The organism is Embleya sp. NPDC055664, from assembly GCF_053618075.1.
The window spans coordinates 54743-111660 of sequence record NZ_JBSHGZ010000036.1; the positions used below are offsets into that span (position 1 = coordinate 54743).

The 56918-nt window shown below is 71.7% G+C and carries 52 protein-coding genes and 2 pseudogenes (1 of these 54 cut by a window edge); 28 read left to right on the top strand and 26 right to left on the bottom strand.

Annotated features, from left to right (window positions below):
- Positions 1-308 precede the first annotated feature (308 nt).
- Positions 309-1856: an ABC transporter substrate-binding protein gene (locus ACWGR4_RS38435; protein ID WP_380002412.1), complete on the top strand. Its 1548-nt coding sequence runs from the start codon at positions 309-311 to the stop codon at positions 1854-1856.
- A 58-nt stretch (positions 1857-1914) separates the two neighbouring features.
- Here the strand turns inward: ACWGR4_RS38435 and ACWGR4_RS38440 are convergent, their stop codons facing one another.
- Positions 1915-2334 (bottom strand): TOBE domain-containing protein, encoded by a 420-nt coding sequence (locus ACWGR4_RS38440; protein ID WP_380002413.1) that lies wholly within the window; start codon positions 2332-2334, stop codon positions 1915-1917.
- 314 nt (positions 2335-2648) lie between these two features.
- Between ACWGR4_RS38440 and ACWGR4_RS38445 the strand changes: the two genes are divergently transcribed.
- Complete coding sequence (locus ACWGR4_RS38445; RefSeq protein WP_380002414.1) at positions 2649-3089, top strand: PPOX class F420-dependent oxidoreductase; 441 nt, start codon at positions 2649-2651, stop codon at positions 3087-3089.
- Between the two features lie 163 nt (positions 3090-3252).
- Here ACWGR4_RS38445 and ACWGR4_RS38450 read toward each other — a convergent pair whose 3' ends face one another.
- Positions 3253-3855: a TetR/AcrR family transcriptional regulator gene (locus tag ACWGR4_RS38450; protein ID WP_452130470.1), complete on the bottom strand. Its 603-nt coding sequence runs from the start codon at positions 3853-3855 to the stop codon at positions 3253-3255.
- 149 nt (positions 3856-4004) lie between these two features.
- Here ACWGR4_RS38450 and ACWGR4_RS38455 point away from each other — a divergent pair, with 149 nt between their 5' ends.
- A complete protein-coding gene (locus tag ACWGR4_RS38455; protein ID WP_380002416.1) occupies positions 4005-5135 on the top strand; it encodes an FAD-dependent oxidoreductase in 1131 nt (376 codons plus the stop codon).
- A 58-nt stretch (positions 5136-5193) separates the two neighbouring features.
- Here ACWGR4_RS38455 and ACWGR4_RS38460 read toward each other — a convergent pair whose 3' ends face one another.
- The gene (locus tag ACWGR4_RS38460) at positions 5194-5541 is read right to left on the bottom strand and encodes a hypothetical protein (RefSeq protein WP_452130471.1); all 348 of its coding nucleotides are present in this window, start codon (positions 5539-5541) and stop codon (positions 5194-5196) included.
- Positions 5542-5749: 208 nt separating this feature from the next.
- On the opposite strand from ACWGR4_RS38460, the gene ACWGR4_RS38465 reads away from it, so the two are divergent.
- Positions 5750-6418, top strand: a complete 669-nt coding sequence (locus tag ACWGR4_RS38465) for an O-methyltransferase (protein WP_452130472.1) — start codon at positions 5750-5752, stop codon at positions 6416-6418.
- A 52-nt stretch (positions 6419-6470) separates the two neighbouring features.
- On the opposite strand, the gene ACWGR4_RS38470 is transcribed toward ACWGR4_RS38465, so the two are convergent.
- Positions 6471-7052 (bottom strand): DUF3237 domain-containing protein, encoded by a 582-nt coding sequence (locus ACWGR4_RS38470; RefSeq protein ID WP_452130473.1) that lies wholly within the window; start codon positions 7050-7052, stop codon positions 6471-6473.
- Entirely contained in the window at positions 7049-8299 is a 1251-nt protein-coding gene (locus ACWGR4_RS38475) for a flavin-dependent oxidoreductase (protein ID WP_452130474.1), read from the bottom strand. The genes ACWGR4_RS38470 and ACWGR4_RS38475 overlap by 4 nt, the downstream gene beginning before the upstream one ends.
- A 159-nt stretch (positions 8300-8458) precedes the next feature.
- Here ACWGR4_RS38475 and ACWGR4_RS38480 point away from each other — a divergent pair, with 159 nt between their 5' ends.
- The 4 genes from ACWGR4_RS38480 to ACWGR4_RS38495 all read left to right on the top strand — a co-directional run bounded on the left by ACWGR4_RS38480 (position 8459) and on the right by ACWGR4_RS38495 (position 11447).
- Positions 8459-9001, top strand: a complete 543-nt coding sequence (locus ACWGR4_RS38480; protein WP_380002421.1) for a MarR family winged helix-turn-helix transcriptional regulator — start codon at positions 8459-8461, stop codon at positions 8999-9001.
- 231 nt (positions 9002-9232) lie between these two features.
- The gene (locus tag ACWGR4_RS38485) at positions 9233-10216 is read left to right on the top strand and encodes a P1 family peptidase (protein WP_452130475.1); all 984 of its coding nucleotides are present in this window, start codon (positions 9233-9235) and stop codon (positions 10214-10216) included.
- Positions 10217-10335: 119 nt separating this feature from the next.
- The gene (locus ACWGR4_RS38490; RefSeq protein WP_452130476.1) at positions 10336-10926 is read left to right on the top strand and encodes an RNA polymerase sigma factor; all 591 of its coding nucleotides are present in this window, start codon (positions 10336-10338) and stop codon (positions 10924-10926) included.
- Positions 10923-11447, top strand: coding sequence for a transmembrane transport protein (locus ACWGR4_RS38495; RefSeq protein ID WP_452130477.1), 525 nt, complete (start codon positions 10923-10925; stop codon positions 11445-11447). The genes ACWGR4_RS38490 and ACWGR4_RS38495 overlap by 4 nt, the downstream gene beginning before the upstream one ends.
- 213 nt (positions 11448-11660) lie before the next feature.
- Here ACWGR4_RS38495 and ACWGR4_RS38500 read toward each other — a convergent pair whose 3' ends face one another.
- Both ACWGR4_RS38500 and ACWGR4_RS38505 read right to left on the bottom strand, forming a co-directional pair.
- Complete coding sequence (locus ACWGR4_RS38500; RefSeq protein ID WP_452130478.1) at positions 11661-12455, bottom strand: SDR family NAD(P)-dependent oxidoreductase; 795 nt, start codon at positions 12453-12455, stop codon at positions 11661-11663.
- A 113-nt stretch (positions 12456-12568) separates the two neighbouring features.
- Entirely contained in the window at positions 12569-13450 is an 882-nt protein-coding gene (locus tag ACWGR4_RS38505; RefSeq protein ID WP_452130479.1) for an NAD(P)H-binding protein, read from the bottom strand.
- Positions 13451-13576: 126 nt separating this feature from the next.
- Between ACWGR4_RS38505 and ACWGR4_RS38510 the strand changes: the two genes are divergently transcribed.
- Positions 13577-14506 (top strand): helix-turn-helix domain-containing protein, encoded by a 930-nt coding sequence (locus tag ACWGR4_RS38510; protein ID WP_452130480.1) that lies wholly within the window; start codon positions 13577-13579, stop codon positions 14504-14506.
- A gap of 9 nt (positions 14507-14515) precedes the next feature.
- Positions 14516-14974 carry an SRPBCC family protein gene (locus ACWGR4_RS38515; protein ID WP_452130481.1) on the top strand — a complete coding sequence of 153 codons (459 nt, stop codon included), beginning with the start codon at positions 14516-14518 and terminating at the stop codon, positions 14972-14974.
- Positions 14975-15067: 93 nt separating this feature from the next.
- Here the strand turns inward: ACWGR4_RS38515 and ACWGR4_RS38520 are convergent, their stop codons facing one another.
- From ACWGR4_RS38520 to ACWGR4_RS38545, 6 genes are all read right to left on the bottom strand, one after another.
- Positions 15068-17905 (bottom strand): DUF5682 family protein, encoded by a 2838-nt coding sequence (locus ACWGR4_RS38520; protein ID WP_452130482.1) that lies wholly within the window; start codon positions 17903-17905, stop codon positions 15068-15070.
- Complete coding sequence (locus tag ACWGR4_RS38525; RefSeq protein WP_126637679.1) at positions 17902-19014, bottom strand: ATP-binding protein; 1113 nt, start codon at positions 19012-19014, stop codon at positions 17902-17904. The genes ACWGR4_RS38520 and ACWGR4_RS38525 overlap by 4 nt, the downstream gene beginning before the upstream one ends.
- 11 nt (positions 19015-19025) lie before the next feature.
- Complete coding sequence (locus tag ACWGR4_RS38530; protein WP_452130483.1) at positions 19026-20477, bottom strand: vWA domain-containing protein; 1452 nt, start codon at positions 20475-20477, stop codon at positions 19026-19028.
- On the bottom strand, positions 20474-21898 hold the full coding sequence (locus ACWGR4_RS38535; RefSeq protein WP_452130484.1) for a hypothetical protein: 1425 nt from the start codon (positions 21896-21898) through the stop codon (positions 20474-20476). Before ACWGR4_RS38535 ends, ACWGR4_RS38530 begins: the two co-directional genes overlap by 4 nt.
- Complete coding sequence (locus ACWGR4_RS38540; RefSeq protein WP_452130487.1) at positions 21868-22371, bottom strand: hypothetical protein; 504 nt, start codon at positions 22369-22371, stop codon at positions 21868-21870. Before ACWGR4_RS38540 ends, ACWGR4_RS38535 begins: the two co-directional genes overlap by 31 nt.
- A gap of 162 nt (positions 22372-22533) precedes the next feature.
- On the bottom strand, positions 22534-23508 hold the full coding sequence (locus ACWGR4_RS38545; RefSeq protein WP_380002431.1) for an Lrp/AsnC family transcriptional regulator: 975 nt from the start codon (positions 23506-23508) through the stop codon (positions 22534-22536).
- Between the two features lie 162 nt (positions 23509-23670).
- On the opposite strand from ACWGR4_RS38545, the gene ACWGR4_RS38550 reads away from it, so the two are divergent.
- The 3 genes from ACWGR4_RS38550 (at position 23671) to helR (ending at position 28876) form a co-directional block, all read left to right on the top strand.
- Positions 23671-25152: an MFS transporter gene (locus tag ACWGR4_RS38550; protein ID WP_452130485.1), complete on the top strand. Its 1482-nt coding sequence runs from the start codon at positions 23671-23673 to the stop codon at positions 25150-25152.
- Positions 25153-25427: 275 nt separating this feature from the next.
- Entirely contained in the window at positions 25428-26654 is a 1227-nt protein-coding gene (locus tag ACWGR4_RS38555) for a glycosyltransferase (RefSeq protein ID WP_452130488.1), read from the top strand.
- Between the two features lie 74 nt (positions 26655-26728).
- Positions 26729-28876 carry an RNA polymerase recycling motor ATPase HelR gene (gene helR, locus ACWGR4_RS38560; RefSeq protein WP_452130486.1) on the top strand — a complete coding sequence of 716 codons (2148 nt, stop codon included), beginning with the start codon at positions 26729-26731 and terminating at the stop codon, positions 28874-28876.
- 55 nt (positions 28877-28931) lie between these two features.
- Here the strand turns inward: helR and ACWGR4_RS38565 are convergent, their stop codons facing one another.
- The 4 genes from ACWGR4_RS38565 to ACWGR4_RS38580 form a co-directional block, all read right to left on the bottom strand.
- Complete coding sequence (locus ACWGR4_RS38565; RefSeq protein ID WP_452131511.1) at positions 28932-29645, bottom strand: hypothetical protein; 714 nt, start codon at positions 29643-29645, stop codon at positions 28932-28934.
- A 67-nt stretch (positions 29646-29712) separates the two neighbouring features.
- On the bottom strand, positions 29713-30096 hold the full coding sequence (locus ACWGR4_RS38570; RefSeq protein ID WP_452131512.1) for a hypothetical protein: 384 nt from the start codon (positions 30094-30096) through the stop codon (positions 29713-29715).
- Positions 30093-30686: a MarR family winged helix-turn-helix transcriptional regulator gene (locus ACWGR4_RS38575; RefSeq protein WP_452131513.1), complete on the bottom strand. Its 594-nt coding sequence runs from the start codon at positions 30684-30686 to the stop codon at positions 30093-30095. Before ACWGR4_RS38575 ends, ACWGR4_RS38570 begins: the two co-directional genes overlap by 4 nt.
- Positions 30687-30825: 139 nt before the next feature.
- Positions 30826-31854 (bottom strand): GntR family transcriptional regulator, encoded by a 1029-nt coding sequence (locus ACWGR4_RS38580; RefSeq protein ID WP_452131514.1) that lies wholly within the window; start codon positions 31852-31854, stop codon positions 30826-30828.
- A gap of 257 nt (positions 31855-32111) precedes the next feature.
- On the opposite strand from ACWGR4_RS38580, the gene ACWGR4_RS38585 reads away from it, so the two are divergent.
- Positions 32112-32234 (top strand): hypothetical protein, encoded by a 123-nt coding sequence (locus tag ACWGR4_RS38585; protein WP_452131515.1) that lies wholly within the window; start codon positions 32112-32114, stop codon positions 32232-32234.
- 72 nt (positions 32235-32306) lie between these two features.
- Here ACWGR4_RS38585 and ACWGR4_RS38590 read toward each other — a convergent pair.
- Positions 32307-32451, bottom strand: a pseudogene (locus ACWGR4_RS38590) (DNA-binding response regulator); the annotation flags it as partial.
- An 893-nt stretch (positions 32452-33344) separates the two neighbouring features.
- On the opposite strand from ACWGR4_RS38590, the gene ACWGR4_RS38595 reads away from it, so the two are divergent.
- From ACWGR4_RS38595 to ACWGR4_RS38620, 6 genes are all read left to right on the top strand, one after another.
- Entirely contained in the window at positions 33345-34655 is a 1311-nt protein-coding gene (locus ACWGR4_RS38595) for an ATP-binding protein (protein WP_452131516.1), read from the top strand.
- Positions 34652-35053, top strand: a complete 402-nt coding sequence (locus tag ACWGR4_RS38600) for a roadblock/LC7 domain-containing protein (RefSeq protein WP_380002450.1) — start codon at positions 34652-34654, stop codon at positions 35051-35053. The genes ACWGR4_RS38595 and ACWGR4_RS38600 overlap by 4 nt, the downstream gene beginning before the upstream one ends.
- The gene (locus tag ACWGR4_RS38605; RefSeq protein ID WP_380002451.1) at positions 35050-35418 is read left to right on the top strand and encodes a DUF742 domain-containing protein; all 369 of its coding nucleotides are present in this window, start codon (positions 35050-35052) and stop codon (positions 35416-35418) included. The genes ACWGR4_RS38600 and ACWGR4_RS38605 overlap by 4 nt, the downstream gene beginning before the upstream one ends.
- Positions 35399-36007 carry a GTP-binding protein gene (locus ACWGR4_RS38610; protein WP_126637668.1) on the top strand — a complete coding sequence of 203 codons (609 nt, stop codon included), beginning with the start codon at positions 35399-35401 and terminating at the stop codon, positions 36005-36007. Before ACWGR4_RS38605 ends, ACWGR4_RS38610 begins: the two co-directional genes overlap by 20 nt.
- A gap of 164 nt (positions 36008-36171) precedes the next feature.
- On the top strand, positions 36172-37401 hold the full coding sequence (locus tag ACWGR4_RS38615; RefSeq protein ID WP_452131535.1) for a cytochrome P450: 1230 nt from the start codon (positions 36172-36174) through the stop codon (positions 37399-37401).
- Between the two features lie 258 nt (positions 37402-37659).
- Entirely contained in the window at positions 37660-38913 is a 1254-nt protein-coding gene (locus tag ACWGR4_RS38620; RefSeq protein ID WP_380002452.1) for a cytochrome P450, read from the top strand.
- 60 nt (positions 38914-38973) lie between these two features.
- On the opposite strand, the gene ACWGR4_RS38625 is transcribed toward ACWGR4_RS38620, so the two are convergent.
- Positions 38974-39732: an enoyl-CoA hydratase/isomerase family protein gene (locus ACWGR4_RS38625; RefSeq protein WP_380002453.1), complete on the bottom strand. Its 759-nt coding sequence runs from the start codon at positions 39730-39732 to the stop codon at positions 38974-38976.
- 489 nt (positions 39733-40221) lie between these two features.
- On the opposite strand from ACWGR4_RS38625, the gene ACWGR4_RS38630 reads away from it, so the two are divergent.
- Positions 40222-41130, top strand: coding sequence for a D-hexose-6-phosphate mutarotase (locus ACWGR4_RS38630; RefSeq protein ID WP_452131517.1), 909 nt, complete (start codon positions 40222-40224; stop codon positions 41128-41130).
- 15 nt (positions 41131-41145) lie between these two features.
- Here the strand turns inward: ACWGR4_RS38630 and ACWGR4_RS38635 are convergent, their stop codons facing one another.
- Positions 41146-43836, bottom strand: a complete 2691-nt coding sequence (locus tag ACWGR4_RS38635; protein ID WP_452131518.1) for a sigma-70 family RNA polymerase sigma factor — start codon at positions 43834-43836, stop codon at positions 41146-41148.
- A gap of 246 nt (positions 43837-44082) precedes the next feature.
- On the opposite strand from ACWGR4_RS38635, the gene ACWGR4_RS38640 reads away from it, so the two are divergent.
- The gene (locus ACWGR4_RS38640) at positions 44083-44577 is read left to right on the top strand and encodes a hypothetical protein (RefSeq protein WP_452131519.1); all 495 of its coding nucleotides are present in this window, start codon (positions 44083-44085) and stop codon (positions 44575-44577) included.
- 8 nt (positions 44578-44585) lie between these two features.
- On the opposite strand, the gene ACWGR4_RS38645 is transcribed toward ACWGR4_RS38640, so the two are convergent.
- On the bottom strand, positions 44586-45812 hold the full coding sequence (locus ACWGR4_RS38645; protein ID WP_452131536.1) for an adenosylmethionine--8-amino-7-oxononanoate transaminase: 1227 nt from the start codon (positions 45810-45812) through the stop codon (positions 44586-44588).
- Positions 45813-45940: 128 nt separating this feature from the next.
- Entirely contained in the window at positions 45941-47002 is a 1062-nt protein-coding gene (bioB, locus tag ACWGR4_RS38650; RefSeq protein ID WP_452131520.1) for a biotin synthase BioB, read from the bottom strand.
- A gap of 265 nt (positions 47003-47267) precedes the next feature.
- Between bioB and ACWGR4_RS38655 the strand changes: the two genes are divergently transcribed.
- The 3 genes from ACWGR4_RS38655 (at position 47268) to ACWGR4_RS38665 (ending at position 48984) form a co-directional block, all read left to right on the top strand.
- The gene (locus ACWGR4_RS38655) at positions 47268-47702 is read left to right on the top strand and encodes an SSI family serine proteinase inhibitor (RefSeq protein ID WP_452131521.1); all 435 of its coding nucleotides are present in this window, start codon (positions 47268-47270) and stop codon (positions 47700-47702) included.
- A 68-nt stretch (positions 47703-47770) separates the two neighbouring features.
- Positions 47771-48511: a hypothetical protein gene (locus ACWGR4_RS38660; RefSeq protein ID WP_452131522.1), complete on the top strand. Its 741-nt coding sequence runs from the start codon at positions 47771-47773 to the stop codon at positions 48509-48511.
- A gap of 20 nt (positions 48512-48531) precedes the next feature.
- Entirely contained in the window at positions 48532-48984 is a 453-nt protein-coding gene (locus tag ACWGR4_RS38665; RefSeq protein WP_380002460.1) for an iron chaperone, read from the top strand.
- A gap of 129 nt (positions 48985-49113) precedes the next feature.
- Here ACWGR4_RS38665 and ACWGR4_RS38670 read toward each other — a convergent pair whose 3' ends face one another.
- Complete coding sequence (locus ACWGR4_RS38670) at positions 49114-50799, bottom strand: purple acid phosphatase family protein (protein ID WP_452131523.1); 1686 nt, start codon at positions 50797-50799, stop codon at positions 49114-49116.
- The gene (locus ACWGR4_RS38675) at positions 50796-52898 is read right to left on the bottom strand and encodes a hypothetical protein (protein ID WP_452131524.1); all 2103 of its coding nucleotides are present in this window, start codon (positions 52896-52898) and stop codon (positions 50796-50798) included. The genes ACWGR4_RS38670 and ACWGR4_RS38675 overlap by 4 nt, the downstream gene beginning before the upstream one ends.
- A gap of 322 nt (positions 52899-53220) precedes the next feature.
- On the opposite strand from ACWGR4_RS38675, the gene ACWGR4_RS38680 reads away from it, so the two are divergent.
- Positions 53221-54279 (top strand): NAD(P)-dependent oxidoreductase, encoded by a 1059-nt coding sequence (locus ACWGR4_RS38680; RefSeq protein ID WP_452131525.1) that lies wholly within the window; start codon positions 53221-53223, stop codon positions 54277-54279.
- A gap of 456 nt (positions 54280-54735) precedes the next feature.
- Here the strand turns inward: ACWGR4_RS38680 and ACWGR4_RS38685 are convergent.
- Positions 54736-54906 (bottom strand): annotated as a pseudogene (locus tag ACWGR4_RS38685) (TetR family transcriptional regulator); the annotation flags it as partial.
- 113 nt (positions 54907-55019) lie between these two features.
- Here ACWGR4_RS38685 and ACWGR4_RS38690 point away from each other — a divergent pair.
- The gene (locus tag ACWGR4_RS38690; RefSeq protein ID WP_452131526.1) at positions 55020-55877 is read left to right on the top strand and encodes an alpha/beta fold hydrolase; all 858 of its coding nucleotides are present in this window, start codon (positions 55020-55022) and stop codon (positions 55875-55877) included.
- Between the two features lie 124 nt (positions 55878-56001).
- Here ACWGR4_RS38690 and ACWGR4_RS38695 read toward each other — a convergent pair whose 3' ends face one another.
- The gene (locus ACWGR4_RS38695; RefSeq protein ID WP_452131527.1) at positions 56002-56718 is read right to left on the bottom strand and encodes a hypothetical protein; all 717 of its coding nucleotides are present in this window, start codon (positions 56716-56718) and stop codon (positions 56002-56004) included.
- A 130-nt stretch (positions 56719-56848) separates the two neighbouring features.
- Here ACWGR4_RS38695 and ACWGR4_RS38700 point away from each other — a divergent pair, with 130 nt between their 5' ends.
- Positions 56849-56918 carry the 5' portion of a cation diffusion facilitator family transporter gene (locus tag ACWGR4_RS38700; RefSeq protein WP_452131528.1) on the top strand. 1031 nt of this gene lie beyond the right edge of the window, so only the first 70 of its 1101 coding nucleotides appear in the window; its start codon is at positions 56849-56851; the stop codon falls past the right edge of the window.

Here is a 56918-nt window from a genome sequence, read left to right on the forward strand (position 1 = left end):
CGCAGGCGGCCGGCCCGGGCGTCGGTGGTACGCACAGGATCGGGGGGTGTTCTTCGTGTACGGCGACGATCCCCCGGTTTCCGGCCACTGCCTACCGTGATCGTCCGCAGCGGCGCAAGCCGCACTCCGAGGAGGTTTCCCGTGACGGGACGATCCGAACTGCCGGGTACACCGCCCGCAGACCGCCGATGGACGCCGGCCACCGAGTCGGGTGCGGTGCGCGGCACCGGGCACGCCGACGTCGAGTTTTCCCCGACGGCCGAGTGTTTCCCGGAAGGCGCGCGATGAGACGCGTCTCGCGAGGGGTCGTGGGGACCCTCGTCCTGGGTCTGCTCGCCGCCGGATGCGGCGGCAGTGGCGGCGGTGACGACGCCGGTGCCGGCGACACGATGACCGTCGGGGTCACTGCCGACCCCGGTGGCCTGAATCCGCTCACCGCGCTGAACGCGAGCGCGTTCATGCTGAACCGCTTCTCCTACGACGGGCTGGTCAACATCCAGCCGGACGGGCGCGTCGTCTCCGGTGTCGCCGAGACGTGGACGACCGACGCGACCACCGCGAGCTTCACCCTCAAGCGCGGCGTGACGTGCGACGACGGTACGCCGTTGACCCCGTCGGCGATCGCGGCGCAGTACGCGTACGTTGCCGAGCCGACCAACGCCTCGCCCATGCTCGGCATGATCGTGCCCACCGGCCTCACCGTCTCCGCCGACGACGCCGCCGGCACCCTGACCCTGAAGACCCCGGAACCCACCCCGTTCCTGCTGCGCAACGCGGCGACGCTGCAACTGGTGTGCCCCTCCGGCCTGCGCGCGCAGGGCAAACTGGACCATGCCTCGGACGGCACCGGGCCCTACCGGCTGACCGAGGCCGTACCGGGCGACCACTTCACCTTCACCAAGCGCCCGGGTTACACCTGGGGTCCGGATGGCGTGGACAACGCCCGCACCCCGGACCGGGTGGTCTTCAAGGTGATCGGCAACGAGTCCACCCGGACCAATCTGCTCCTGGGCGGCCAGTTGGACGTCACCACGGTGGTCGGCCCCGACCGGTCCCGGCTGACGGCGGCCGGGATCAAGTCCACGGCCATGCAGGACCCGCTCGGCCAGTTGTTGTTCAACGAGGACGCGAACCGGGTCACCGCCGATCCGCGGGTGCGCCGGGCGCTGGTCACGGCGATCGACCTGCGGCAGTTGGGCGCGGTCGCCACCGGCGGCAAGGGGGTGCGGCCGACCCGGCTGGGCACCGCGATGTCCCCGCCCTGTCCGACCGACTCGGTCACCGCCAACCTCCCGACCCACGATGTGGACGGCGCCGCCGAGCTGTTGCGCACGGCGGGATGGCGCAAGTCCGGTGGGTACTGGACCAAGGACGGCCGGCAACTGTCCATCGAGGTGCCCTATCCGGGCTTGTCGGGCACCCAGGTCATCGCGGCGGCGGAGTTGGCGGTCAAGCAGTGGAAGTCGTTCGGCGTGAAGGTCGATCCCCGACCGACCACGCCCGCGACGAAGGTGTCCACGCTGATGGCCGGCCAGTGGGACGTGGCGTGGGCGCCGCTGTCGCTGAGCACGCCCGACCAGATGCTCCCGTTCTTCTCCGGGACCAAGCCGCCCGAGGGCCTCAACTTCGGGTCCGTGCAGAACCCGGAGTATCAGCGCCTGACGGCGCTCGCGATGGCCAAGCCGGACACCTCGGGCTGCGCCGAATGGACCGCGGCGGAGGAGGAGTTGATGAAGCGGATCGACGTGATCACCTTCATGGACAGCAACGTCCCCTACTTCACCCGGGGTTACGCGTTCGAGGTCGACGGCGGCGGTTTCCTGCCCACGACGCTGCGGCGCGCCGACGCACGCTGACCGCTCACGCGGGCGCGGCGGATTCGCGGTCACCGCCGCGCCGCCGCGCCGGTTCGGGTCAGGCCGTGGCGAGCGCGACCTCGGTCGACTTGAGCAGGGCGGTCACCGGCGTACCCGCCGTCAGACCCAACTCCCTCGCGGCCTCGACGGTGACGACGGCAGTCAGTTCGCCGTCCGCGACGGCGACCTTGACCCCGGCCATCGCACCGCCGAAGGCGACCTCGACGACCGTGCCGGGGATACGGTTGCGGATGCTCAGCCCATCGACGCCACCGGTGGCGAGCGAGACCTCGGTGGACTTGATCAGGGCCAGGACGGCGCTGCCTTCGGCCAGTCCGAGGTCGCGCACCGCGTCGACGGTGACGGCGGCGGTGAGTTCGCGACCGGAGCCGAGCCGGACCTTGACGGCGGCCATCACCTCACCGGTGGTCACCGAGACCGCGGTGCCCGGGAACTGGTTGCGGATGCTGAGCGACATGCGGACACACCTGGATCCCTGATCGCCGGAAGCCGATCTCCCGAACACGCGACCATCACCCTAAACGGGATGAAACACCGGCCCCGGGCAGACACGAGGAGCGTGCCGCGGATACCACCCCAAGGGCGGTTCGGCCGGACCTACGCCCGGTTCGCGGCCACGCGTTACCGCGATCGGCTCCGCGAGGGCGCGTAGGCGACGCGGCCCCGGCGCGCCCGGCCGGGAACCGGGTCGGAGGTAGTGTTTCGGTGCGGTCCGGTGCGGCGACGTCGCCGCGATTCCCACCGCGGCCGGACCCGCGACGAGGAGGACTCATGTCGAAGCCGCCACTGCCCGAACAGGCCATCGCGATGCTGCAAAAGCCCAACCCGGCCGTGATGACCACGCTCCGACCCGACGGCCAACCCGTCTCCACCGCGACCTGGTACCTGTGGGACGACGGCCGCATCCTGATCAACCTGGACGAGGGCCGAAAGCGGCTCGATCATCTCCGCAACGACCCCCGCGTCTCGCTCACCGTGCTCGACGAGGGCAACTGGTACACGCACCTCAGCATCGTCGGCACCGTCGAGGACATCCGCGACGACAAGGACCTGGCCGACATCGACCGGTTGTCCCGGCACTACGGCGGGCAGCCCTACCCACAGCGGGAACGGGCGCGGGTCAGCGCCTGGATCCGGATCGACCGCTGGCACGGCTGGGGCACGCTCAAGGACAACGACCAGGCGGGCGGCAGCCGGAACGTGTCGGAGTAGCCGACCCGTTGCCGCGCCGGTACACCCGGCGGCCCCTGTCTCCCCCATTCGGGACAGGGACCGCCGAGGTGCGGTTGGACGGGGCCGGCCGAGCCCGAACGGCGGCACCCCACCTTTCCCGTGCGAGCCACGCGCACCGCCGGCCACGCGCGCTCCGGGAGAGCTAACTCCCTTGGGCAGCAGGCGGGTTGCGCGGTGGCGGCCAGCCGTGGGCGAGAATGTCGAAGACCGCGTCGACGGTGGCCGCGGGATCCTGCCGGCCGCGCGCCAGGGTCGGGATCTCCAGGACGAACCGGGCCAGCGCCAGACACGCGATGTCGTCGTGGTCCACGCCGAGTTCGTCGGCGATGGCCGCGCCGAGGGCGTCGGTGTGCCGTGTCCACATATGTTCCGCGTACGCGCGCAGCGCCGGCGTGGAGTTCACCAAGTGACTGAACCCGGCTGCCTGCGGATGGGTCGCGACGGCGAGGAAGTTCTCCCGGACGTGCCGCCGGAGGGCGTCGAGGATGTCCCGGCCGGCGGACCGCCCCCGCACCGCGGCGACCAAGTGCGCCTCCCGGTCCTCCTCTTGGTCGAACACCAGCGCCTCCTTGCCGCTGAAGTGCTTGAACACCGTGGTCGTGGACACATCGGCCGCATCGGCGATGTCCCGGATGCTCACCCGGTCGTAGCCGTGCTCCAGGAACAGTTCCAGTGCGGCGTCGGCGATCGTTTGCCGAGTGGCCGCCTTCTTGCGTTCGCGGCGGCCGGCAGGGGGGACGGTCATGGGTTGAGTGTATCCGATGGTTGCATCGATGCTTTAGTTGACTCATTGCACTTTTGAACTTAGTTTGCTTTCGTGAGGGCAGCGGGTGAGTTCCCCCGCTTCCGTGCCCGTTCGGCCGACAGCCCTCTCCGCCGGCGAAAGGAACCCCCATGAACTCCCCCGCACCCGCCCACGCCCGAATCAGCGTCATCGGCGCCGGACCCGGCGGGCTGACCTGCGCCCGCATCCTCCAGCGGCATGGCATCCCGGTCACCGTCCACGACCGCGACCCGGGCCCCGACGCACGCGACCAGGGCGGCAGTCTGGATCTGCACGCCGACAACGGCCAGATCGCGCTGCGCGAGGCCGGTCTGCTCGACGAGTTCTTCGCCCGGGCCCGTCCGGAGGGGCAGGAGATGCGGAAGCTGGACCCGAGCGGGCGGATCATCTTCCATCACGTCCCGGCCGCCGACGAACTCTTCAAGCCGGAGATCGACCGCGGCCACCTGCGCGCGCTGCTCCTGGATTCCCTGCACCCGGGCACCGTGCACTGGGGCCACGCGCTCGACACGATCGACGGACCCGCCGACGGGCCCCGGCTGTTGCGCTTCGCGGACGGGACGACCGTCGAGGCCGATCTGGTCATCGGCGCCGACGGCGCCTTCTCCCGGGTGCGCCCGGCGGTCTCCCCCGCCGTGCCCGCCTACACCGGGATGGGTTTCCTGGAGGCCCACTTCCTTGATGTCGAGCGGCGGCACCCCGAGATCGCCGCACTGGTCGGCCGGGGCGGCGCCGCCGCGGCCGACGGCGAACGCGCCGTGTTCGCCCAACGCAACAGCGGCGACCACATCCGCGTCTACCTCATCCGCCGGGTCCCGGTCGACTGGATCGCCGCGAGCGGGCGCACCATCGAGGACACCGAGGGCATCCGCGCGCTGCTCCTCGACGAATACGCCGACTGGTCGCCGAGCCTGCGGCGCATGCTCACCGACAACGACGGACGCTACGTGGACCGGCCGCTGTTCGCGCTGCCGGTCCCGCACACCTGGGCGCACCACCCGACGGTGACCCTGCTGGGCGACGCCGCCCACCTGATGCCTCCGCTGGGCGTCGGCGTCAACCTCGCCATGCTCGATGCCACCGAACTCGCCCTCGCGCTCGCGAGTGCCGCCGACGTCGCCGACGCGATCCGGGTGTACGAGAAGACCATGCTCCCCCGCTCCACCCGGATGGCCGAGGCTCTCGACGGCGCCACAGCGGGCCTGCTGTCCACCGAGGACTCCGACGACGACCGGCCCTGAGCGGGTGACCCGGTCTCCCGGGTAGCCGAACCGGACCTGTGCGAAGTCGCAGGTCGCCTCAGCGCCGGCGGGGGCGGTGGATGGCGGTGACGAGGGCCGCGGAGGCGGCGACGAGCAGGGCCACGAATACGGGATGGATGTCCTTGGACAGGCTCTGGGCGCCGTCGGGGCGCACGAGCCAGACCGTGAGCGGGACGGCGAAGGCCACCGCCACGAGCGCGGCCGTCGCGCGCACCGACCGATCGGCGACCCGGGTGAGCGCGCCGATCAGGGCGATCGCGACCGGAACGACGGCGATCAGGGCGAATTGGGCCAAGACCATGACGGGGACCAGCCAGGCGGAGATGGTGACCGCCCGCGGGACGCGCCGGTCGATGGTTGCGGGCGAAACGGAGGTGGCTGACATGACGTTCCCCTCGTCGACTTAGCAGGCTTGCCTTTCGTTATAAGTTATAACTCTCGTGAGAGATTAGAGTCAAGAAATGCTCGTGAAACCCTCTAACTTCAGAGACCATCCATCAGGCGCGGGGCTCGGGCTGTGCCGGGTGGGATCCGGCCGGCATCGTCGGAGGGCCACGGGTGTTCCGTGCTTGGTCGAGGAGAGGAATTGCTTTGTGTCACAGCAGCAATGGAGCGCCGTGGACGGATACTTCACCGATCTGCTCGGCGCCGACGACGAGGCGTTGCGGGCCGCACAGCGGGAGAGCGACGCGGCGGGTCTGCCGCCGATCGCGGTCACCGCGCATCAGGGCCGGTTCCTGCATCTCCTGGCCCGGATCCGGGGGGCTCGGCGCATCCTGGAGATCGGCACGCTCGGCGGGTACAGCACCATCCATCTCGCCCGCGCGCTGCCCGAGGACGGCCGGCTGGTCACGCTCGAATACGCGCCGCGCCATGCCGAGGTGGCCCGGGCGAACATCGCGCGGGCGGGCCTGGCCGATCGGGTGGAGGTCCGGGTCGGGCCGGCCCTGGAGACGCTGCCGATCCTGGACGCCGAGGGCGGTGAGCCGTTCGACCTGGTGTTCATCGACGCCGACAAGGACAACTACCCGCACTACCTGGAGTGGTCCCTGCGGTTGGCCCGGGTCGGCGCGGTGCTCGTCCTGGACAACGTCGTGCTGGGCGGCGCCGTCCTCGACCCGGCGGCGGGCGGCGTGCGCGCCCAGGGTGTGCGTACGACGCTCGAACTGCTCGCCAAGGATCCCCGCCTCGACGCCACCGCCGTGCAGACGGTCGGCGACAAGGGGTGGGACGGGTTCGCGCTCGCCGTGATCACGGGCTGAGCGCGGCTTCGGCGCGGTGGGCCCCGTCGTGGCCGCCCACCGCGCCGACGCGCTACACCAGCGCGTGTGCCTCGTACCGGACGGTGTTCGCGCTGCGCATCGCCGCCGCGACGGCGATGGTGCGATTGAGCCCGGCGTACCGGGCGTCGCCCGTCTCGAAGCGGCAGACGAGCCGGAAGTAGTAGCTGCGCGGATCCACGTCCTCACCCCGCCGTAGTCGGGCCATGACCTCGGGCGGGCCGTACCGGAGTCCGGTGGTGGTCAGGTGGATCAGCGCCTCGTCGTCGGTGCGCAGGGTGTAGCGGGTGTCGATCTCGGCGGCGCCGTCGGGGTGCACGATCTGCCAGTCGCCGCCGCCCGGGAGGATGTCCCCGCGCAGCCGTGGGCCCTCGAAGGAACCGCCGACGATCGGGATGATCCGGCGCTCGCCCCAGGGGGTGCCGCCGAGGTCGAGCATGGTGTCCAGGTCCACCCGGAAGCGGGCGAGGAAGCTGAGCTTCGGGGAGGGCGAGGGGTAGGGCGCCGTTCCCGGGAACGGCTCCGGCTCGGGCTCGGGCTCCGGCTCCGACTCCGGTTCCCGCGAGGTGGGTTCGGCGTTCGGGTCCGGCTCGGTCCGGGACGGGTCCGCGTTCACGGCCGGCTCCCCGTGTCGACGGTGTACGACGCGCGTTCGTTGAGGAGCGTGGGGTCGAAGCCGGCGACGCGTTTGTAGCCGGCCGCCGCGTCCTCGCGTTCGGCCGGGGTGAGCACGTCGTCGATGTTCGTGAAGCCCAGCGGCGCCCGTTCGTGGACCAGGCGCATCACGATCTCCGGCCCCAGGTCCCGGTTGGCCAGCTGGATGGCGGTCGTCGCCGGTCGGCGGTCGGCCTCGTAGCCGGCCAGCGCGTCGTCGATCGGGTGCGTGGCGAGCCGCCACGCCAGTACCCGCGCGTCGAGGATCGCCTGCGAGGCGCCGTTGGACCCGATGGGGTACATCGCGTGCGCGGCGTCGCCGAGCAGGGTGACTCGGCCATGGGTCCAGCGCGGCAGCGGATCGCGGTCCACCATCGGATACTCGTACACCGCGTCGGCGGCGGCGATCACCGAGGGTATGTCCAGCCACGGGAACCGCCACTCGCCGAAGTGCCGCAATACGTCCGCGGGTTCGGCCCGGCGGTTCCAGTCGCCGGGGGCGGGCGGCGGGGTGTCGAGCGGGCGTTCGGCGATCCAGTTCAGCAGCAGGTTGCCGTCGGCATCCGGCTCGGGCGTCAGCGGATAGGCGACGAACTTCTCCGTCCCGTCGCCGGCCATGATCATGGTCCGCCCGGAACGGAACGCGGGCGCGCGGGTGGTGCCGCGCCACAACACGAGGCCGTTCCACGGCGGCGCGCCCTCCTCGGGGAAGAGCTGCCGGCGGATCGCCGAGCGAATCCCGTCGGCGGCGATCAGCACGTCGCCGTCGAGCGGCCCGGCGGCGGTGTGCACGCGCACGCCCTGCGGCAGGTCCTCGTACGAGGTGACCGGCCGGCCCGTGCGCACCGCGTCGGTACCCAGGCGTTCGCGCACCGCGTCCAGGAGCAACATCTGGAGGCCACCGCGATGCACCGAGTACTGCGGCCAGCGATACCCGGCGCCGAGCCCGCGCGGCTCGGACCAGATGGCCTGGCCGAACCGGTTGAAGTAGGCCAGCTCGCCGGTCGGCACGCCCAGCGCGGCCAGCCGGTCGGCCAGGCCGAGTTCGGTCAACTCGCGTACGGCGTGCGGCAATACGTTGATGCCCACGCCCAGCGGACGGATCTCGGCCGCCGCCTCCAGGACGGTGACGTCCGTGATTCCCGCCGCGTGCAGCGACAGCGCGGCGGTCAGACCGCCGATTCCTCCCCCGGCGACGATGACGCGCACGAAGGCCTCCCGGAGCAATAGATTGTTTCAGCCATAACAACTTTGCTCATCCTGGGGGCAGGGACCGGATTGCGCAAGGACTCTTGGCAGGATGTGCGCCACGTGCAGGATGGGCACGACACACCCGCACCACCCCACCCACCGAGCGAGACGGAACGTATGACGCCGCGCGCGACACCCCCCGCCGAGCCGACCCGACTGCCGGACGTCCGGTACGCCGACCAGGCGCGCGAACGCATCGTCGAGCTGGCGCCGGACACCGATCCCGGCGCGTTCGACCTGGGCTACCACCTGCTGCACGTGGCGTATCTGCTGGTCGCCGACCTCGAGGCCACCGTGCATCGGCCGCGCGGGTGGACCCTGCCGGGCTTTCGCATCATGTTCAAGCTGTGGATACTCGGCCCCACCCAGCCCGCCCGGCTCGCCGAATTGTCGGTGTTGTCCCGCTCGGCGCTCACCAACGCGATCAACACCCTGGAACGCGACGGCCTGGTCGAGCGCCGGCCCGTCGCCGAGGACAAGCGCGCGGTCCTGGTCGCCCTGACCGAGCAGGGCCGCGCGTCGATCGCCGAGGCGTTCGCCGCCCACTCCCGCCGTGAACTGGACTGGTTCGCCACCCTGCCCGAGCCGGACCGCGACCTGCTCACCACCCTGCTGCGCCGCCTGGTCGCGGGACGCCCCACCGCTCCCGCGCTCGACTGAACGGGTCCGCGCGGCGGCGCGAGCGGGCCTCCGCGGCTCCGAAGCCGCGCTCGCGCTGCGCCTGTTGCGCGAGCCCACCGTCGTCACGCACCGTCCGCACCCGGGCGCCGAGCGTCTTTTGGCGGAAGACCCCAAACGGCGTGGCGAAATTCGGACCCCACGACGGAGATCGACGATCGGGAGCCGGTGAGAATCGGCGTTGTTGTTCTCCCGAGAAAGGCCGGGTCGACCGTGAACGAGGCAGAGCGAGACCCGGTGCGCGTGCTGCGGTTCCGGGACGCGGGGCACCGGGTCGGGCGGTTCGCGACGGGTCCGCACAACACGATCACCGATGTGTCGGGCGTGCTGGTGGGTCATACGACGCTCGTGGACGAGGCCCAGGGGGTGCGCTCGGGGGTGACCGCGATCGTACCGACCGCGATGCGGGAGGCCCGGTCGTTGGCGGCGGGGATGTACCTCGGCAGCGGCCACGGGAAGGCGGTCGGGGTCACCCAGATGGTGGAGCGGGCCGCGTTGGCGACGCCGATCCTGCTCACCTCGACGCCGAGCCGGGGTTCGGATCACCCGGAGGCGCCGGTGGTCGGCGGGATCGACGACGCGTGGCCGGCTCCGGTGGTTCGGCGGCCGCTCACCCGCGAGCACGTCTCGGCCGCGTTGACGGGCGCGCACGACGGTCCGGTCGAACTGGGCAGCGTCGGCGGCGGCGCGGGGGCGTGTGCCCTCGGCTTCAAGGCCGGCATCGGGTCGGCGTCGCGCCGGGTCTCGCTCGGTACCCGGTCGGCGACCGTGGGCGCACTCGTCCAGGCCGACATGGACGGGGAGTTGCGCCTCCTCGGGCGATCGGTGACGCCGGTCGGCCTGGGCCTGGCAAGCGCCGGTCCGGCTGCCCCGGACAGCTCCTGCGTGGTCGTACTGGCCGTCGATGTCCCTTGCACGGCACGGCAGTTGTCCCGCATCGCGGCCCGCGGCGTATTCGCCCTACGCCGCGTCGGCGCCACGCTCGGCCGCGGCAACGGCGACTACGGCCTGGCCTTCTCCACCGCCTCCCAGGGCTCCCCGGCGGACCTCGAACAGGCCCACCTGGAAACCCTGTTCACCGCCGCCATGGACTGCGTCGAGGAAGCCGTGATCGACGCCCTGCTCGCCGCCCGCACCATCACCACCCCCACGGGCCGCAAGGCCCACGCCCTCCCCCGCCACCTCATCCGAGCCTGATCCCACCGGACCCCACCGGATCGACCCCACGAGCCGCGTGAACCTTTTCGGGGCGGGGCCCGACTTACCCGGCGAGAGCGGTGGGAGCCGCTCGGTGTGTGGTGAGGCAAGGAGGGTGGATGGACGTGGAGTCGGATGCGGATACCGATGCAGCGGATGCGGATACGGATGTGGGTTCCGGCGACGAGTTGTTGGTAATTCGGTGTCAACTGGGTGAGCGGGAGGCGTTCACCGAGTTGGCGGAGCGCTGGCACGGGCCGCTGTGGCGGTACCTGCGGGGCATGGTCGAATCCGCCGGTGTCGCCGACGACCTTGCCCAGGAGACCTGGGTCGGGGTGCTCCGGGGGCTGCCTCGGCTGCGGCAGCCGGAACGGTTCGTGCCGTGGTTGTTCACCATCGGCCGACGAACCGTCATGAACCACCTGCGGCAGACGTATTCCGCCCGGGAGGTGGCCGACGAGGATGCCGGGGAGCGGGCCGACGACGAGGTTTTCGCCGACGGCGTGCTGGATCGTATGGCGATCCGCAGCGGCCTGGACGGACTGCCGCCGAAGGAACGTGAGGTGCTGATCCTGTTCCATTTGGAAGACCTCCCGCTCGCCACCTGCGCAGCCGTGCTCGACGTGCCGGCGGGCACGGTCAAGAGCCGACTGTCGCGCGCACGCGGCATGCTGCGGGAGATTCTGATCGAAAGGGGCGATCACCCGTGAACCACGACGGCCACACCGACCACCACGACCGGGACGACGACCGGAAATCCGTTCCGCTGCCGCCCGATCTGCGCCGGGTGATCGCCCGCGAGACCTCGCTGCGTTCGCGCCTGCGCGACCTCGCGGTGGGGCTGGCCGGCGGATGCGGCGCGGCGTTTGTCGCGCTGCTGTGGGCGACCGAACCGCACGCCCTGCCGACCCGCACTCGCATCGCGTTCGCCGCGTTGATCGTGGTGGGCCTGGCCTGGGCCGCGTTCGGCACATGGGCGCTGACCGCCCGCCGACCGCTATACGGCCACGACGAGGTGGTGGGCGGCCGGATCGCCCTCGCCGCGACCACGGCGACGACCGTCGGCGGCACCGCCCTCGCCGCCGCGCGCGGCGGCCCCGGAGCGGCCCTGGCCACCGGCCTGGCCGGCGCCGCCCTGATCGCGTTGACGGCCGGCCTCCTGTACCGCGCCCACACCCGCCGCCGCACCCTGCTGCGCCGCCGTCACGAACTCCGGGAGGGAACGGGGTAGACGGCGATCCACGCCGACGGAAGACGAACGGAATCTTCTTCGGCGGACCCGTCACACTCCCGGGCCGCGAAACGTCATACCCTCCGAGAGCCGGATCCGGATCGTATTCCGGTTCTCGCGGTCGCCGAAGGTCGATGTCGGGTAGGGCCCGACCTTTGGCTCCCGGGGGGCGGGCAGTTGGGGCCCGCTCCCCGGATCCGGCAGCCGATCGGCTCAGGGGGTGATCGCGTCGACGTAGCCGCCGTCCACGCGAAGGGCGCCGCCCGTGGTCGCCGAGGCGAAGGGGGAGCTCAAGTAGACCACCATGTTGGCGATTTCCTCGGGTTCGATCAGCCGCTGGATCAGCGACTGCGGGCGGTGCAGGCGCATGAACTCGCGTTGCGCCCGGTCCCACGGCAGGGCGGGATCCACCAACTCGTAGACGAAGTCCTCGACTCCGCCGGTGTGCGTGGGGCCGGCGATCACCGAGTTGACCGTGACACCGCTCCCGGCCGCCTCCTTGGCGAAGCCGCGCGAGACCGCCAACAACGCCGTCTTGGACATGCCGTACTGGATCATCTCCGCCGGCGTGGCGATCGCCGAGTCGCTCGCGATGTTCTGGATCCGTCCCCAGCCGCGAGTCTGCATCCCGGGCAGGTAGGCGCGGGTCATCCGGACGGCGGTGAGCACGTTGACCTCGAAGTAGCGCCGCCATTCGGCGTCGTCGATCTCCAACGCCGGCCGGGTCCCGAAGATGCCGAGGTTGTTGATCAGGATGTCCACCGACGGGACGGCGGACAACACCCTCGCCGCTCCCTCGTCCTCGGCGATATCGCCGGGCGCGGCCCGGAATCGACCCTCCGGTACGTCATTGCGCAACCGCTCCAGGGCCGCCGCGACCGATTCCGGCGTACGTCCGTTGACGGCGACCTCCGCTCCCGCTTCGGCAAGGCCCTTCGCGATCGCGGCCCCGATGCCCTGCGTGGAACCGGTGACCAGAGCGGTCTTCCCGGTGAGATCGATCAACACGACGCGAACCCTTCGTCCGAACAACTCCTCTGCCGGGGCCAGTAGATCATCCCGTCGGGCATGTGGACACGCGCTGCGCCCGGTCCGGCCGGGGTGTCGAGCGACCCTGTCTCCTATGCCGCGTCGGCGATCCGGTGGCGGAGGTGGTCGTAGGCCCAGGCGGCGAGAGTGGTCGTGGTGGTGGTCTCGACGGTGCGGGGCTGTTCCGGCACGAAATCCTCCCGAAGCCCGGTGGACATCCCGAGCACCGCCTCGACCAGTCCATCCGTCATGCCGGCCCCGAGGAGCCGCTCGCGCATGGCGTCGTCGGTGATGCGCTCGACGCCGATCCGCCGACCCGTGGCGGCGGTGAGGATGTCGCCGACCTGCCGCCAGGTGAGGTCGGCCGGCCCGTGTACGGCGCGTACGCGGTGCCCGGACCAGTCGGGAGACAGCAGCCGGGTGACCGCAACCTCGGCGATGTCGCGGGGCGCCACCCAGGCCATCGGTTGGTCGAGCGGCAGGATCACCTCGAGGGTGCCCGCACGCAGGGCGTCCAGTTGCAGTTCGAGGTTGGTGAAGAAGTAGCCGCAGCGCAGATGGGTGACGTCGACGTCGATCTTGTCCAGGGCGGTTTCGGTGTGCGCGAGGCCGTCGATCTCACCGGCGCCGTGCCGTTTCTCGGCGCCCACGCTGCTCTGGAAGACGACCCTGCCGATCCGGTTGTCGGTGACGGCGTGGACCACACTGTCCGTGGCGCGCGCGTAGTCGGCCAGGGGGTCCTCGCCGCCGGTGGTCGGATCCACCCAGAACAGCGCGTCGACGCCCTCGGTGGCGGCCACCACCGTGTCGGCCTCGAATTGGTCGACCCGTACGGCGTCCACGTAGTCGCGCAGTTCGGGCGCCAGTCGGCCCGGATCGCGCAGCAGGACGCGCGGCCGAAGTCCGGCCCGGACCAGCATGGCGACGACGTGCCGGCCGACGTTCCCGGTCGGGGTGGTGACAGCGATCTGCATGATGCCCTCTCAGCCGGTGATGCGACATGAATCCGGCGGGCCCCGAGACGGCCCGAACCTCTCCTCTGCCCGACCCGACGGGTCGGACACCTCCGGCGACGCGGCGGGGGGTGCGAGAATCGTGGAGTGTTCGACTCGTCCGACTTCGACCTTGCGCCGTATACCGACGTCGACATGGACGGCGTCGTGCGGCGCACCTTCTGTAGTTGGCAGGACGCCGGCTGGCGCTCCCTGCTGGTCCAGAGCTTCACGCACGCGCGGGAGGCCGAGGATTTTCCGCTGCCGGGAGTCGCCGACCTGCATCTCGTGCTCTACACGAGCGGTGAAGCGGACATGCGGATCCGGGCCGGCGGAAAACCCACCCGCCGTCGCTGGGTGCCGGGCCGGCTGGAGTTGATGCTCCCGGGTCAAACGACCGTGCGCAGCTACCGCGCGACGTCGCCGATGCGGACCGTCCAGATACACGTCCCGCGTGCGACCGTGGTCCGGGTGGCCGCCGAACTGGGCGGACCCGAGCCGGACTTCGAGGCCATGGCCGGCGGCCTGGCCGCGGGTGACACCCTCGTCGAACAGGTCGTACGTGCCCTGCCGACCGTCGCGGGCGCGACCGACGTCTACGCGGAATCGGCCGCGACGGTCCTGGTGACCCACCTGCTGGCCCGAGGCCGGGATCAGCGGGTCCCCGGCCCCGAACCCTCGGCCGTCCGGCGGGCCGTCGCGATCATGCGCGAACGCCTGGCCCATCCCCTCACGCTGGCCGATCTCGCCGCCGAAGTACACCTGAGCGTCTACCACTTCATCCGGGTCTTTCGCCGAACCACCGGCGAGACCCCGCACGCGTTCCTCACCCGGCTGCGGATCGAACACGCCCGGCGACTGCTCGACGACACCGACCTCACCATCACGCGGATCGCCGAGCGCTGCGGCTTCGCCGGGCCCGGCAGCCTGTCCTCGGCCTTCCTCGCGCATGTCGGGGTGCGCCCGTCGGAGTACCGCAAGATTTCCGCGACGGGTGGGCAATCCGGCGCATGTCCCGAGCCGCCGGCGCCGTCCTAGCGTGACGACGTGCCTTACACCTACATCGTGACCTCCCATTCCCCCGCGAGCCCCGACGCGGTCTTCGCGGTCCTCCTCCGGGCCGCCACCTGGCCAAAGTGGTCGCCGATCGATTCCGCCGCCGTCGAGGGCGACGGCGATCCCGAGGCCCCGCAGCAGGTCGGCGACGTCCGGGTCTTCCGGACCGGCCGGGGGGCCGCCCGGGAACGCATCGTCGAGCTGGTCGCCGACCGGCACTTCCGCTACACGAACGAGGGCGGCCCGTTCCGGTCCTTTCGCGGCACCGTCGACCTCACCCCGGCGTCCGCGGGCGGCACCGACATCACCTGGTCGGCGACCTTCGAGCCGAAGTTGCCGCTCTCGGGCCCGTTCTGGCGGTGGTATCTGACCCGCTTCATGCAACGGATGGCCGACGGCCTGGCCGGCTACGCCGCCCGTACCAAGGACCGGCCCGGCAGCGGTTCCTGAAACCGCGCACGGCCGGGTGCGGACGGCGTCGAACCGTCCCCACCCGGCCGTGGTCGGGGCGTGCCGTGCCCCGGGCCCTGTCCGGCCGTACGCTCAGCCGGCCAACAGCGCCTCGACAGCCTCCGCCGTCGCCGGATACCGGCCGAGCAGGGCCGCGCCCGCCGGCCCGTCGCCCGCGCCCGGTTCCCACGTGCCCTCGCACCCCAGCAACCGCGCCACCGCGTCACACGTGTGCGGATGCGCGACGAGGAGGGCCAGGCCACGTGCCCCGCCCGAGGCCCGGGACACCGCCGACGCCGGCGGGGCCGGTTGCGCCCGCCACGGCGGCACCCACTCGTCCAGCGCAGCCAGTCGACCCGGGAAGATCCGCCCGGCCTCGCGAATCAGCAGCGGCGCGAACTCGGCGCCGCCGGCGCGCAGCGTGCCGATCAGGGTCGGCAACCACGGCAACAACACCGAATCCGGCAGGCGGGCGAAGGCGTTGGACATCGCCTCCACGACGAAGTCGGTCAGCGCCGGCACCGGCTCCAACGCGTACACCAACCCGCTCAGGTAGCGCGGGTAGGCCGGCAGCACCAGCGGATTGCCGAGCAACTCGTCGCAGCGCGAGCGCAATTCCGCTCGGGACAACCCACCGAGGTGGACCTGCCCCGCCCACAGCAGCGCCACCTTCGACGGCTCCTCCGGGTGGGACTGGGCGACCGCCAGCTCCAGTTGCGTGCGGTCGCAGCCCAGGGACAGCGCCAGGCTCTCCATGCCGAACAGGAAGCCCAGCGTCGCGGCGACCTGCCGCACCGTCGCGTCGTCGTCGGCGAACGCCGTCGGCAACAGCGTGCAGTAGTGCGCGTATCCGGACTTGACGAACGACTCGATCCACGCCGGCAGCACCGATTCGCTGGTCCGGTAGTACGCCAGCAACCGCCGCACCCGGCGCAGTACCTCCGGCGCGCCGTCGACGCTGCGCTCGGTGGCCAGCACCTCCAGCGCCCGCGTGCCCAGTTCGTCGGCGAGTCGGCGGCTGTGCAGGTACAGCGTGGCGTCCTCGACCGCCGCCAACACGCTCGCGGTCGTCGCGTTCGGCCCGTACGCCGCGCGCCGCAGCCGCTGCTCCAGGACCTGTTCGATGCTGACGCCCTCGTAGCCGAGCTCGATCAGCGCCCGCTGGTGGGTGCCCAGGGCCAGGTCCCACGACTCCTGGATGGAGCGTTCGCCGAGCCGCCGCTCGCCCATGATCGGCCGGGCCGCGCCCGGCGGCATCAGGTAGCGCAACATCCACAACACATCGGAGCAGCGCTCCAGTTCGGGTTGCCCGGCAATGTCGAGCAACGCCCGTCGCACACCGCGCTGTTCCAGTCTCAGGCCCAGGGGCGCGAGCCGGTCGTGCACGTCGCGGGCCAGCGGCGGCAGCGCGTCGTAGCCGACCCGGCCGATCCGGTCGCCGCCCATCATGATCTCGACGAGCCGGCGCACGTCGCGCCGGCCGGGCACCCGGTCCTTCTCGATGCAGGTGACCGCCGCGTCCTGGAAGTCGTACGGCGTGGGCTTGGCCCGGTCGCGCAGCCCGGCCAGCAGGATCGACGTCTCGAACACGGCGATCGCGTCGGCGGTCGAGGCCAGGTAGCCGTTGCGGCGCGCGGCGCGCACGATGTCCACGGACCAGCCGAGCAGTTCCTCCTCGTCCAGCCGGTCCAGGACCGGCGCACGACGCAGGAACCCGGACAGCTTGTCGGCCGACAGGGCGGACGGGTCGGGCGACGCGGACGAGCCCTGCGAGGCGACCGCCGCGGCGCGTTTCGCGGGCTTCGTGCTCTTCTTCCTCGCCCCCGCCTGCCCGGTGAGCCGAAAGGGTTTCACTCCGCTGCGGGTGAGGTTCTTCGCCCACACCGAGGCGGCGATCGTCACCGAGCCGGCCGCGAGGCCGAACTGCGCCTCGATCGCGGCATGGCTGGAGGGGATCAGCCCGTGCTGCCAGGTGGTGGCGGTACGCGGGGTGATCTCGAAGGTGTCGGCGCCGTGCACGCCGAACTCCTCGACCCGGGAGGCCGCGTGGAACGCGCCGCAGACGTAGAGGCAGTCGGCGGGGTCGGTGCCGCTCGCGGCCAGGTGCTCGCGCATCCGGGTCCACATGTAGCGCTCGCGGTCCTCGTCCACCCGCACCCGGCGCTCGTCGCCCGGGGCCAGCCGGCGGAACAGGCTGCCGATCAACAGCATGACCTGCCGGTAGGTGTCGTGGTCGCAGTCGCCGAGCGGCAGTTCGACGTACTGGTGCCACCACTCCGACCAGTGCCGGACCCGGCCCTGGCGCAGCAGATGTTCCTCCAGTTCGGCAAACCGCGGGCGCAGGTCGCCGATCTCCAGGCCGACGGAGTCGCCGTGCAGCGCGCTCTCCTCCTCGGCCGGCGGCGCGTCCGGGTCGGCGGGCACGGCGGGCGCGGTCCCTTCGCCGCCGCGCGGCTCCCACTGGAACACGTGGTCCGAGGAGCGGTCGACCAGGACCAGTTCGGTACCGGGGGTGTCCAATGTGTAGGCGATCGCCTGGTATTCGGCCGACGCCTCGGTGATCGGCGCGACCACCGACAGCGGCGCCCAGTCGAGCGGGAACCCGTCGATCTCGCTGGCGAAGGACTGGACGGCCACCGGCAGCGTGCAGTTGCGCAGTTCGGTGAGCAACGGCGCCATGTCCTCGCACAGCTCCAGGTAGACCACCTTCGGCTGCTTCTCCCGCAGCCGGCGGGCCATGGCGGTGGCGGAGGCGGGCGAGTGGTGGCAGACGGGGAAGATCTCCAGGGGTTCGCGCACAGCCCGGTCGACGTCGTCGACGATGCCGAGCAGGATCTCGCCGAGGGCGTCGGGGCCGTCCGCGAACGTGGCGGCGGCTTCCCGGAGTTGGCTGCGCAGAGCGTCGAAGGCGCCCTCGGGCGGGCCACTCACGACAGGCCCGCGATCGCCGAGCGACCGCCCTCCAGGAACTCCGGCCACGCGCCGCCCTCCTCCTTGCCGCGCGGCTCGACCACACCGTGCAGGTACTTGTTGATGATGGCCAGGTCCTCCGGCTCGCGGCGGGCCAGCGAGCCGACCAGCGAGGCGGCGAGGGTGTGCGCGGTCAAGGCCCGCTCGCCGAAGAAGTTGCTGTGCAGGATCGCGTCTTCGAGCACGCCGATCTGCTCGGCGGTGGACAGCGACGACTCCAGTTTCTCGTCGTCGCTGCGGGCTGCGGCAGCGGCGGCGCGCAGGTCGGCAAAGCTCTGCAGAAGCACGTCCAGCAGGTTCGGCGGCACCTCCAGTTCGATCTCGTGCCGGCGCAGCAGTTCCTCGGTGCGGAAGCGCACGATCTCCGCTTCGCTCTTCTTGTTCGTCACCACCGGTATGCGGACGAAGTTGAAGCGGCGCTTGAGCGCGGAGGACAGGTCGTTGACGCCCCGGTCGCGGCTGTTGGCGGTGGCGATGATCGAGAAGCCCGGCTTGGCGAAGACGATGGCGTCGTCGTCGAGTTCGGGCACCGATACGTACTTCTCGGACAGGATGGAAATGAGCGCGTCCTGGACGTCGCTGGTGGAGCGGGTCAGTTCCTCGAAGCGGCCGATGGCGCCGGCCTCCATGGCGGTCATGATCGGCGAGGGGATCATCGATTCGCGGGACTGGCCCTTGGCGATCACCATGGACACGTTCCACGAATACTTGATGTGGTCCTCGGTGGTGCCGGCGGTGCCCTGGACGACCAGGGTGGAATCGCGGCAGATCGCGGCGGCGAGGAGTTCGGCCAGCCAGCTCTTGCCGGTGCCGGGGTCGCCGATCAGTAGCAGGCCGCGGTCCGAGGCGAGGGTGACGATGGCGCGCTCGACGATGCTGCGGTCGCCGAACCACTTCTGCGCGATCTCGCGGTCGAGGCCGTCGGAGCGCTCGGAGCCGAGCACGAACAGGCGGATCATCTTCGGGGACAGCCGCCAGGTGAAGGGCTTGGGGCCGGTGTCGATCGACTCCAGCCAGTCCAGTTCCTCGGCGTACTTGAGTTCGGCGGGGGCGCGCAACAGGTCGGACATGAGAGGCCTTTCTAACCGAGGAACGTCTTGAGTTCGTGCACGAGCTTGCGGATGTGGCCGGAGAGCACCGGCGTGCCGAGGTCCTTGAACCGCTCCCGGAACCAGGGATTGACACTGGCCCGGCCGGAGCTGGTCACCGAGCCCACGGGAATGAACTTGGCCCCCGAGCGATGAATGGCGGCCATGCTCTCGAAGAGGGGATCGGTGTGCCATTCGTAGAAGTCGGAGATCCACACCACGACGGTGTTGCGCGGTTCGGCGATCTTGGGTTGGGCCAGCGCCATCGCGACCGTGCCGTCGGTGCCGCCGCCGAGGTTGGTGCGCAGCAGCGTCTCGAAGGGGTCGTGTACCCACGGGGTGAGGTCGAGCGCCTGGGTGTCGTAGGCGATCAGGTGCACGTCCACCTTCGGCAGCCCGGCGAAGATGGAGGCCAGGATGGTGCAGTTCACCATCGAGTCGACCATCGAGCCGGACTGGTCGACGACCACGATCAGCCGCGAGGGTGTGGTCTTGCGGACGGTGTGGCGGTAGAAGAGGCGGTCGACGTAGAGCCGTTCCTCCTCCGGGCTCCAGTTGGTGAGGTTCTTCCAGATGGTGCGGTCGAGGTCGAGGTTGCGGTACACCCGCTTGGGCGGGATCGACCGGTCCAGGGTGCCGACGGAGGCCTTGGCCACCTGGGTGCGCAGGACTTCGGCGACCTCGTCGACGAAACGGCGGATCAACGCCTTGGCGTTGGCCAGGGCGACGCCGGAGAGGTTGTCCTTGTCCCGGAGCAGTTGCTCGATCAGCGACATGCTGGGGGTCAGCCGGGCGGCGAGCGCCGGGTCGGCGAGCACTTCGCGCAACTGCATACGCTTGACCAGATCCGCCTCGATGGCGGCGAGTTCGGTGCCGATCTCGGGGATCAGGGTGCCGAGGTCGGGCGTGCCGGCGCCGCCGGTGCCGGTCGGGGAGACGCCCGTGCCCGCACCGCCGCCGCGTCCGCCCCGCAACTGGCCCGGCCTGCAGCCCAGGGCCCGCTCCAGCCAGCCGGCGTCGGACTGCCAGCCGGCCAACTGTCCGGCGCTGACCGTGCCGGAGCCGGTGGCGAGTACGTTGAGCAGCACCTTGGACACCATCGCCGCACGGCGCACCTCGGCGGCCCGATCGCGGCCGTCCTCGTCCGCCTCGGGCACCATCAGGCCGTCGAACTCGGTGGCCAGGTCCGGGTGTCGCTGCACGATGGAGTCGACCGAGGCGCGTGGGTCGAGCAGTTCGGCCGGCAGGCCGATGTCCTCGACGACCGCCACGGAGGCCGATTCCAGCGCGGCCTGCTCCTCGGGGTCGAAGAGTCGGGCGAGCAGTCGCCAATACAGCACTTGGCGGCGGTTCTCGTTCGGGTCGTCGGCCGACGCAGCGATGGGGGCGACCGGTTCGGTGCCCTCGGTGGTGGGTTCGGTGCCGTCGGCTGTGGAATCGGTCATTTCCGCAGCAGCTTTCCGGCCCGCTCGCGCAGTGCGGCGACGGCTTCGGTGGCGGCCTTCTCGGCCTTGACGCCGAGCTTGTCGGTGGTGCCGCCGGCCCAGGCGCCGGCGTGCAGCGCGACGGTCTTCTTCTTGACGGTGGTCTCGACGGCGAGCGGCTGGATCCGGAACGCCCCGGCGTCCCAGCGCAGCAGGCCGATGCACGCGGTGCAGGTCGCGACCGCCTCGGGCGTGAGCGGGCCGGCGGCCGGTATCCGGTCGACGTCGAGGGGGACGTGGTGTCCACCGGCGAGCACCAACGCGGGTGCGCCGTCCTCCGTAACGGCGTACCCCTCCAGGAACACCGGGATCGAGATCCGCGTCGGGTGCCGGTCGAGCGGCGCGGTCGGTGCCGCGACGGCGGTGGGCAGCGCGACCCGGGCGGTGACGAAGGCGTCGGCCGGTTCGCCGCTGCGCGCGTGTGCGTCGTCCCAGATCAGGTCGCCCTCGGTGGTGATCGGCATGTCGGTCAGGTCCATCGCCCGGCCCTCGCCGGTGGCGGTGAGCAACGACAGGTGGGGGCGCAGGAGTTGCCAGACGCCGACGCCGACGATCGTGTCCGGCTTGGGCACTGACACGCTCGCCCGGACCAGGCGCGGCGGGCCCCCGTCGGCGGGCTCGAAGACGGCGTGTACCTGGGCCTGTGCGGCGGTCGTGTGCTCCTGGACGTCGACGCCCAGCGGCAGCAGGCGCCCGGTGGCCGTGCCGATCGCCGGTCCGGCGTCGACCCGCGCCTGGGTCGACAGCAGGGCGCGCGACCACAGGTCGGCCCAGCGGCGCAGCGGGATGCGCTCCAGAGTCGCACCCGGGCAGGACGCGGCCAGTTCGGCGGAGAACCCGTCGAGCAGCGTGGCCAGGCGGCGCAGCGTCGGGTCGGGCAACATCGCGAAGACGACCGGCGCGGAGTCGGCGATCAGGTCGTGGTCGATGCCCTGCCAGCCGGCTCGGGCCAGGTCGGCGAGCCAGGTGCGGGCGGCGATCAGCAGGTTCGGCACCGGCTCGCCCTCCCCCACCGGGACCGCTTGCGCTTCCTCGCCGAGGACGCGCCCGGTCGCCTCGTCGGCGCGGGCCACGAGCGCGTCGTGGGCGGCGCCCAGGAGTGCGGTACGGGCGGCGGCGAGCGCGACGAGGTGGTCCTCGCTCGCGGTGCCGGCCGCCGCCTTCTCGGCCGCCTCCGCGACGCGGCCGGCCAGGGGTGTACCGGCGACGGCGGCGGCCAGTTCGGAGAGGGCACCGGCCTGGGTGGGGTGGGGGCGCAGCAGGCCGCCGACGAGGGTGCGGTCGAAGGCGTCCACCACGGCGAGGACTTCGTCGAGCCCGGCGACGGGTTCGACGAGCAGGTCGGCGCGCATCAGGCCACCGCCCTCGTCGGCGGGAACCACTGCATCTCCGGCAGCGGCGCGGTGGTGGGGGCGAGTTCGAGGTAGGCCAGGTGGCGCAGGAACCTGCTGAACACGGGCGCGGCGGCCGTCTTGTCCCCCTGCGGCGGGCGGGTCGCGGCCATGGTTCGGGTGATGTGCCACGCGTCGGATTGCCCGTTCGCGAGTTCGACCCGCAGGTAGCGGGCGACACGTTCGGCGCCGTATTGCAGCACGGCCTCGCCGATCAGGGCTTCGATGTGCTTGCAGAACGACCCGTGCGCGCCGCCGCAGGGGCGGTTGTTGTTGGTACTGCACGTGAACGCGAAGTCCCCGGCGGCGACCGAGGACACATAGACCCGCCCGATGTCCGAACCGCTGGACACCACACCCTGCAGGCGCCCGTCGGCCAGTTCGACGAACGGCACCTTGGCGAGTTTGCGCGGCCGAGCGGGTGGCAGCACCCGCGCCACGCTCGACTCCTCCCATGCCGACAACACACCATCTCCTTTGCACCGAGGGGGATTCCACGCCGAGTCGGAAACGATCGGCGGGTACGGATACGAACCTACTGACGGTCACCGACACGCGCGGGCGGTCCGGATCCCGATCGGCGAGAGGGGATGAGGGGATGAGGGGATGAACGGGGGATCTTCGGGTCAGGCGCGCAGTGTGGCGGCGGCCTTGTAGGTGCGCAGGACGGGTGCGGTCTCGATTCGGGTGATGGCGTCCAGGGCGAGCCGGTGGATCAGGTATCGGTGCAGGTCCTCCGCGTCGCGGCACAGGGCGTGTGCGACCAGGTTGGTGGGGCCGGTGGTGGCGGCCACGACGGCGAGTTCGTGGTGGCCCGCCAACGTGTGGGCGACCTCGTCGAGGCGGCTGGGGGCGACCTGCATCCACAACAGCGCGGACACGGTGGCGCCGAGTACGGCCGGTTCGAGGTCGATGTCGAAGAACACCGCGCCGCGGGCCCGCAGTTCGGTCAGCCGACGGGTGACGGTGGCGGGTGTGGACCCGGTCGCGGCGGCCAGTTCCGCGTAGCCGGCCCGGCCGTCCTCGCGCAATGCGGCCAGCAGGCGCAGGTCGGCGTCGGTGAGCGGGTACGGCTCGCCGTGTGGGGGGTCGGCGGGGGTGTCGCGGCCGCGCAGCCGGGCCTCCTGCTCGGGGGTGAGCGCGCCGAGCCGGCCGCGCCACGGGGTGGGCCCGCCCAGGTAGGTGTGCAGCAGGTAGTGCGCCGACACGGCGGTGATGCCCGCGGTGCGCGGGATGTCGCGCAGCAGGAGGGAATGGGCGTCGGGACCGCCGGCCGGAGTGTGGATGATCGCGACGATCTCGGTACCGCCGGAGGTCAGCCGCACCCACGAGGTGTCGGCGCGGCGGGCCAGTGCGACCGCGATGTCGTGGGCGGTGCGGGTGGCGGCGGTCAACCGTACGAACCACTGGTGCGCGCGGGTGCTGCGCGGGCTCGGCAGGGCGACCACGCGCAGGCCGGCCTCGGCGTGCAGGCGGCGGTAGCGGCGGGCCACGGTCTGCGTCGACGTGCCCAGGACGTCGGCGATGAGAGTGAACGGGGCGCGGGCGTCCGTGTGGAGGGCGTGGATCAGGCCACGATCGAGGTCGTCCGGTTCGAGCATAATCCTCAAAATAGCCGATCGACATGGATGAAATCGTCGATCCGGTGCTCGGCAATGGAACCACAGGTCGGAGCCGAGCGAGGGTGGTGTTCGCACGGAGCACCGGACGGCGACGACCCGGCGGGCCGCGCGTCCCGACACCACATCACCCACGGGGAACCCATGTCCGAGCACCCGACCGCCCCCGGCGGCGCCCCCTCCATCGCGACCGCCCCGGTCGCGTCCGATCGGCCGACCCACGGCGCCTATCCGTGGCGTTGGACCGCCCTGATCGCGCTGCTCGTCGCCGAGGCGATGAACCTCCTCGATGCCACGATCGTCCAGGTCGCCGGCCCCGTCATCCACGCCGACCTCGGCGGGCCCGCCGCCGCGATCCCCTGGTACAGCGCGGCCTATACGCTCACCTTCGCCCTGGGTCTGCTCACCGCCGCCCGCCTCGGCGACATCGCCGGCCGGCGTCGCGTCTTCCGCGTCGGCGTCGCCGCGTTCGCCGCCACCTCCCTGGCCTGCGCGCTCGCCCCGAACGTGGGCGTGCTCATCGGCATGCGCGCGGCGCAGGGTGTGGCCGCCGCGCTGATCGTCCCGCAGACGTTCGGGCTGATCCGCGCCATGTTCGAGGGCGACGAACTCCCCCGGGCGCTGGCCACGATCGGCCCGGTGATGGGTCTGTCCGCGGTGCTCGGCCCGGTGGCGGGCGGCCTGCTCACCCACGCCGACCTGTTCGGCGCCTCGTGGCGTGCGGTGTTCGTGGTCAACCTGCCGCTCGCGGCGGCCGTACTGCTGATCGCCCCGCGCCTGCGCGAGGACCGCGCGCCCGTGCGCCCCCGCCTCGACCCGATCGGCACCGCGTTGGCCACGGTCGGGACCGCGCTGCTGGTCTGCCCGCTCGCCGGCGGCACCGGTGCGCCGAGTGTCGGCGCCTGGGCCGCCGCCGCGCTCGGCGCACTCGTCCTGGCCGGGTTCGTCGTCCACCAGCGCCGCACGGCCGCCGCCGGTCGTACCCCGCTCGTCGAGCCGTCCCTGCTGCGCGGTCGGGCGTTCCCCGCCGCGCTGGCCACGTCCACGCTGTTCTTCGCGGTCATGAACGGGGTGATGATCACCGTGGTGCTGCACCTGGAACTGGGCCTGGACCGTGGTCCGCTCACCGCCGGCCTCACCCTCCTGCCGTGGTCCGCCGGCCTGGCCGTCGCCTCCTGGGCGGCCGGCGGCGTCCTGGTCCCCCGCTACGGCGTCCGCGTCCTGCACGCCGGCATCGCCACCCTCGCCGTCGGCCTGGTCGCCGCGGTCCTCGCCTACCGGGCCGCGCCCGCCGGCGACTATCCGCGCGGGCTGCCGTTCGCCCTGGCCGTGGCCGGGCTCGGCGTGGGCCTGTTCACCCCGCCGTTCTTCACCGCCGCCCTGCGCCGGCTCTCCCCGCAGGAGACCGGCTCGGCGGCCGGCCTCCTCAACGCCGTGCAACAACTCGGCGGCACCCTCGGCATCGCGATCGTCGGCGGCGTGTACCTGACCGGCGACGCGTCCGGACAGTCCGCGTCCGTCGGCGCCCGACATGCCCTGACCGCGGCCGGCGTCCTGCTCGTCGCAGCGGTGCCGGCCGCGTGGGCGATGACGGCGCGCGGCCGGCGGGGCGCGGACACCCGCTGAAGCGCGTCGCCCGCCCGACGCAACCGGTCCACCGAACCACCCGCCAACCGGTTCGGTACACAGAACCGGTCCGCTCCCAGCCCGGAGGAATGACGCGGCACGGGAGGGCGACGGAAATCGCCGCGGACATGAAAACGACGAGGAGAAACCCTCTCCTCGCCATAACCAACATATAGCGCATCGGGGGCCTTGCGGCAAGGCCCCCGTCGTACCGCAGAATCATCGACCTGAGCCGAAGCCCCGGCCGGGATCTGCGGAAATGGGTGAGTCGAGAAGTGCGTGTGTTGTTGTCGACGTTCGGGTCGCGCGGGGACGTCGAGCCGATGTTGGGCCTCGCGATGCGGTTGCGGGAACTCGGCGCGGAGGTATTGCTGTGCGCGCCACCGGACTTCGCGGAACTGCCGACCCGGGTCGGCGTGCCGATGGTGCCGCTGGGTTGGCCGGTGCGGGCGATGGTCACGGGTGACGAGCCGCCGTCGGCGGACGATCTGCCCCGACGCGCGGCGGCGTGGGTCGACGCCCAGTTCGAGGTGTTGCCGAAGGTGGCCGAGGGCTTCGACGTGGTGGTGGGCGGCGGCATGATGCCGGTCGCCGAGCGGTCGGTGGCCGAGAAGTTGGGCATTCGCTACGTCTACGCGACGTACCAGCCGATCACGCTGCCGTCGCCGGACCGGCCGCCGCTGTCCCGGCCGGGTCGGCCGTTCCCGCCGGAGGTGACGGACAATCGGGCGCTGTGGGACATCGACGCCCGGGAGATCGCCGAGTTGTTCGGCCCGGCGCTCGCCGCCCACCGGCAAGAGTTGGGCCTGCCCCCGGTGCAGCACGTCCGGGACCACATCTACACCGACACGCCCTGGCTGGCGGCGGACCCGATCCTGAGCCCGTGGGACGCGACCGACCTCGACGTCGTACAGACCGGCGCGTGGATCCTGCCCGACGAGCGTGCGCTGCCGGCCGACCTGGAGGCGTTCCTGGCCGCCGGCGCGCCGCCGGTCTACGTGGGCTTCGGCAGCATGCCGATGCGTACCGCCCGGGATGTCGCCCGGGTGGCCATCGAGTCGGTGCGCGCGCACGGCCGGCGCGTGCTGCTGGGACACGGTTGGGCCGAACTGGCCCAAATCGACGACCGCGACGACTGCTTCGGCATCGGCGAGGTCAACCAGCAGGCGCTGTTCGGCCGGGTGGCCGCGGTCGTGCACCACGGCGGCGCGGGCACCACGACCACTGCCGCCCGGGCGGGCGCGCCGCAGGTGATCGTGCCGCAGGGGGTGGATCAGCCGTATTGGGCGAGCCGGATCGCCGACCTGGGCATCGGCGCGGCGCACGACGGCCCGATCCCGACCGTCGAGTCCCTGACCGCCGCGCTCGCGACCGCGCTCGCCTCCGAGACCGGCGGGCGGGCCGGCGCCGTGGCCGCCGCGATCCGCGCCGACGGCACGACCGTGGCCGCGAACCTCCTGCTCGACGCACCCGGCCGGGATCGCTCGTCGGTATCCGCGTGAACCTCGCGCAACCGTCGAGCCGCAACCCGCCACGCACCACGGTCGCCCCGCGACCCCGGAACGGAGCCGATGCCGTGAACCCCGTCACCACCAGCGCGTTCGACCTTCCCGACCGCCTCGCCGCCAAGGCCGACCCGGCGCTGATCGCCGACGACGAGCGGCACTTCGCGGCCATCGCGACCTGTCTGGACGAGCAGATCGCCGAGTTGTCCGACCGCCTCGACACCGAGCGCAGGTCGCCGGGCGGCCAGGGGCGGGCCGCGATGGACCGCGACATCGAGATCCACCGACTGACCACGCGCCTGCGCGCCCTGCGCCGCTTCGGCCTGGACCTGTGCCTGGGACACATGGTCGACGCGGCCGGCGAGACCGTGTACGTCGGACGTCTGGGCCTGACCGACAGCGCGGGCCACCGACTGCTGATCGACTGGCGCACCCCCGCCGCCGAACCCTTCTTCGGCGCCACCCACGCCAACCCGATGGGACTGGCCAGTCGCCGCCGCTACCGCTGGACGCGGGGCCGGATCGGCGACTACTGGGACGAGGTGTTCACCACCGACGGCATCGTCGGCCACGCCGCGCTCGACGACCAGTCCGCCTTCATCGCAAGCCTGGGCGGCAACCGCTCGCCCCGGATGCGCGACGTCCTGGGCACCATCCAGGCCGACCAGGACGCGATCATCCGCGCGGGCTCCGCCGGCGCGCTCGTCGTCGACGGCGGCCCGGGGACCGGCAAGACCGTCGTCGCCCTGCACCGCTCCGCCTACCTGCTCTACGCCGACCCGCGCCTGGGCCACCGCCGGGGCAACGTGCTGTTCGTCGGCCCGCACCAGCCCTACCTGAACTACGTCGCCGACGTCCTGCCCAGTCTCGGCGAGGAGGGCGTACAGACCTGCACCCTGCGCGACCTGCTCCCCGAGGGGGCCGGCGCGGCCGTCGAGGCCGATCCCGAGGTGGCCGCGCTCAAGGCGTCGGCGCGGCTCGTGCAGGCGATCGAGAAGGCCGTGGCGTTCTACGAGGAGCCGCCCACCAAGGGCATGACGGTCACGACGCACTGGTCCGACATCCGGCTGACCGTCGCCGATTGGGCGGAGGCGTTCGAGGCCGCCGAACCCGGGATCTCGCACAACGACGCCCGGGACCGGATCTGGGAGGAACTGCTCACGATCCTGGTCGACAAGCACGACGACGACGAGGCCTCGCCGGAGTTGCTGCGCCGGTCCCTGCAACGCAACCGGGAACTGCTCGCCGCCTTCAACCGTGCCTGGCCACTGCTCGAGGCTACCGACGTGGTCGGCGACCTGTGGACGGTACCGGCGTATCTGCGCATGTGCGCCCCGTGGCTCGACGCGGACGACGTACGAAGGTTGCAGCGCAAGGAGGCCGACGCCTGGACGGCGTCGGACCTGCCGCTCCTGGACGCGGCGCGGCTGCGGCTCGGCGACCCCGAGGCGTCCCGGCGCATGCGTCGGCAGCGGGCCGCCCTCGCGGCCCAACGCGAGAACATGTCCCAGGTCGTCGACGCCCTGGTGGCGGCCGACGACGACGGCGAGGGGGTGGTGACGATGTTGCGCGGCGAGGACCTGCGCACCTCCCTGGTCGACGAGTCCGGTGGGCCCCGCATCGAACCCGACCTGCTCGCCGGTCCGTTCGCGCACATCGTCGTGGACGAGGCGCAGGAATTGACCGACGCGGAGTGGCAGATGTTGCTGCTGCGCTGCCCGTCCCGCAGCTTCACCATCGTCGGCGACCGCGCCCAGGCCAGGCACGGCTTCACCGAGTCGTGGCGGGAGCGGCTGGAGCGGGTCGGTCTGGACCGGATCACCATGGCATCGCTGAGCATCAACTACCGCACGCCACAGGAGATCATGACGCAGGCGGAGCCGGTCATCCGGACCGTGCTCCCGGACGCCAACGTGCCCACGTCCATCCGTACCAGCGGCATCCCGGTCGGGTACGGCTCCACGTCGGAGCTGACCACGATCCTCGACGACTGGCTCGCCGGGCACGACGAGGGAATCGCCTGCGTGATCGGCGATCCCACGTTTCGCTCGACGCCCCGCGTGCACTCGCTGACCCCGGAGTTGTCGAAGGGCCTCGAATTCGACCTGGTCGTCCTGATCGACCCGGAAACCTTCGGCAGCGGCATCGAGGGCGCGGTCGACCGCTACGTCGCCATGACGAGGGCGACCCGCCGTCTCGTCATCCTCACCGGCCCCTGAGCCCCATCGTGGGCGGGCCCGGCCGGGCCCGCCCACGATGGGCTCGGGCACCGAACTACAGCCGCCACCACCAGGCTTCGAGATCCTCGTCGTCGGCGTATTCGACGGGCGCCGCGTACGGGGATCGTCGGGCGATCGGCAGGGCGTCGGTGCGGCGGACCACGGCGCGCAGGTCTCGGACGGCGGGCATCTCGGCAAGTTCGTCGACGTCGAACGGGCAACCCGCGGGACCGCCGACGAGGGTGGCGCAGCCGAACGCGTACCACATGCCGACGAGTTCGGCGTCCTGCTCCCGCTCGGCGGCCACGGCGACCTCGCGGACCGCGTCGATCAACCGAACACGCTGCGGCGGGACGGCGTCGGGGCCGTGCAGTTCGCCGGCGTCGACCATGCGTCGCCACAGCGCGGTGCCGGTGTCGCAGTAGAGGAACGGCGGTTCGACGTAGCCGTCTTCGAGCCACGACTCGTAGCCGTCGAAGTCGGGGGCGTCCTCGTCGAAGCTACGCAGAGCGGTGAACTCGGTGAGCGTGTCGAGGCGTTCCGGTCGCGGGGCGTGATCCGGGTGCCGGTCGAGCGGGAAGCGGTACGTGTGCCCGCGACGCAGCAGGATGTCCAGCACGCGAAAGTGCGTGAACGAGCAGTCGTATCCGTTCTGGAATCCGTACAGCGCCGCGAACCAGTCCCGAACGCGCGGATCGTCGGGCGCGGTGTGTGTGTCCAGAACCCGAATGGAGTCCGCGACCAGGTCCTCGATCTCGTGCTCGGACACCCGCGTCTCCGTCCCAAGTCGTCTCGTGTCGATCGCGACGCCCGACTGTACCGACCCTGGGTGTCGGTCAGGGTTGTGGGATGGCGCGCATGACGGCGTGCCAGGGGCCGGCGTCGAAGATCAGGTGGATGTCGGTGATGCGGCCCTCGGACAGGCGGAAGTGTTCGGCGGTGTGTTGCACGCCGACCGTCGGGATGGTGGTGTGCACGTCGTAGACCAGGGTGGCCCGGTCCTCCGCGTACAACTCGCTGATCAGGTCCACCCGTTCGACGATGGACACGAACATGTCCAGTCCTGCGAGGTGTCCGTCGGCGTCGTCGGAGGCCGTCAGCGGGCTGCGGAATCGGAAGGTTTCCGCGAGGGTGCGGGCGGCGGCGGGCGCGTCGCCTCGGAAGCGGGCGTGGTGGTAGGCGCGCACGGTGTCGCGGGTCGCGTCGGTGGGCGTGGTCATCCGGAGGTTTCCTTTCCGGCGGCGGCCTCGAGGTGGGCGGCGATGCGTTGTTGGTTTTCCACGACGCGGAGGCACAGGTGGCGCAGTTGGCCCAGTTCGGTGTCGGTGAAGCCGTGGAACACGGCGGACATGGCACGTTGGGTCGGCGCGCGGAAGTCGTCCAGCCAGGCGCGGCCGGCCGGGGTGATGCGGCCCGCCACCGCGCGTCGATCGTGCGGGTCCGGTACCCGCTCGGCGAGCCCGTCGCGTTCGAGCGTGTCGAGCAGGCCGGTGACGTTGCGCGGGCTGACCCCGGCGGCACGCGCGAGTTCGCCGGGCTTGACGCCGGCCTCCCCCGCACCGCCCAACCTCGCGAGCACGTCCAGCGCTCCCGCGCTGAGCCCCCGCCCTTGCGAACCATGCGCCCGCAACCGCTCGACCGCGTTGTGCGCGGACCGCGCGGCGGCCGCCGCCTCCAGCCGCAGGGTGTCTCCGTCCACGGCGAACTCGACCATCGCGGACCGTACTTGCGGATCGAAGAACAGCCCGTCGATGTCCGTCGACAACCTCACGATTTTATTTACGTCCTTCATAATGAAGTTGTATTCCATTCGCCCGACCCGCGTCAACGACGCCCGCGTCGACGGGGCCGGGATCAGCCGGTTTCGGGGAGTGTTCCGAGGTCGTAGTCGTACAGCCAACCCGTCGCCCGAGCGTGCATGCGGCTCGAAGGCGAGCGGCATCACCAGGTCACGGAACTGGTCGGGGTCGGTCAGGTCGTGCTCGCGCGGATGTTCCGGGCCACTGAGCCCTTCGCCGGGCCCGGGCCGAGCGGGGTCGGCGCGCGGCGGCGGCGATCAGTGCCGCGATGCCGTCGAGGTGGGTGCGCAGCCCGAATTCGAAGAGTTCGTCCAGGTCGGCGAGGGTCGTGGCGTCCTCCGGGATGGCCGCGGCCAGGGTGTCGAGGCGGCCGGACGCGAAGATCTCGGTCATCAGGTCCAGGCTCGCGGCGAGTCGGCGTGCGCCGCTGATCCCGGTGACGTGTTCGGCCTCGACCTCGAAGGCGTTGCTCGCCGCGATGCCGCCGACGTAGCCGTCGAGGGCGATCACCGTTTGCAGTGCGGTGCGGGGTGACAGGCCGAGGCCGGCGAGCGCGCGCAACTGCCAGTCGACGTGCAACATTCCGCTGGGCACGGCGGGTGGGCGGACGAGCGAGTCGAGCATGGTCGTGGTCGGCCACGGGTGCCGCCGGTAGGCCCGCCACTGCACGCGGGCGCACAACTCCAGTTTGGCGCGCCGGCCTTCCGGACCCGGCTCGGGCAACGGTTCGGCGCCGAAGGCGACATCGGCCATCAGCCGGGTCAACTCCTCCTTGTCGGGCACGTGCCGATACAGCGACATGGCACCGACACTCAACTCGCCGGCCAGTCGACGCATGGTCGGGGCGGCACGACCCTCCCGGTCGGCGATCTCGATCGCGACGGCGATCAGCCGGTCCAACGCCGGCACCGCGTCGACGGTTTCCTCGGCCGCCGGGCGTCTGCGCCGGCCGCCGGGCCGTTCGTTCACCAGCGTCCCGCTGCCGGGCACGGAACGTACCCAGCCCTCCTGCCGCAGGGTCGCCAGGGCCTTGGTCGCAGTGGCCATCGCGACACCGTATTCGCGGACGAGTCCACGGGTCGAGGGCACCCGGTCACCCGGCCGCAAAGCACCGGACGTGATGCGCAGGCGGATGTCCTCGGCGATGCGCCGGAACGGCGGCTGGTCGGCGGCGGCCATGCGGGCTCGCCTCGGTGGGTTCGTGCTGCGTGGTCCATGGTAGATGCCGCACGACTCTGGAGTGTACTAGTGCGATTGATTCCGCACGGAGTCTTCCGTACTAGGGCAGCTCAGCGCGGAAGTGCAGCTAGAGGGCCCAGAGTTGGCAGCGCTTGCGGTTGCTCGACAACCGTGCATACGTTGTACGCACACATCCACTCGCGGATCATCCGCGCGGGTGGTCGGTCGGCACGGACGCATCGGAGCGGGGACCGGACATGGCGATCGACGACGCCCGCCGGTCGGTCCTGCTCGCCGAGGTACAACACGCCGCATCGACCACACCCCCACCCGCCCCGGAAGCCGCACCGCCCGCGGGTTGCGCCTGCGACGCACGGTGACCGGCGTACGCGGGGGCGCCGTGATCGGCGCCCCGCTGCTGTACGCCGCCGGCGTCACCGGGTGTGTCCCGCGACGAGGCGCGAGGCGGCCTGCTCCACCGCCTGTCGGCCGTCGGCGGCCTGGGCGACGACCTCGATGCCTTCGTCACCGTCGAGGAGGTCGCGCAGTCCGAGACGGAACGAGGGCGTCGTCGTCGACGATCATGGCGCGGATCACGGGCGGGACCCGATCTGTGCGATGGGCGCGATGACTTCGGTGGTCGCGGCGGTCACGGTGCCGGCGCCGTCTCACCGGTGGGGGGATGCGGGCCGCCGGCCGCCAGGCGCCGGCGCCGGTGGGTCCGGCGTCGAGGTGCCCGCCGAGTGCCTGCACCCGCTCGCGCAGGCCAACCGGACCGAATCCGGCTGCCGCGTCTGCCCGCCGGCAGTCGGCTGGATCTCGTCGAGCCGAACCCGCGCTTCGTCGACCGGTTGCGCGATCCGGTCCGCGCCCACAAACGGGTGGGCCGGGGTCGGGTTCCGTTCGGGTGCTCGTGGGGGCGAGACGGGGGATTCGGTCGAGGTGTTGTGGAGGGGAGGCTGACGATGCGTGAACATCCTCACAACAGATTGTCGGCCTGGGTTCGGGGGGTGGCCCTCCGTGTGCGTCGCGACATCGGATCGTGACGGATCGCCGGCCGCCGAGCGTCCGGGATTCGGGGGGCGCAATGGCCGGCATGCCCCGAATGACCCATGCATTCCGGCCAATTCCTGCACCCGTCCAGCCGGCTCCGGGAATTCGCGTCCCGAACCTTCGGCGCGTCGTATTCGGCCGCCATTCGTCGACATGACGGACATATGGCTCCATCCCGGGAATGGTCGCCCGCATGCAGTCGCGGTGAAAGAAGAAGTGTCGTCGGCGCCCGGAACGGGGAAGTCTGCGCCACTACACTCGCTACGCCCCATCGACGAGAGAGCAACGGCGACAGTGAAATGTGCAGCGGGCGGGTCGCACTTATCGCGATGCGCGGGACGCAGACCCGGTGACGTGCCTCGGGCACCCGGTCGACCCCGGATTCCACTCGCTGCGTGCGCCGTTGCCCGCCTGATAGCGCGACGAGGACCGTGGGAATGAATTTTGTACAGGACCCCGCACTCTGGTACGGGGTGGCCGGCACCTGTGCCGCGGCCGTTTACGTGGCCCGCAGCCGAATAACCGTCAGGGACCTGAGGGAGAGGAATCGCCTGCTGGCCGAGGACGTGCGCATGCGTGACGAGGAGATCGACAACGTCGTCCGCGTGCTGCTGCCGGCCCTGGTCGAGACCGGGGACCGGATCCGGGGATCGCTCCTGCGCCACGAGCAGTTGCGCGGAACCCCTTACGCGCAGGGGATCGAGACGGTCGTGGGGATGTTCACCACCGCCGTCGAGGACGCCCGCGACCGCGCCGACCACTCGGCCAAGAACGCGCTCAAGGCCGCCATGCGCACCCTCCAGGCGCTGGCCGGCGAGCAGCAGGTCGCGATCTCCGACATGCAGAACAACTACGTCGACGCGCAACTGCTCCAGGACCTCCTGGCGATCGACCACATGAACTCGCAATTCGGCCGCCGCGCCCAAGTCATCGCCGCGCTCTGCGGCGGCTGGACCGGACGCCAGCGCGCCGCCGCCCCGCTGTACGACGTCATGCGCGGCGCCAAGGGCCGCATCCGCGACTATCTGCGGGTGGAGATCCGGATGCAGTCCAACGTCGCGGTGATCGGCCGCGCGGTCGAGCCGGTCGCCCTCGCGGTGGCCGAACTCCTGGACAACGCCGCCAGTTACTCCCCACCGCACACCACCGTCGAGATCAACTTCCAGACCGTGCCCAACGGGGTCTGTGTGATGGTCGACGACGCGGGCGTGGGTATGCACGAGGAGGCCCGGCAGAGCGCGGCGCGCTTCCTCGGCGCGACCGAACCCGTCGGCATCACCCGGCTGGGACACCCGCCCCAATTCGGCTTCCCCGTCATCGGCATGCTCGCCGCCCAGTACGGCTTCACCGTCTCGGTGGACACCCGATCGCCCTACGGCGGCATGCGCGCGGTGGTGATGTTGCCCTCCGAACTGCTCACCACCGCCGTCGACGCCGATCCCGCCCCGGCCGCCGCACCCCGCCGCGTGGCCCGCGGACCGCGCGCCGAGGTCGCCGCAGCCGAGCCGGCCGCGGCCCTGCCCGCCGCCGCGTCCGCCCCCACCGCAGGAGCCGCCGCCTTGGACGGGGAACTGCCCCAGCGCCGCCGCCGGGCCCCGCGACCGGTCGAGCACACACAGGCGGCGACGCCGACCGAGACACCCGACCGTTCGGACGCGGAGACCGCGGGGCTGATGGGCGCGTTCCTGCGCGGAACCCGCTCCGGCCGTGTCCCCGAGACAGACGACAAAGGGCAAGAAAGCCGATGACCAACGACCTGGCCTGGATTCTCAACGACGCCCTCAAGGTCCCGGAGGCCCGGCACGCCATCCTGTTGTCCGCGGACGGAATATTGCGCGCGCATTCCGACGGGATATCCCGTGACGAGGCGGACCGCCAGGCCGCGGCGCTGTCCGGGCTGCAATCGATCAGCCGGAGCACGGCGGAGTTCATCGGCGATTCCGAGTCGCCCTGGCGGCAAACGCTCGTCGAGTTCGGCAACGGATTCATTTTCCTGGTGGCGGCGGGTCCCGGCGCCTATCTGGCCGTATCTGCCACGCAGAACGTGGACATGGAGATCATCACGTTCCGCATGCAGCAGCTCGTGCGCCAACTAGGAAAGGAAATGACCAGCCCGCCCCGACGGAATGCGGACCATTCGGTATGACCAACGACCCCGCGGCGAAATCCGACGCCGCCGACTTAGTACGCCCCTACGTCATCACCCGCGGCCGCGGCCACCCGACCCGCAAGGGTCTGGACCTGGTCAGCCTGGTGATCGCGCTGCCCGGCGACGAGTCGCCGCACATCCTCGACCCCGAGAGCACCCGCCTGCTCGCCCTGTGCCGCGGCGGGATCCTGTCGGTCGCCGAGGTCGCCGGACACCTGGCCCTGCCCATCGGCGTGGTCAAGGTGTTGCTGTCCGACCTCATGGACACCGGCCTGGTCGCCACCCGTCGGCCCATCCCCTCCGCCGAACTCCCCAAGACCCAACTCCTGCAGGAGGTGCTGGATGGCCTTGCCCGTCTCTGACGGCGCCGCCGCGGACGTGTACCTCGCCGACTCCGTCAAGATCGCGGCGAAGATCCTGATCGTGGGGCACTTCGCCGTCGGCAAGACCACCTTCGTCGGCACCATGTCCGAGATCCGTCCCCTCAGCACCGAGGAGACGATGACGCAGGCAGGCGCGCACGTCGACGATCTGACGGGCGCGGGACGCAAGACCACCACCACGGTCGCCCTCGACTTCGGCCGCCTCACCCTCAGCGACCGACTCGTGCTCTACCTGTTCGGCACTCCCGGGCAACAGCGCTTCGCCCAGGTGTGGAAGGACATGACCGTCGGCGCACTGGGCGCGCTCGTCCTGATCGACCCCCAGCGCTTCGACCAATCCTTCGACGTCATCGGCCTGTTGGAGGAATACGACGTGCCCTACGCCGTCGCCGTCAACCGGTTCGACGGCTCCGTCGAACATCCCCTGGAGAAGCTGCGCGCGGCGCTCGACCTGCTGCCGGACACGCCGCTGGTCACCTGCGACGCCCGCGACCGCGCCTCCTCGACCGAGGCCCTGATGGCCCTCGTCCGCTACCTCCAGCTTCGGGCATCCAAGGAACTCGCGTGAACACTGGGAACACCGGCCCCTTCGATCGATCGGCCCCCTCCTCCGGCGACCACGCCGGCCCGCCCCCCGGCTGCCCCGCGCACGCCGGCGGGGCCCTTCCCCTGTACGACAAGACGTTCTCCGCCGACCCGCGCGCCGCGTACGAACACCTGCGCCGCCAGGGCGTGGCCGCGCCGGTGGAACTGGCGCCCGGGGTGGACGCGATGCTGGTCACCGACCACGCCGCCGCGCTGCGCGTACTGCACTCCCCCGAACTGTTCGCCAAGGACCCCCGCCGCTGGCTCGCGCTGGCCGACGGCACCGTCCCCGCCGACAGTCCGGTCGTGCCGATGATGATGTATCGGCCCAACGCGCTGTTCTCCGACGGCGCCGAACACCTGCGGCTGCGCCAGGCGGTCACCGACAGCCTCGACCGGATCGACCCCTACCAGCTGCGCCGCTTCGTCGAACGCAGCTCCGACTACCTCGTCGACCAGTGGGCGGGCACCGGCCGCGTCGATCTGCTGAACCACTACGCCAAGACACTGCCGCTGCTGGTGTTCAGCGAACTTTTCGGCAGTCCACCCGAGTTGGGCGACCGCCTGGTCGCGGGCATCGCCGGCATCTTCGACGCGGTGGGCGACGCGGAGGCGGCCAACACGATGTTGACCGGCGCCCTCGTCGAACTGGTCGCGCTCAAGCGCGAACAGCCCGGCTCCGATGTCACCTCGTGGCTGATGGCGCATCCGAGCCGGCTCACCGACGAGGAGATGATCCATCAACTCGTCATGCTGATGAGCGCGGGCACCGAACCGCAACGCAACCTCATCGCCAACGGGTTGCGGTTGATCCTGTCCGACGAGCGGTTCTCGGCGAGCCTGTTCGGCGGCGGCGCCTCCGTCGAGGACGCGCTCGACGAGGTGTTGTGGACCGACCCGCCGATGGCGAACTACGCCGTGCACTATCCGGTGCGGGACGTGGACCTGTCGGGCGTGGTCCTGCCGCGCGGCACCCCGGTGGTGATCAGCTTCGCCGCCACCAACAGCGACCCCGCCCTGATCGCGCACGGCCGCCGGCCGAGCAACCGCTCGCACCTGGCCTGGAGCGCGGGACCGCATGCCTGCCCGGCCAAGGACTCCGCGTGGCTGATCGCCATCGCCGCGATCGAAAAGCTGCTCAACCGCCTGCCGGACCTGGAACTCGCGGTTCCGGTGCATGAGTTGGACTGGCGGCCCGGCCCGTTCAACCGGGCGCTGACCGCACTGCCCGCCCGCTTCACCCCGATCGTGCCGCGCCCGGCACCCCCTGCCGACCCGGCGCCCGCCCGTGCCGCCACCGCTCCCGAACGCCCGGAACCCGGGACGCGCAAGAGCGGCGTGTGGAGTTCGTTCCTGAACTGGTGGCGAGGCCAGTAGCCACACTCCGACCCCGCCGCACCGGGCGGGCGGCACCACCCACCGCCGGTGCCGGCGTCGCGGCCCGGGACGCGTTCCCCCGCTCCCGGGCCCGGCCTCGGCGCGCCACGAACGAGGCGGCGGCACACGCCCGTGCCGAATGCCTCGCCCGACAACCGCAGACACCCTTCATCGTCGGCCGCCCGATCCCGGGCGCCCGATCGATCAACGCTGTACCGAGTCGCCCGTTGACATCGTGTCGAGTTCGAAGGAGCCGTCGTGCAGTCTTCCGCGTCACCCACCGTCGTCGACAGCAGAAGTGTCGTCGCCCTGTTGTCCCGCCTGCGCTCGGTAGCCGGGCAGGCGGACCCCCTGCCGCTCTACGCCGGTCTACGGGAGATGGGTGATGTCGTACCCGCGCCCTGGGGCGGGTACCTCGTGACCGGCCACCGCGCCTGCGACGAGGTGTTGCGCAGCCCCGACTGGCTTGCCCTGGATCACGCGTGGCGCGCCCGCCAGCCCGACGACTCCCGCTGGTCGACCCCGTCCTCGCGCGAACTCGAACAGACGCTGGTGGCGCTGAATCCGCCCGAGCACACCCGGGTTCGCAGATCGGTCAACACCATCTTCGACCGCGGCACCCTGGAGGCGCTGCGTCCGAAGGTGCGCCGGGTGGCGAACACACTGCTCGACACCCTGATCGAGCAGGCCGGGGACGCGGACGCGGACTTCGCCGAACTCGTCGGCGAACAACTGCCGGTGGCCACCGTCGGACACTGGCTCGGCGTGCCGCCCGAGGACTTCGACCTGCTCCGCTCCCTCACCCACGCACAGGCGTACGCCCAGGAGTTGTTGCCCGTCAAACGCCAACTCCGGGCCGCCGACGAGGCCATCCGCGGCCTGCGCGCATACTTCACCGCCCTGGTCGCACGCCGCCGCGCCGAGCCCGGCGACGACGTGATCTCGGGCTGGCTGCGCGCCTGGGACGCACTGGAGCCGGATCGCGAACTCGCCGACGAACAGGTGTACGCGCTGGCCATGTTCACCGTCATCGCGTCCCTGGAGACCACATCCACACTGCTGTCCACGATGGTCTGGACCCTGGACCGGCATCCGCGACAGCGGGCCTGGCTGCGTGCCCACCCGATGGCCCTCGCCGACGCCGTGGAGGAGGTGTTCCGCTACGACCCGCCGATCGCCGTGACCACGCGCTACGCGAGTAGGGATCTGGTGCTGGCCGGGATTGCGATCGCGCGGGGCGAGGTGGTGCACACGATGCTGGCCTCGGCGAACCACGACCCGTCGCTGACCCCGGACGCACACGCCTTCGACGTCACCCGCCGAGCCCGGCACATCTCCTTCGGCGGCGGCATCCACTACTGCATCGGCGCCGGCCTGGCCCGTCTGGAGGCGAGTCTGCTGCTGGAGGCGATGTTGCGCCGGTTGCCCGCACTTCGGGTCACTGCGCCGCCGACGTGGGAGCCGCGCCTGGCGTTTCGCCGGATCACCGCGATGCGGGTGAGCGTGCGCTGACCCGCCCCGAGGGAGGCCGGTCGCGCCGCGCCGATGCGACCGGCCTCCGGACGGAGGGGATCAGCGGGCCGCCCCGGCGCCCAGGAACGCGGACAGGAAGTGCCCGTCCAGCAGGGACAGATCCCCGTACCGGTCGCTTCGGCTGTACGCGTTCATCAGCGTCTTCGTCGCGTGCAGCGCCGCGACCGGGCGGCGCACCACGGGCTTGACCCAGCGGCTCACCGCGTCGTCGAGGTCGACGGCCGGCACCACCTGATGCAGGATCGACAACCGATGCGCGGTGGGGGCGTCGAACATGTCCGCGGTCAGTACGAGTTCGCGGATCCGGGCGGCGCCGACCTCGCCGATCAGCCGGGCCATCGCACCGCCCCACGCGGTCGGCATCCCGAGGGCCAGCTCCGGCATGCGGAAGCGGGTCTCGATGTCGCCCACCCGCAGGTCGCAGAAGATCGCCAGAGCCAATCCGGCCCCGACCACCCGACCGTGCACGCGGGCGATGGTGACCGGATCGGCGGCGGCCAACCCCTCGCACACCGCCCGCGCCTTCTCGCCGAGCCGACGCAGCGCCGGACCCCCGGGATCGTCGGCCGCCAGCCGCAACATCTCGCCGCGATCACCACCCGCGCAAAACGAATCGCCCTCGCCCGACAACACCACGACCCGCACGTCGGAGCGCGAGCGCAACTCGGCCAGTACCGCCAGGAGATCGTCCAGCATCTGCCCGTCCAGCGCGTTTCCCGTCTCCGGCCGGGCCAACCGCACCCGCAACACCGCCCCGTCGAGACTGGTGCGCACCGTCTTCAGATCCAGCGAGTCCACGAACGTGACCCCTTCCGGTGGTGGGAAAAACGCCGCCGCGCCGGCGGAGGCCCCGTCGATCACCAGATCGTCGCATTGATGATCACGACTTGAGGAGCCCAATCCACGCCATTCGAACACCCCTCCGAGGTACCCGCGCCACAGCCCGCCGGCGCCGACGCCACACACCGGCTCGAAATCGTCCGTGAGCGGCCGTATACGTTGCGTGGCCTACCTCGTCGCCGTTTCGCACCCGCCCGGGCGGTCGCGCCGAGGCGTGGGCGCACCCCGCCGACGACGATCCCCACGACCTCGAAAACCATCGAATCCGCGCCCGTGTGCCGGCCGAAACCACCCGGTACCCGGCCCGAACCCGACCGGGCCGATCCGGGCCGGGCGCATGGCGCGTCGCGGGCCGTCCCGGGTGTACGCGATGACGGCGGGGCGGGTTGTGGCATTGTGGCGGGTTGTGTGGGCGACGGCCGTCCGCCGAGTGTGAGGGGTCCCGACGTGCCCGAAGACGTTTTCGTCCTTCCCGTCGACCGGCGACTGGGTGCGCACACCACGCTGCGTCGGGTCGGTGCGCTGCCGGTGGTCGTGGTGACCCATCCGCGCGTGCGTGCCGCGATCACCCTCCAGGGCGCGCAATTGGTGCACTGGCAACCGGCGGGCGAGGAGCCGGTGTTGTGGCTGAGCGCGACCACGGCGTTCGAGGAGGGGCGGGCGGTTCGCGGCGGAGTGCCGATCTGCTGGCCGTGGTTCGGTGCGGCGGGCCGGCCGAGTCACGGCTTCGCGCGCGTTCTGCCATGGGAACTGCTCGACGTCGACGAGAGCGGAGCCGGGGACGAGGCCGCTCCGGGCGACGAGACGGTGCGCGTGACGCTGGTGTTGCGGGCGAGCGAGGCGTCGCGGGCGTACTGGCCGCACGAGTTCGAGGTGTTCGCCCGGTTCGTACTCGGGCGCGAGTGCCGGATCGAACTGGAGGCCCGGGGCGACTTCGAGAGCACCGCGGCACTGCACACCTATCTGCGGGTCGGTGACCTGGACGAGGCGCGGGTCACCGGTCTGGGCGGGCCGTACGTGGACAAGGTCCTCGACACGCCTGTGCACACCGACCCGGCCGCGGCGGGGATCGCCTTCCGAGGGCAGACCGACCGGGTGTACACCCGCCCCGGCGACGTGAGCCGGGTGGAGGATCCCGCCGGCAAGCGGGTCGTCGAGGTGCGCCACGAGGGCCACACCGATGTGGTCGTGTGGAACCCGGGCGCCGACCTCGCGCGCACGATGGCGGACGTACCCGACGACGGCTACCGGGAGTTCGTCTGCGTGGAGACCGCCCACGTCTCGCGGCCCCTGGTGAGCACGCCGGGAACTCCCGCTCGCCTGGGCGCCACGCTCCGGATCGCGCCCGACGCGTAGGCGGTCCCGGCCGGTCTATGGGTAGTACGGCGACGCGGTCAGGTAGGAGAGTCGGAAGCCGTTGTCGACCGGCGCGCCGGTCGGGGTGTAGCAGGCCAGGTACATCAGGACGTCGTCCTTGGTGCCGTAGTCGTTGCGCAGCACAGTGGTGCAGTAGCCGCCGCCGACGGCCGTCGGGTGGGCGTAGCTGGTCAGGTAACCGACCGTCAGGTGCAGCGTGTAGCGGCCGGTCGCGGTGCGCGTCACGGTGGCCGAACCCGGTCGGGACATCCACGATCCGGTGATCGTCGGCGCGCCTGCGCCGGGTGCGTCGGCGACGGTCAGGTGCACCGCGTGCGGGACCCGGGTGTCGTCGAGCGGGCTCTGCCGGCCGGTGTGGCTCAGGGTGAACGCGGTATCGGCGGGCGCGCCGGTGTGCGTGGTGCAGGCCACGGACGCGGTGCCGCCGGAGAGCGCGGTGAGCGCGCAGTGCCGAGGCGTCGTCCCGACCGGTGAGACCTGGACGGATTCCGTGTCCGCCGCGACCGCCACCGCGTAGCGTCCGGTGCCGGTACGGGTCACCGCGCCGGTGTTCTGCCGGGACGCGGCGCCGGGGAGTTGGCGGGCGGCGGTCGGCTCGTCGGCGTATACGTATCCGCGTGAACCGGCCTGGCCGTACGGGCCGTTGCGGTCGCCGGCGAGGAAGAGGCCGGTGAACGGGATGTCGGCGGACGTGCCGGTGCGGTCGAAGCAGGCCACCTCGACGCGCTCTTCGGTGCCCTGCGGCCACCACCGTACGGGTTGGCAGGACACGCCGTTCGCGGCGTAGTCGGAGACCGAGACGTGCGCGATGCCGCCGGGGGCGGCGCTGTCCGGGAGGATCACCACGTGCCGGCCGACGGCGGTGTGCGTGACGCGTACGGTCTTGACGACGGGTGGGTTGCCGAGGCGCCAGATGCCGTAGGTCCAGTTCGGTTCGTGGCTGTCCGGGCGTTGCGGGGTGGGGGCGAGTTCGCGGGTGGTGCCGATGGGGTCGTCGGCATAGCGGACCATCCAGAAGCCCCAGACGGCCGGAACGGGGGTGGCGGCGTTGGCTCCGCCGCTGTTGCCGCTGCCACCACTGCTGCCGCTGCCGCCTCCGGCTCCGCCGCCGCCGTTCGGTGCGCTTCCGGTGTCGCTTCGGCCGCCGGTGCCGGGTGGGCCGGTCGGGCCGGCCGGATCGGGGTCGGTCCCGCCGGTCGTTGCCGTCGCCCCGCCCGAGGGTGTCGGGCCGCCGGGCGGCGGGGCCGACGGAACATCCGTCGGGGTGGGGTTGGGGGGCGCGGTTTCGTCCGCCGGCAGCTGCGCCGCCCCGCCCGGACCCGGCGTACCGCCGGGGACCGCCGAGGGGCCGACGGACGACCGGGCGGACGGGGTGTGCGCGGCGTCGGGCGCGACGGCCAACAGGGTGAGGGCCACCGCGGTGGCGAGCGCGACGACGGTGCCGCCCACGCGTACCGCCAACGGATTGTCCGCCGCGATCCGGGTCGCGGTGTTCACCGCCGGCGCGACGCCGGGGACGCGGAGCAACCGTTGCAGGACGGCATCGCGTGCGGCGCGGGTGGCGGTGAGCGCGGGCCCGACGACGGCGTCGAGGGCGGGGCGTACCACCCGGCCGACACTGCCCCACGCGCCGGGATCGGGGGCCGCGGCAGCGACTTCCAGGGCCGGGACGGGTGACGCCACCGGGGCGACCTCGGCCTCGGCCGTGGCCGCCGGCCGCCCGGTCCACCAGGCCACCGCCGCGCGGCGCCGCTCGTCGTCGTCCTCGCCCTGCCGGGCCGCCGCCAGGGCGAGTCCCGGCCCGAGCACCCAGGTGCGCTGCACGATGGCGTCCTTGGCCACGGCGGAGCAGCTGGGACAGCCGGCCGTATGGGCGCGAAGGACGCGATACTCCGCCCGCGTCGGCACCAGGCCGGACGCCATCTCCTCGGCGGCGAACAGTCGTGCGAGCCCCTTGACTTCGGCCGCCGTCGCGCAGGAGAAGCGCATCGAGCGCGCCGCCGCCAGCAGTCCGACCCGTTCGCGCACCTTCTTCAGGCCCCGGCTCAGTTCGCGGTCGACCCGAACCCGGGACCAGCCCAGACGGGCGGCGAGTTCGGCCCCCTTCACGGGGCGCATTTCGGCGAGCGTGTGGTCCAAGTGCGCGCTCACCACCATGCGTTGGGTCTGCGACAGCGCGTCGGTGGCGGTGTAGAGCGCGGCGAACGCCTGGGTCTTGCCATAGGCGTGGCCGAGGTCGCCACCGGACGCGGACACCTGCGAAAGGGTCGTCTTCTTCGCGTCGTCGGGCGAGATGTCCTCGTCGACCGGGCGACCCGCGGCACGTTGTCGCGCCCTCAGTTCCGCCATCCGGACGTGCTTGGCGATGCCCCACAACCATCGGTCGACACCCCGGGTCGGCTTCAGGTCGCGGGCGATCCCGTCGAGCGCGCGGACGAACACCTCGCTGACACAGTCGTCGGCCTCCGCCGCCGACGGCAACTTCGCCCGGAACCAACGCACCAACGCATCGTGATGCCGCTCGTACAGCGCGATCCGGGCGGCCTCGTCGCCGTCGCGCAACAGCTGCCACGTGTCGTCGGCCGCGCCGTCGGGATCGGCATCCGGATCCGCGATCCACAGGCTTTCCGGCAGCCCCTCATCCGACGGCAAGTCCCCGGACGGGTCCGGTCCGATCCGTGTCATGGCACCCTCCGCAACGGCAACGCGACTTCGTCACCGGCGACGTGTCTCGAGGGACACGAATCTCTCCACCTTCGTGCGACCGATTATCCGCCGGCGGGCGGTCGTCGGTCCGGGAAAGCGCACATCACGACGAAACCCACACAATCGGCGCTCCCCAAAGATTCCCGCCCGAAAAGTGGAGAGATCCCGCCGCGCCCGACCACGTACCGGACAAGTCGACACCGGTACACCCGAAGGGCATCCATCATGCGCGACCACTCGCATTCCTTCCTCGTGGCACGACAACTCGTCCTGATCCTCGGCCCGTTCGTGATCCTCGTGATCGCCCTGCGGGTCCACTACCTGCGCCGGTGGGGCGTGCGCACGACCGGCGCCGCCGTATCCACCTTCCGCGAGCGCCGCACCCGGCGCAGCAGCGACCCCGACCGCATCCGCGACGACGTCTACTTCGTGGACATGACCGTCGTCGAATACACCGCCCACAACGGCATTCCGTACCGCTGCACGGTCGAGGGCCGCCACCGCCCGGGCTCACCGGTCGCCCTGGTCTACCCGCCGCGCAGCCCGCACCGCGCCAAGGCCGCGTCGGCGGCCTCCTACGGCCGCGTGGTCGTCGCGATCCTGACCTACACGATCCTGGTGGTCGGCCTCTCCTACATGGCACACCGAGTCGACAACCAGGTCGACGACTTCTGCGCACCCCTCACCCCGGAAGCCCGCACCTTCCACGACTGCCCGTAGACCGGCGATCAGGTTCCGGTCGCCGCCGCGGCCGCTCGGGCCGCGGTGGTGATCGTGGCCAGGTCCTCGTCGGTGGTGATGTACGGCGGCATCGTGTAGATCAGGTTGCGGAACGGCCGTAGCCAGACTCCGTGTTCCGTGGCCGCCCCGGTTGCGGTCGGCAGGTCGATCTCGTGGTCGAGTTCGATCACGCCGATCGCGCCGAGGACACGAACGTCGCGAACGCCGGGGATGGTTCGGGCCGGGGCCAGGCCCGCGGTGAGGGCGGTCTCGATCCGGGCGATGTTCGTCCGCCGGTCCCGGTCGAGGAGCAGATCCAGGGAGGCGTTGGCGACCGCCGCGGCCAGGGGGTTGGCCATGAAGGTGGGGCCGTGGGCGAGTACGGGCGATTCGCCGGTGCCGATCCCGGCCGCCACCTCCTCCGTGCACAACGTCGCGGCCATGCTCAGGTATCCGCCGGTCAGGGCCTTGCCGAGGCACATGACATCGGGGCTGACCCCGGCATGGTCGGCGGCGAACAGTTCACCGGTGCGGCCGAAGCCGGTGGCGATCTCGTCGAACACCAGCAACACGTCGTGGGTGGTGCACAGTTCGCGCAGCGCCCGCAGGTAGCGCGGGGAGTGGAAGCGCATCCCGCCGGCGTTCTGCACGATCGGCTCGACGATCACGGCCGCGACCTCGTCCCGGTGGCGGGTCAGCAACGCGTCCAGGTGGTCCACATAGGCGGGGTCGAAGTCGCGCGGCGGGGCGTCGGCGAAGACCTGTTCGGCCAGGGCGCCCTGCCACATGTGGTGCATCCCGCCCTCGGGGTCGCACACCGACATCGGATGCCACGTGTCGCCGTGATAGCCGCCGCGCCAGGTCAGCAGGCGCCGTTTGCCGCCGCGACCCCGGGCCCGCCAGTACTGGAGGCACATCTTCATCGCGACCTCGACGGAGATGGAGCCGGAGTCGGCGAGGAAGACGTGCCGCAGCGGTTCCGGGGTGATCTCCACCAGGGTGTGGGCGAGGCGGATCGCCGGTTCGTGGGTGAGGCCGCCGAACATCACGTGGCTCATCCGCCCCACCTGGTCGTGGATCGCCGCGTCGAGCACGGGATGGCGATAGCCGTGCACGGCCGCCCACCACGAGGACATGCCGTCGATCAACTCCTCGACGTCCCCGATCGGTTCGGCCAGGCGCAGCCGTACTCCCTCGGCCGACTCGATCAGGAGCGGCCGCGTCGTGCCGGGCATCGCGGCGTACGGGTGCCACACGTGTTCCCGGTCCAGGTCGAGCAGTTCGCCGGGTGTGCGGTCCCGGCGCCCGGTACGCGCTCGGCCCGGCCGGTCGTCGAGCGGCGCCGGGGGGCGCCTCGCGGCCGTCACGTGTTGGCCGGCAGGTCGCTGCCCGCGCCGCGTCGCCGGATCGCGACCAGGTCGTGCCGGGCGTCGGGCAGGGTCTGCTCGTCGACGCCCTCGATCACGAAGCCCGCGTCGGCGAGCATCTGCCGGTCGTCCGCGCCCGGTTGGCCCTCGCTGGTCAGGTAGTCGCCCAGGAACATCGAGTTGGCCAGGTGCAGCGCGAGCGGCTGGAGGCTGCGCAGGTGGATCTCCCGGCCGCCCGCGAGGCGGACCTCGACGTCGGGGAAGAAGAATCGGAACAGTGCCAGAATGCGCAGGCAACGCTCCGGCGTCAGCTCCCAGTTGTCCGCGAGCGGGGTGCCCTCGAACGGGATGAGGAAGTTGACCGGCACCGAATCGGGATCCAACTCCCGCAGCGCGAAGGCCAGATCGACGATGTCCTCGTCCGACTCGCCCATCCCGAAGATCGCCCCGGAGCACGGCGACAGGCCCGCGGTGCCGGCGCGACGGAGGGTGTCGGTACGGTCGGTGAAGGTGTGCGTCGAGCAGATGTCGGCGTAGCGCGCCTCGCTCGTGTTGAGGTTGTGGCTGTACGCGTGCGCCCCGGCGGCGGCCAATCGTTCGGCCTGACCGTCGGAGAGCAACCCGAGGCAGACACAGATCTCCACCTCGGGGCTGCCCTCCTTGACCGCGGCGATCGTGTCCTCGATCCGGGTGATGTCGCGTGCACCCGGGCCGCGTCCGCTCGCCACCAGGCAGATCCGCTTGGCGCCGGCCCGCACCGCCCGATCGGCGGTCCGCGCGGCCTCCTCGGGCGAGATCCACGAATACTTCAGGATCTCCGCCGACGACCCGAGCCGCTGCGAGCAATAGGAGCAATCCTCCGGGCACAGCCCGCTCTTCATATTGATGATCGTATTCAGCTTCACCCGCCGACCGAAGAAGTGCCGCCGCACGCGTCCGGCAGCCGCGACGATGTCCAGCGTCTCCTCCGCCCCCGTCAACACGGCCAACGCCTCGTCACGAGTGGGTGCTTCGCGCCGCAGCGCCTTGCCTACGAGCCCATCGAGCAATGTCGTCATGCCTCGCAGTCTCACCGAGTGTGATCACCCGCAACAATGAAGCAACCCCACAACATCGACCCCCCGAACTCTGTCCCCGTCCACCCCGCCATCCCCCACCCGACCTGGAAACATGAATCGATCGGGCGAGCCATGGAAAGCGCGCGCCGGGGGTGGCGCGTGACCCGCGTGGGGGTGCGGGCGTTAGGGGTGACGGGGCCTTGCGCGCGGGTGCGTGGGGGCGTCCCCGGCCTGTACGCATGTGCACACGCATCGGGAGTCTTCAGTGGTGCTTCGTCGTCTCGTCGTGTCCGCCCTGGTTCTTGTCGCAGGGCCGTACCCGGCGCCCGCCGCCGTGGCCGACTCGGCGCCCGTCGTGACCGGCGCCTCCGGGACGGGGGATCGGTTGACCATCACCGTGACGGACACTCCCGGCGGGGCCGGGGTGTACACGCTGGAGTGCCACCCCGCCGCCGGCGGTCACCCCGCGCCCCGGCAGGCTTGCGAGAGGTTGGACTCCGTGACGATGTGGGGCGGGGATCCGTTCGCGCCCGTGCCGAACGGGGCGATGTGCACGATGATCCACGGCGGACCCGCCACCGCGCACATCACCGGCGTGTGGGCCGGCCGCCCCGTGGACGCCGCGTTCGACCGGACCGACGGGTGTGAGATCGCCCGGTGGGACGACCTCGTCCCGGTCCTGCCGAGGGTGGGCGGCTGAGGCCCACACCGCTTTTCCCATCGGCGGCCCCCGGCGGGGCGCCTTTGCACGGTCGTTACGCTGCGCTCATGCCGCCGGAACGACGCATGCCGCCCTCGATCGACGACGAGGTGTGCGGATATTGCCCCTCCCGCCTGTTCGCCCCGGGAGCGTTCGACGTGGCGCCGCGCCCGGACCGGGCCTGGCCGTGGATCCGGGGCGAGGGACGCCGGGTGGACGCGTGCACCGGGGTGGGCGTGTGCGTGCACCCGCACAAGGTCCGCCTTCCCGTGGGCCGTTGGGGCAGCGAGGGGCGTATGCCGGACCTGTCCGCGTGGGACCTGGCGGCGGAGGCGGAGATGGCCGAAGGGGACGGGGTGGCAGGCGCACCCGACGGCCCCGCCCACGACGTGCCGCCGACCCTGCTCCGGACCGCCCCTCCCGAGCCTGCCCTGCCCGAGCCCGCCGCGCCTCGGGAGCGTCGTCGCTGGTGGCAGCGTGCCCTGGGTCGGCCGGCGGGCCGTTCCGGGCGCCGGGCCCCGAGCGGTCCGGGCGCGCCGGCGGCGGCCGGCCCGAGCCTGCCGGACGTACCGGAGGATGCCGGGCGGCTGGCGGAATGGATGTGCGAGGTCGTGTCCGGCGCCGCGCCCGACACCCTGGCCGACGTCCTCGACGCGGCCGAACGCGTGGCCGCCGCCGTCCACGAGCCGACCGTGGTCGTGGCGGCGCTGCGCCGCGCGATGGGGTCGGCGACGAGCGATTCGCGCGTCACCGTTGACCCGGTATCGGGGAGCCGGGATAAGGTCCCGTCCAAGATCACGAAATCATGATCAACACGGGGAGATCCGCCATGGGCAACACCGAAGACGGCAGGCACGAGGGCTTCTCGGCCGACGAACGCGCCGCGATGAAGGACCACGCCAAGGAGTTGAAGGCGGCGTCGCGGCGTACGTCGAAGGCCGAGAAGGCGGCCGAGGCGGAGCGGGATCTGCTCGCGAAGATCGCCGAGATGCAGGACGCCGACCGGGTCCTGGCCGAGCGTGTGCACGCCATCGTCACCGCCAACGCGCCGACCCTGGAGCCGAAGCTCTGGTACGGCATGCCGTCGTACGCGATCGACGGCAAGGTCGTCTGCTTCTTCCAGAGCGCGGAGAAGTTCAAGGCCCGCTACGCGACGCTCGGGTTCAGCGACCTGGCCAAGCTCGACGACGGCCCGATGTGGGCGGCCGGTTTCGCCCTGACCGAGGTGACGCCCGAGGTCGAGGCACGAATCGCGGAACTCGTCAGGCGAGCGGTGGGCTGAGCCCCGGCCCGGGGGACGCGCCGGCCCGACCCACGCACGTACATCGGCGGCCGTCCGGCGTTCGACCGGAGGCATCGGGGCGATCCCCGGCCTGCGGCGAACGCGGCCGACCGCCGATGTAGCACAAGCTCAGTCCCCGGGTCCGCGACCGCCCGTGCCCGCGACCGGGATCGGCGTACCCGCCTCCCGGACCAGCGTGACCGTGTCGATCTGCGCGCCCGTGGCACCGAGCGTGCGGATCGTCATCGTGGTCTCCCGCCCGGCGGCGGCCGGCCGCACGTCGACGGCGATGAAGGCATTGCCGCGAAACCGCACCCGCGACCACTCGACGGTCTCGTCGAGTTTGCCGGCCTTCGTGTAGTAGCCGCCCTTCACAGCGTCGGTGACATCGGCCGGGCCGCCCGCGTACGTCTCCGGCGCGGAGAACGCGTAGCCGCTCTTCCCGCCGCTGCCCACGGTCAGGTAGGTGGTGCCGTCGGTGGCCGGCCGGATCCGGTCGCCGATGTCGGCCCGCCGGGTGCGTACGCCGCCGCGCATCGGATCGGCCCGCTCGTAGACGTGGTTGTGCCCGTTGATCACGAGGTCGACCTGGTAGCGGTCGAACAGCGGGATCCACTCCTCCCGGATCGCGCCGTCGGAGACGTGGTCGGTCGCCGTGCAGTAGGCGCAGTGGTGGAAGAAGGCCACCACGAAGTCGATCCCGGGCGTACGCCGCACCTGGGCCAGATGGCCGGCCAGCCACGCCGTCTGCGCGCCGGAGGTGTAGCCCCGGTTGTGCGGGATCTCGTGCGAGACATCGTTGGCGTCGAGACTGACCACCGCCACGTTGCCGTAGCGGAAGCCGTACGTGGCATGGGAGTTGCGCGGCCCGTTGCCCGGCAGGTGCCAGCGGGCCAGGTGGCCGCCGTAGCCGTCCGGCGAATACAGGGCCTCCATGTCGTGGTTCCCCATCGCGACCATCCAGGGCACCGACGCGGCGACGGGGTCGATCATCCGCAGGTATTCGTCCCACATCTCGGGTTGGAGCTTGTCCGCGCCGTCCGCACTGTGGTGACTGGACGGCAGCCCCGCGCCCGAAGCGGCGTAGGCGATGTCGCCCGCGAGCAGGTGGAACGCCGGGTTCTGACGGAGCATCAGAGTCTGGTTGGCGGCGGCGCCGAACTCCACGCCCTCGTCGCCGAACGCGGTGAAGGTGAAGGGTTCCGGTACACCGTCGACCGCCGGCGCGGTGCGGAACGAGCCGACGGTGGCGGCGACGGAGGCGGCGTCCAGCCCCTCGTGGCCGAGCGCGTAGTAGTAGCGCGTGCCCGGGTCGAGGCCGTCCAGGGCGGCGTGCAGGTGGTACTGGTCGTAGTCGAAGTAGGCCGAGGCGGGGTTGTCGGCGTATTCGATCAGGTGCGAGTGCAGGTGCCGGATCTCCGCGGGCACCACCTGGTCCAGTTGCTTGGGGGACGTGCCCAGGCGCAGGTACGGCCGGCGCACCGGTTGCGGCACCTGCCAGCTCAACGCCGCCTGGGCGCGCGGGTCGGCGCCGAACGCGAGATGCCGGGCGGCGGGCTTGAGCGCGTTCCCGTCGACGTAGTCCGTGCCCGAGAGCAGCGAAGGCGCGCGGCGCGGGTCGGCCGACGAGGAGGTGCCGAAGAGCGGAACGGCCGCGCCGCCGAGGCCGATCGCGGTGAGGACGCCGCGACGCGAGACGGTGCGGCGCCGGGCGAGCAGGTACTCGTGCTGCTCGGCGATGCTCATCGTCGCGGCGAGCCGGTCGGGCACGCCGGAACGGGGCAGGTGGGGGTTGCGGTCGGGGGCGGGGGTCATCGGGCGCTCCTGGAACGTGCGGCGAACAGCAGGACGAGGCCGGCGCCGAGCGCGGCGGTGCCGAGGAGGACGGGGAGGACGATGTCGGCGCCGGTACGGGAGAGGCTGCCGTCGGTGCCGGTCGCGGTCTCGGGGACGGTGTGGGAGCCGCCGGAGCCGCCGGACCCGGTGGGAGTCGAGGTGCCGGTCGGCCCACCGGAGGGCTCACCGGTAAGCGGCGCACTCGTCGGCGGCGCCGTCGTGGGCGGCACGCTCGTGGGCGGCGCACTCGTGGGCGGCACCGTGGTCGGCGGCGCACTCGTGGGCGGCACCGTGGTCGGCGGAACGCTCGTAGGCGGCGTGGTAGGCCGCTCCCGACCCAGCGCCCAGCACCCGCCGACCGGCCTGAGCGCGACCTGCCTCGCGCTCTCCCCACCGCGGTGGTCGGCGCCCAGCGCCACCAGGCTCCACCCGTTCGGCACGATCGCCGCGACCTGCCCGGGCCGGGTGCCCACCACGTGCGCGGCCGGCCCCGCCGGCCACGGCTGCCCCCAGATCGGCCCGGCGCCGGTGGCCACCTCGTGCCGCGCACCACTCTCGTCGGCGAAGGTGAACACCGCCGAGGCGATCACCGGTGCCCGTACCCCGCCGTCGCCCAGCGCCGCCGTGAACACCGCCCGGTCCGCCGGGACCCGCCACTGCGCCGCCGTCACACACGACTCGGGCAGGTCGCCCGCCTTGACCGCAGGACCCGCCCACGAGGCGTGTCGGACCGGCCCCTCGTCGGTGGGACTCGGCGGCGCGCCCGTCGCGGTCGTGGTGGGAGCGGAACTGCCGCCGCCCGGGCGCGGGAAGCTCCCGGCGCTGCCCTCCCCGTGGTCGCCGACCGCGAGCACCCCCTTGACCGGCGTCGCCCCCGCCGGCACGGCGAAGGCGAGCGAGGCACCGTCGGCCGCCACCCGCAGCGCGTCGCCGGTGATCCGCTCGGGCGAACCGTCCACGTACACGCCGACCCCGCCCGCGTCCAGACCGCTGCCGGTCACCGTGACCGTGTCCCCCGGCCCGGCTCCGGGCGGACCGAACCCGCTCACGGTGGTCGTCGGCACCGCCGGGCGCCGAAACACCGCGGCCGGGTCGCCCGCGGTCACCTCGGCGATCCGGGTGTCCACGTACCGCTCGTTGCCGTCGATGCGCAGTTGCAGCGTGTCCCGCGCATCGATCCCGACCCGCCACCGCATGTCGATGGTGACGCCCAGCCCGGCCCGCGCGGAGTCGGCCGTGGTGGAGGCGAGATCGGCGACCATCACGGTCCAGGTGGCGTCCAGGAAGCCGGTGCCGTCGCCGAGCATGGCCCGATACATCGCCGGATCGCCCTTGTACAGGCTCTTCATGGCCAGGCCGTCGTCGTCCGTACGGAAGTGCAGCGTACGGCTGAGCAACCCGCCGGGAATGCGTCCACCGGGCAGGTCCACCCGCTCCTCACGCGCCGACCCGGGGAAGAACGTGAGGCCGGTGACCTCGGTCACCGCACGCGGAGCGTCGCCGGGGCCGGCGTCGACCCGGCCGGCGTCGGCCGCGGCGCTCAGAGCATCCGCCTCCGAGTGCACCTTGTCGATGCGCACCAGCGACGTCACGCCGACCACTTGGTCCAGTTCGCGGAACTGGTTGAGCGGGTGGTCGAATCCGGTCACGTCCGACGTGGCCTTCAGGCTCTGCGCGGTGCGCGAGACGTTCAGCGCCGCAGACGTGATGGCGGCCGTACGCTTGCCCAACGGCGTACCGGCGGGCACCGATCGATCCGCCGAGGCGGTACCGTCCGCGCCGGCCGCGGGCACGGTCAGCCAGTCGGCCGCCCGCGAACGGGTGTCGCCGAAACTCTCGTCGGGCCCGGAGGCCAGTTCGGCGTAGCTGCCGGACCGGGTGACCAACCCCGGTGTCATGGCGCGTTGTTCGCCGGTCAGGTAGTCGGCCCGCGCACCGCGCACCGGCGGTGACTCTGCGGCCGAGGACATCATGGGAAAGAGCAGAACCAGGAGACCCAGCACGATCAGACCGACCGCGACCCGTCGCGGCCGAAGAGCGCCGATCATGAGCGGGGGACGACTACGCGTTGTACCCATGGGGAGGTGATGACCCGTCACTCACCCCGACACCGGCGGCCACCCGCGGTGAGACCATGGGGAGCGTGCATGGGATCGGGAAGCCGAAAGGACCGAAGTCGACGCCTTCCGATCGCGGCACGTCGACAACGATCGTGAGTATGCAGGGCGGCCCGGTCACAAACCCGACGAAACCAAAACCTTCGACGGGAATTACCCCACGGTTCCGCCGACATGGCTCCGAGATTCACCAACCTCCCCGAGTCTTCGCCCTCCACCACCCGCACCACTACGCGGCGTAGCAACGGCCGGCGGTAGGGTCCCCTCGGGGAAGGGTGATCACATGGAACCACCGCGAGTCCTGGTGTTGGACGCCGCTCCCGGCGAGCTGCTCGGACGGGAACTGGAACGCCTGCTCGACCACGGGCTGAGCATCACGCTGAACCTGCGCCGAGTGGCCGACCCGGCGCGGACGCGAACCGCCTGGGCCGGGCGCATGCGGTTCACCGATTTCGACGCGTTCGACGAGGCGGCCCTGATCGCCGAGACCGTCCGGGACGGGATCGGCCATCAGGCGATCAAGTCCCGCGCAGGTGTCCCGCTGCGCGCCACGTTCCTCGCGGCGGCGACCGACGCAGCCCTGACCCACCGCCTGCGGGTGATCGGCCGCGCCGGAGCCGGCACCGACCACATCGACCTCACCGCTGCCGCCCGTCACGGCGTCACCGTCACCCACACCCCGGGCTCCAACGCGAACGCCGTCGCCGAATTCGCCCTCGCCCAACTGCTCGCCCTCACCCGAAACCTCCCGGCCCACAACGAGGCCGCACACCAGGGCCGTTGGACCACACCACCGGCCCCCGTAGCGGAACTGTCGGACCTGACCCTGGGAATCGTCGGTCTGGGCCGCATCGGCCAGGCATTGGCAATACGAGCCGGCGCGTTGGGCATGCGAGTCCAGTCCTACACCCGACGCCCGACCGAATCCCCCATGCCGACCACCGATTCCCTGCACACCCTCTTGGCGACCAGCGACGTGGTCTCCCTGCATCTTCCGCTCACCGACCGGACCCGGGGACTGATCGGCCGAACCGAACTCGCGTCCATGCGACCGGGATCGATCCTCCTCAACACCGCCAGAGGCGGCATCGTCGACGAACAGGCCCTGGCCGACGCGCTCGTCACCCCGACACACCCCCTCGCGGCAGCAGCCGTAGACACCTTCGAACACGAACACGCCCGCTTCGCCTCACCCCTCTCCGGCCTCCCCAACGCCCTGCTCACCCCCCACATCGCCGGCATGACCGGATCCGCCATGGCCACGGCGGCGCTCCGATGCGCGGACCACATCGCCGCCCTCCTCACCGGCCGCCCCGACGGCGTCCCCGTGGCCACCGCGTGAACCCGTGACCGATCGACCGGGCCCCCGGCCGGACAGGGTCATCCGCAGGACCTCGATCCACCAGTCGAGGGTGTGCTCCCGCGCGCTCGCGTCGAGGCCGACGCTGCGCCGGAAGTCGTCGCCGAACAGGGGCTCCATCGCGACGGCCTGGTGCAGGCCGGCCATCGTCAGCCGGATCGCCTCGCGGGTCGGCGGCGTGCGGCCGTCGGCCGCGCACTGCTCCCGAGCCTGGGCGTACAGGCGGTCCACCACCTCGTCGAGCAGCCCGCTGCCGGTGTCCCGCCGCCCGGAACGATGCAGCGCGAGCGCCAGTTCGGCGTAGCCGTCGGCGTACAGCGCGGCCAGCGCGCGCACCAACTCGGCAGGATCGGTCGGGCCCTCGCCCCACGCGTCCAGAACGGCGCGCAACTCGGTCTTGAGCTTGGCCCCGCCGAAGCGCAACAGCGACTCCAGGAGTCGATCGCGCGTGCCGAAGTGGTGGTTGACCGCGGCATCCGTCACGCCGATCTCGGCGGCGACCGCCCGCACCTGCACGGCGGCCGGGCCACCCGCGGTCAGCAGCCTGCTCGCCGCCTCCAGGATCATCCGCCGGGCGTCATCGGGATTGCGTCGTACTCGGGTGGCCATGGCCGCAGCCTACCTTGACCCATCAAGGTAATCCGCTTACCTTGAGCACTCAAGGTAAGCGGAAAGCGGGAAGGACGGAGACGCCCGTGCCCGGACGATCCACGATTTTGGCGATGACCGAGTTGGCGACGGCCCTGGGCGTGCAGTTCCATGATCCGACGCCGCCCCGCGAGTTCCACCACTCCCGTGCGGGCTGCCGGCTGCACGGATTCGACTGGGGCGGCGCCGGAACTCCCGTGGTCCTGCTGCACGGTGGCGGATTGACCGCCCGCACCTGGGATTTCGTCTGCCTCGGCCTGCGCGGCGCCGTCCGGCCGATCACACCGGATCTGCGTGGCCACGGCGACAGCGGCTGGTCCGACGACTACCGCATCGACACCATGGCGGCCGACGTCGTCGCCACGGCCGACCATCTCGGCCTCGATCGATTCGCACTGGTCGGCATGTCACTCGGCGGCGTGGTCGCGGCCCACGTCGCCGACGCGCGGCCCGATCGGGTGGAACGCCTGGCACTCGTCGACGTCGCACCGGGCGTGAACTTCGAAAGCACCCGGCGGATACGGTCGTTCGTGGCCGGACTGGGCCCCGTACCGGACCTGGACACCGTGGTCGAAGCCGCGATGCGGGTCAATCCGCGCGCCGACCGCCCGAGCGTCGCCTACCGCATGAACACGCTGTTCCGCCGTGCACCCGACGGCAGTTGGGTACCGAAGGGCGATCCGCGCCCGCCGGACTTTCCCGCCATCCTCGCCGCCATGGATCGAATGGTATTTCGGCTGACCGGAGTTCCGGTCCTGCTCGTGCGCGGCGGACGCAGCAGGGTACTCCCCCAGAGCACCGCCGAACACCTGGTCGAGCGCATCCCGGACGGGCGACTGACGGTCGTCCCGAATGCCGGACACAACGTCCAGGAGGACAACCCGGCCGCATTGGTCACCGCACTGCGCACGTTTTTGACCCAGCCCTCATGATCCTCGCGGGACTCACCTGGCTTCTGGTGTCCGCCGAAGGCAAGGAACGAGACAAGTGCCACGCGGGGACCAACGAACAGAGTGTGCGCACGGAGTGCATCGTCGTGGTCGGGTAGCGCTGCGCCTACCGGTCGCCGGCCGTGTCCGGCTTCGACGAATTGCGCGAACGAGCACTCCTCGCCCGAGCCGCGGCACCGCTCGCGGAAGCGGAACCCGAACGCGAGGCCGAACCGGACCCGGAACCCGACCCGGAACCCGACCCCGAGCCGGAACCGGCCTTGCCCCTCGAAGTGGAGCCCCCGCTCCCGCCTTTCAGCTCCTCGGCATCCCGGGCAGCCTCGCCCTTGAGTTCCTTGGCGTCCTGAACGGCCCGGCCCTTCAACCCCTTCGCATCCTCGGCAGCCTCGCCCGTGAGCCCCTTCGCATCCCGCGCGGCCTCGCCCGCGAGCCCCTTCGCGTCGCGAACGGCTTTGCCCGTGAGCTCCTTCGCGTCCCGAGCGACCTCGTCCGCGAACTCCTTCGCGTCCTGCCCCGCCCCGTCGGCCCGGCCGCGAACGCGGTCGACCACCTCGTGCCCCCGCGCCGCCAGCCCCTGGTAGGTCTCGCGGGCGTCCTTGGCCACCGCGTCGAACTTCTCGCCGAGCCGTTCCCGGACGTCGGCGGCGGAGTCGGCGACGCGTTCCCGGACGGGCTTGCGGTGGGCCGGCTTCTCGCTCCGCAACTCGGCGATCCTCGCGGGCACTTCGCGGATCTTCGCGACCGCGAGGTCACCCGCTCCGACGAACGCGTACAACGGGGTGGTATCGGTGAGAGTCTTCCTGATGTCCGTGTCGTTCGCCATGACCTTCTCGCCTCCCGGATCGAGGGGTACTCATCCTCGATCCACTGCCCTTCCCTGCCCTGCCGCCGCCATGCGCGTCCAGGACACATCCGGGACATCTTTCACACCCGCCCACCCGACTCCCGCTCGCATGCCGCCCCGGCAAGGGGGTAGCAGCCCCGGCGTGGCAGACGAGCACACGAACCCAGCATCGCCCCCGC

Coding starts and splice junctions, on each gene's coding strand:
- ACWGR4_RS38440 (WP_380002413.1), bottom strand. CDS start 2,334: ATGTCGCTCAGCATCCGCAACCAGTTCCCGGGCACCGCGGTCTCGGTG.
- ACWGR4_RS38445 (WP_380002414.1), top strand. CDS start 2,649: ATGTCGAAGCCGCCACTGCCCGAACAGGCCATCGCGATGCTGCAAAAG.
- ACWGR4_RS38450 (WP_452130470.1), bottom strand. CDS start 3,855: ATGACCGTCCCCCCTGCCGGCCGCCGCGAACGCAAGAAGGCGGCCACT.
- ACWGR4_RS38455 (WP_380002416.1), top strand. CDS start 4,005: ATGAACTCCCCCGCACCCGCCCACGCCCGAATCAGCGTCATCGGCGCC.
- ACWGR4_RS38460 (WP_452130471.1), bottom strand. CDS start 5,541: ATGTCAGCCACCTCCGTTTCGCCCGCAACCATCGACCGGCGCGTCCCG.
- ACWGR4_RS38480 (WP_380002421.1), top strand. CDS start 8,459: ATGACGCCGCGCGCGACACCCCCCGCCGAGCCGACCCGACTGCCGGAC.
- ACWGR4_RS38490 (WP_452130476.1), top strand. CDS start 10,336: ATGGACGTGGAGTCGGATGCGGATACCGATGCAGCGGATGCGGATACG.
- ACWGR4_RS38505 (WP_452130479.1), bottom strand. CDS start 13,450: ATGCAGATCGCTGTCACCACCCCGACCGGGAACGTCGGCCGGCACGTC.
- ACWGR4_RS38525 (WP_126637679.1), bottom strand. CDS start 19,014: ATGTCCGACCTGTTGCGCGCCCCCGCCGAACTCAAGTACGCCGAGGAA.
- ACWGR4_RS38530 (WP_452130483.1), bottom strand. CDS start 20,477: ATGACCGATTCCACAGCCGACGGCACCGAACCCACCACCGAGGGCACC.
- ACWGR4_RS38545 (WP_380002431.1), bottom strand. CDS start 23,508: ATGCTCGAACCGGACGACCTCGATCGTGGCCTGATCCACGCCCTCCAC.
- ACWGR4_RS38550 (WP_452130485.1), top strand. CDS start 23,671: ATGTCCGAGCACCCGACCGCCCCCGGCGGCGCCCCCTCCATCGCGACC.
- ACWGR4_RS38570 (WP_452131512.1), bottom strand. CDS start 30,096: ATGACCACGCCCACCGACGCGACCCGCGACACCGTGCGCGCCTACCAC.
- ACWGR4_RS38575 (WP_452131513.1), bottom strand. CDS start 30,686: ATGGAATACAACTTCATTATGAAGGACGTAAATAAAATCGTGAGGTTG.
- ACWGR4_RS38580 (WP_452131514.1), bottom strand. CDS start 31,854: ATGGCCGCCGCCGACCAGCCGCCGTTCCGGCGCATCGCCGAGGACATC.
- ACWGR4_RS38585 (WP_452131515.1), top strand. CDS start 32,112: ATGGCGATCGACGACGCCCGCCGGTCGGTCCTGCTCGCCGAGGTACAA.
- ACWGR4_RS38595 (WP_452131516.1), top strand. CDS start 33,345: ATGAATTTTGTACAGGACCCCGCACTCTGGTACGGGGTGGCCGGCACC.
- ACWGR4_RS38600 (WP_380002450.1), top strand. CDS start 34,652: ATGACCAACGACCTGGCCTGGATTCTCAACGACGCCCTCAAGGTCCCG.
- ACWGR4_RS38605 (WP_380002451.1), top strand. CDS start 35,050: ATGACCAACGACCCCGCGGCGAAATCCGACGCCGCCGACTTAGTACGC.
- ACWGR4_RS38610 (WP_126637668.1), top strand. CDS start 35,399: ATGGCCTTGCCCGTCTCTGACGGCGCCGCCGCGGACGTGTACCTCGCC.
- ACWGR4_RS38635 (WP_452131518.1), bottom strand. CDS start 43,836: ATGACACGGATCGGACCGGACCCGTCCGGGGACTTGCCGTCGGATGAG.
- ACWGR4_RS38640 (WP_452131519.1), top strand. CDS start 44,083: ATGCGCGACCACTCGCATTCCTTCCTCGTGGCACGACAACTCGTCCTG.
- ACWGR4_RS38645 (WP_452131536.1), bottom strand. CDS start 45,812: ATGCCCGGCACGACGCGGCCGCTCCTGATCGAGTCGGCCGAGGGAGTA.
- bioB (WP_452131520.1), bottom strand. CDS start 47,002: ATGACGACATTGCTCGATGGGCTCGTAGGCAAGGCGCTGCGGCGCGAA.
- ACWGR4_RS38660 (WP_452131522.1), top strand. CDS start 47,771: ATGCCGCCGGAACGACGCATGCCGCCCTCGATCGACGACGAGGTGTGC.
- ACWGR4_RS38665 (WP_380002460.1), top strand. CDS start 48,532: ATGGGCAACACCGAAGACGGCAGGCACGAGGGCTTCTCGGCCGACGAA.
- ACWGR4_RS38670 (WP_452131523.1), bottom strand. CDS start 50,799: ATGACCCCCGCCCCCGACCGCAACCCCCACCTGCCCCGTTCCGGCGTG.
- ACWGR4_RS38675 (WP_452131524.1), bottom strand. CDS start 52,898: ATGGGTACAACGCGTAGTCGTCCCCCGCTCATGATCGGCGCTCTTCGG.
- ACWGR4_RS38680 (WP_452131525.1), top strand. CDS start 53,221: ATGGAACCACCGCGAGTCCTGGTGTTGGACGCCGCTCCCGGCGAGCTG.
- ACWGR4_RS38690 (WP_452131526.1), top strand. CDS start 55,020: ATGACCGAGTTGGCGACGGCCCTGGGCGTGCAGTTCCATGATCCGACG.
- ACWGR4_RS38695 (WP_452131527.1), bottom strand. CDS start 56,718: ATGGCGAACGACACGGACATCAGGAAGACTCTCACCGATACCACCCCG.